Here is a 57,671-nt window from a genome sequence, read left to right as displayed (position 1 = left end):
CGAGAGTGTTTGTTGGATAAAAATACTCAAGCTCCTCTGTCTTGTCAGGCCAGCCGAGAGTTGAGAACGGCCACAGTGCTGATGAGAACCATGTATCGAGGGTATCAGGGTCCTGACGCATTTCCTTGCCGCACTTAGGACAGCAAGCATGGTCTTCCTTTGTTACCACAGTTTCACCGCAGTCGTCGCAATAAAATGCCGGTATCTGATGACCCCACCAAAGCTGACGTGAGATACACCAATCTCTGATATCGTTCATCCAGTTAAGGTAGTTCTTCTCAAATCTTTCAGGAACAAACTTGATAGAGCCGTCCTCAACAGCCTTTATTGCAGGCTTTGCAAGCTCGTCCATTTTAACGAACCACTGAAGTGATACTCTTGGCTCGACAGTTGTTCCGCAGCGGTAGCAAGTACCTACGTTATGCTCGTGGTCTTCAACATAAGCAAGGAAGCCGCCCTTTTCAAGATCTTCAACTATCTTCTTTCTTGCCTCGTATCTATCCATGCCTGCATACTCAGGATAATCGTCAACTATCTTTGCGTCCTCAGTAAGAACGTTGATAACAGGCAGGTTATGTCTTTTACCGACTTCAAAGTCGTTAGGGTCATGGGCTGGGGTTATCTTTACGACGCCTGTACCGAACTCCATATCAACATAGCTGTCGGCAACAACAGGTATCTCTCTGCCAACAAGCGGCAGTGTGAGTGTCTTACCTACGATATCCTTATATCTTTCGTCCTTTGGATTTACTGCAACGGCTGTATCGCCCAGGAGCGTTTCAGGACGTGTTGTAGCAAGCTCTACATATCCGCTTCCGTCTGTAAGAGGATATTTCAGATGCCAGAAGTGACCAGCCTGATCTTCATACTCAACCTCTGCGTTTGAGATAGATGTACGGCAATGCGGGCACCAGTTGATTATTCTTTCGCCTCTATAGATAAGCCCTTTATTATAGTAGTTTATGAAAACTTCCTTTACAGCCTTTGAACAGCCCTCGTCCATTGTGAAACGCTCTCTGTCCCAATCGCAGGAAGAGCCAAGCTTTTTGAGCTGCTCAACTATTCTGCCGCCGTATTTCTTTTTCCAATCCCATGCTCTTTCAAGGAAACCGTCTCTGCCGATATCGTCCTTTGTAAGACCCTCTTTACGCATAGCTTCAACTATCTTTGCTTCTGTTGCGATAGAAGCGTGGTCTGTACCAGGTATCCACTCTGCGGCATATCCGCTCATTCTCTTCCAGCGGATAAGTATATCCTGCAAAGTTTCATCAAGGGCATGACCCATATGGAGCTGTCCTGTGATGTTCGGTGGTGGGATAACTATACAGTATGGCTCTTTCTTGGAATCAGGCTCAGCGTGGAAAAATCCGCCGTCAAGCCAATATTTGTAGATCTTATCTTCTACCTTATTAGGCTCATAAAGCTTTGAAAGCTCTTTTTTCATTATAAAACAATTCCTTTCGCAAATATTTTTCTATCACAGTATCGTGGCAAGACCAAGAGGTATTGCCTTTTTGCCGTCAGACTCGTGTCTTAGGCTGTCTGCGAAACGGAACTGTGAATTTCATTTGAAAGCTGAATTTGAGATCACACATTATATTCTTTCCTTTCCGCATGATATGGCATTACTGCACCTATTATAATATTATCTCACTTTTGCACCGAATTGTCAAGGGCTGATGACGGTATGGAACGAAAAAAGCAGAACAGCTTGAAACTGCTCTGCTGAGAGTGTTGAAAAAGACTTAAACAAGCGGGACGTCGAGGACGCCGTCCCCTACAACTTGCATAAAAACGAATTTACGCTTACAGCTTGAAATGAACGGGCATACCGTTTTTCATTGCTATTTTTACCTCGCCTTGGATAAGGGGCAGGAAGTATCTTACGGCTTCCGGTTTTACGTCATTGCCGTCCTCGCTTAACCACTGGGCAGGGAAGAATTTTTCTTTATTTGCAGCATCATGGGCGTCAACGCTGTCAACGGTCACAACATAAGGCACGTCGCTGATACGCTTGAATATCATCATTTTACCTGTTTTACCTGCAAGAGCCGCTCTTACGCCTGCTGAGCCTATCTCCTCGGCTTCGTCTATATCCGTCTTTGAACAGATATGAGAAGAACATCTCTGCATAACATTAAGCTCGATAGAACGGACTTTACAGCCGATATTCTCTTTAACGAGCTGTTCAAGGGTCTTTCCTATGCCTGAGAGATACTCATGGCCGAAATTATCCACAACTCTCGGCTTATTTTCCTCACCCTTAAGCTTTACGCCCTCTGAAACAGCGATGATAACGGCTTTATGCTTTGCCATTTGATTTCTTACGTCCTCCAGGAACTTTTCGGCGGTGAAGTTATTTTCAGGGAGATAGATAAGGTGAGGGGCTATCTCGTCATTTGCTCTGAGAACGCAGGTGGAAGCTGTGAGCCAGCCAGCGTGTCTGCCCATTATCTCAACGATAGTGACGGACTCGATAGAATAAACCGAGCTGTCACGGATTATCTCCTGAACCGTTGCGGCAACATACTTTGCGGCAGAGCCGAAGCCTGGTGTATGGTCTGTTACAGGCAGGTCGTTATCTATGGTCTTTGGTATGCCTATAACTCTTATCTTTGAATTTCTTGCCGCAAGATAATCGGAAAGCTTTGCCACGGTATCCATAGAATCGTTTCCTCCGATATAAAAGAAAGCTTCTATCCTATGCTTTTCAAGGCAATTCAAGATACGCTCATATGTTTCACCGCCCTCCTCAACATCAGGAAGTTTATAACGGCATGAGCCGAGAACTGTTGACGGGGTCTGTCTTAGAAGCTCCATATCCTCGTTTGTTTTTATAACAAGCTTAAGATCTATGAGCTGGTCGTTTATGATACCCTCGATACCATTGAGCGAACCGAAAACGGCGTCTATCTGTGGTGTTTTCACAGCCTGTTTGAAAACTCCCACCAATGAAGCGTTGATAGCGCAGGTAGGTCCTCCTGATTGTGCAACGGCAATATTCATTATCATCAATCTCCTTACAGCATACTGAGAATATTAAAATTCTCATATTTGTTATTATTATAGCATATTATATATACAAATAAAAGGGTTATGAAAATTTATTAACATATTTTTTCCCTTTGTAACAAAACAAGCCTTCAAGAAAACGTTATATCTATCCACTTTGATAATTTTCACATCTGTTACATAAAAACGCCTCCCGTTTTACACCATATTGTTATAAAGTAAATGTAAATCGTAACCGAATTTTAATTGACAGAACAGCTTATATTCTGTATAATTAAAGATGTGGACACGAAATGTGTCGAACTTTAGTCAATGAACCGAAAGGAAGAATATAAATAATGCCTGACAACAGAAACAATAAAGGCTACTATCGTCCTGAACAGAATCGCAGACCGCAGGGTCAGAACAGACCTCAGCAGCAGGAAAGCTCCACTTGGCTCACTCCTACTGTAAAGGGAATAATAGCGATACTGCTGACTGTACTTGTGGTAGCCATAGTAATAATGATATTTGCAAAAACTCTTTTTGTGAACACCAACACCACTCCGAAAAAGACCGGTACGATAACTTCTACGGAATACATTCCGCCAAAGACCACCACAACTTCAGAAAAGCCACAGGAAACATCTAAAAAGTCCAAAAAGACCACTGAGCCTGACGAAGATCCATATGACGGTGATAAGGATGACAACGGTGACGCTGTTGGTGATATCCAGTGCATAAGTGCAGTTTATCTCCACCCACAGCCTACATCGAGCAGTGAAAATCTTCTCACTATCCCATCGGGTGCGACCTGCAAATACTACCGCAACGAAAACGGCTGGTATTATGTTGAATATAATGGCACAAAGGGCTACGCATGGCAGACATTCTTCTCGACACCACCACAGTAATGTGTTTTACGATTTCTTAAATAACGCAGAAAGTGCAGCATGGAAATATGCTGCACTTTCTGTTTATATATGCAAAAAAAGCGGAGGTGTTGTCCTCCGCTTGATGTAGCTTATCATACAGATAGAACGTGTTAAATAGCGGGCGAACGCTGTTCGCCCCTACACACAAATGTTACAATTAGAGTTCTACCTTATAGTCCTCTGAGCCTACACCCTTTACAGTGTAGTAAGCAACGCCCTCTTCAGGCTTGATGTATACTGAAACTGTCTTTGGTGTTCTGTGACCCTTTGCCTTGTAGTCAGCCTTTGCAGCAGCCACTACAGCTTCAACATTTATCTCTACGCCTGCGAACTGAACGAATACCTCGTCCTTTATCTCAGCCTCAACTGCTTTCTTTACAGTTTCCTTCTTTGCCTTTGTTGCCTTTGCTGCGGTCTTTACTGCCTTTTCTGCCGTCTTGACAGCTTTCTTTGCTGTTTCCTTTACTGCTGCGCCTGTCTTTTCAGCGGCAGACTTTACCTCAGCCTTGACTTCCTTTACAGCTTCTTCTGCCTTCTTGTCAGCGGTGATCTTCTTTTCAGCCATTGTAAAACCTCTCCTTTAAAAGTGTTACTAATTACTTATCCACAGCCTCTTTAAGAGCCTTGCCTGCCTTGAATGCAGGAACTTTCTTTGCAGGAACATGGATAGGCTTCTTTGTTGCAGGATTGATAGAATCCTTAGCTGCACGATCTCTTACCTCAAATGCACCAAAACCTACGATAGATACCTTTTCGCCCTTTACAAGTGCCTCTGTGATAGTTTCTGTTACAGCCGCAAGTGCCTGCTCTGCTTCCTTTTTAGAATAGCCGCCCTTTTCTGCTATTGCGGATATCAGATCATTTTTTGTCATTTTGAATCTACCTCCGTTATAATTTTTTACATTGTTTTTATGCTGTTATTATAACGTATTTGACCCCTATTGTCAATTAATTTGCCCGATTTTGCGTGCTTTCTTGCAATCTTTGTAGCTTTACATAAAAAAGAGGCATAGTCACCGCTTGATTTTTGTACTTATTCACACGTTGGAAATAGTATTTATAATTTAGCCATAATTAACTTTCGGTCAGCGTCATTATTTTTTTATAAACGCCTATTTTTCGTGCTCTGTAAAAATCACCCACAAAATATTCTTACATATATTTCATTTTAAAGTTCATTAAATATTTACATTCTTTTATATATTCTCTCATGCAACATAATTCATTTTTTCAATCCGTATTTTTCATAAAAAGCCTCAACATCGCTGTCGCTTTTCACAAGCTCGGGATACATTATCTCACGAGTGTTGCGGTTATAAAAGCCGATAGTTTTCTCGCCTGTGCAGGTGCTTGACATTATTTTTATCTCCATTCCCCTGCACTCCTCAGGGACGGGCTTGACAGTTTTCTTTTTGAAAATTCCCACGGAAATTCCCCCTAATATTTTTTCAAACGTCTTATATAAGCGAAAGTGTAGTCCTCGCCTTTATCACGAAGCATTGTGAGCAGCTTCTCCAAAAGATCTGATGTTTCAGGGTGGATGGCTCTTGTCTTTTTTGCTCTTAAAAAGTACGCAAGGGGTGCACCGTCGTCGTATTTGTCTTTCATATATATCTTGCTTGCGGCAACTCTGTCGCAGAACATTTCTTTCACATATTTAAGGGGCATTTTCACAGGGGTCATCAACTTAGTCCGCAGGTCATAGTCCGTCCAATATTCAAAGTGATGCTTATTTCTTCCCTTGTGGTGCATCCAGCCGTAAGAAAATCCGTATTCTTCACGCTCTGCTTCATGGGGCGAACGTGTGCCTTGATAATATTTACAGCCCTTGAGAAACTCCTCCGGGGAATATTTTGAAAGGTCATGCCTCAGACCCTGCCACAAAATGCCTGCCTTATAGCAGTTTTTTATCACTCCGTGGCGATGTCTTGTAATGGTCTTGAAATGCTCCCATGCCTTTATCAAAACGCTCATCTCCTCTGCATTTCATCTTGTGACCTTATTATACTACTTTTGCTTTATTATTTCAACAGCCTGCGGTCATTTTCTGCTGCCGCAGATATCAAGCAGGGGACACTCGCTACAGCGTTCTCCCCTTGCCTTGCAGTATTCACGTCCGAACAGCACAAGGCGGTGACAGAAATCAGAGGATCTCTCAGGGGGAAGTATCTTTCTCAGATCCTCTTCCACCTTTGCAGGCTCTTTATTTTTTGTAAGCCCAAGTCTGCCGCATATCCTTATACAGTGGGTATCAGTTACCACCGCAGGCTTATGAAAAACATCTCCCATAACAAGATTTGCCGTCTTTCTGCCTATGCCTGCAAGGGTAGTGAGCTTTTCTATGGTATCAGGTATCTCACCGCCAAAGTTATCCATTATCTGTCTGCACATTGCTACGATAGAGCGAGCTTTTGTTTTATACAGACCGCAGGGGCGTATTATCTCCTCGATATCAGCAACATCTGCGTTAGCAAAATCCTCAATGGTCTTATATTTTGCAAAAAGCTCTTTCGTGACGATATTCACCCTTGCGTCTGTACACTGTGCAGAAAGCCTGCCTGCTATCATAAGCTCGTGGGGCTTTTTATAGTCAAGGGAGCATATACCCTCGGGGTAGACCTGCTCCAGCCTTTCCACTATCATTTGTGCACGTTCTTTCTTTGTCATCGGTACTGCTCCTTTGTTTATAAGTGCTTTATTACTTTATATTGTACACTTTTTTGCAGGATTCGTCAACCAAAATTTCATATCAGGGACGATATTCCAGTGGGTTTGTGCGTTATACCGGCATAAAAATGCGTTTTGTCATTTTTGCGGGCTGAAACAGCTTTGGTCACAGTGCAATGATTTGTCGACATTTCACGGAAATTTTACACGAATTATGAATTTATAATCGTGATTTTACTTCACATTTCAAAAAAAGCCTATGATTTTTATACAATTTCAATAAAATTATGAAATTTTGCATTTTACTACTTGCAAATTGCAAAATAGTGTGCTATAATAAGTAGGTGATGTGCGGAATGAGTAAAAAAGCCGTGCACAAATTATAATTTATAAGATGGGAGTTTTAATAATGGCTTTGAACAATGCGTATCTTGAAAGCGTTTATGAGAAGGTTGAGAAGAGAAATCCCGGCGAAAAGGAATTCCTCCAGGCAGTATATGAGGTACTGGAAAGCCTCATTCCTGTTGTAGAAAAAAGACCTGACCTTGTTGAGGCAGGTATAATCGACAGAATAGTTGAGCCAGAAAGACAGATCATTTTCCGTGTTCCTTGGGTAGATGACAATGGCAAGGTACAGGTAAACAGAGGTTTCAGAGTTCAGTTCAACTCTGCTATAGGACCATACAAGGGCGGTATCAGACTTCACCCTTCAGTATGTGCATCAGTAATCAAGTTCCTCGGCTTCGAGCAGATCTTCAAGAACAGCCTTACAGGTCTTCCTATCGGCGGCGGTAAGGGTGGTTCAGACTTCGATCCTAAGGGCAAGTCTGACGGAGAAGTTATGAGATTCTGCCAGAGCTTCATGACAGAGCTTTGCAAGCATATCGGTGCTGACACAGACGTTCCTGCCGGCGATATCGGTACAGGTGCAAGAGAGATCGGCTATATGTTCGGTCAGTACAAGAGAATCAGAAACGAGTTCACAGGCGTTCTTACAGGTAAGGGTCTTTCATACGGCGGATCACTTGCAAGAACAGAGGCTACTGGTTATGGTCTTTGCTACTACACATCTGAGATGATCAAGTGCATGAAGAACGAAACATTTGCAGGCAAGACAGTTGTTATCTCCGGTTCTGGTAACGTTGCTATCTACGCTACACAGAAGGCTACAGAGCTGGGTGGCAAGGTAGTTGCACTTTCTGACTCTAACGGTTATGTATACGATCCAAACGGCATCAATCTCGATGTTGTTAAGCAGATCAAGGAAGTTGAGAGAGGCAGAATCAAGGAGTATGTAAACAGAGTACAGGGTGCTGAGTACCACGAGGGCTGCAGCGGCATTTGGACTATCAAGTGCGACATCGCTCTCCCATGCGCTACACAGAACGAGATCAACGAAGAGTCAGCTAAGGCTCTCGTAGCTAACGGTGTATTTGCTGTTGCTGAGGGTGCTAATATGCCTTCAACTCCAGAGGCTATCGCTGTATTCCAGAATGCAGGCGTTCTCTTTGGACCAGCAAAGGCTGCTAACGCAGGCGGTGTTGCTACATCAGCTCTTGAGATGTCACAGAACAGCGAGAGACTTTCTTGGACATTCGAGGAAGTTGACGCTAAGCTCAAGAACATCATGACAAACATCTTCCACAACTCATACAATGCAGCTAAGGAGTACGGTCTTGAAGGCAACCTCGTTGCAGGTGCTAACATCGCAGGCTTCCTGAAGGTCGCTGACGCTATGAAGTGGCAGGGTATCGCTTACTAATAAGAGCGTAATATCAAAGCTATATACAAAACGGACGGTTTTTATGCCGTCCGTTTTTTTGTTATATTTCAAAGACGCATGGAATGTTCCCGCGGGTCTATTTCACCTGATTTTCTTTTATTATCCTGCCACGCTCAAAAGCACAAGCATTCTCAAGCGTTGTGCGGCTTATGGCGGCTAGGGCTTCTTCGGTGAAAAAGCCCTGATGAGAGGTGACGATAACGTTAGGAAAAGACAGAAGCCTTGCGGTCACGGAGCTTTCTAGGATATCCTCCTGTCGGTTTTCAAAGACGTTCTCTGTTTCTTCCTCATAAACATCAAGACCCACTCCGTGGAATTTTCTGCTTCTGATACCTTTTATAAGGTCTTCGGTATTCACAAGCGCACCTCGGGAGGTATTTACGAAAACAACATTCTCTTTCATAAGGGAGATAGTTTCAGTATTGATAAGATGATAGCTTGATTCTGTCAGGGGGCAATGGAGCGAGATAAGGTCGCTTTCTCTCAGGACTTCGCTAAGGGGATAATACTTCACGAAGTCAAGGTCAGGGTTCTGATAAACGTCATAAGCTATAACACGCATACCAAAGCCGTGGCATATCCTGCACATTGCCGCACCTATCCTGCCTGTGCCTATTATACCAGCAGTCTTGCCATGGAAATCAAGTCCCATAAGACCATTCAGGCTGAAATTGTTCTCTCTTACCTTTATATAGCCCTTGTGTATTCTTCTTGTTACTGCAAGCGCAAGCGCCATGGCGTGTTCTGCCACGGCTTCCGGAGAATACCCAGGCACTCTAAGCACTGTTATGCCGTATTTATCGGCGGCTTTTATATCAACATTATTATAGCCTGCACATCTCATAAGAAGAAGCTTTACACCGTGTTCATGGAGCCGTCTAAGCACTGAGCCTGTTATCGTTGAGCTTACAAAGGCGCACACTCCATCACAGCCCTCGGCAAGCCTTGCTGTGTCTTCCGTCAAATCGGCTTCAAGGTAAACGCTTTCTATATCGGGATAGTTTTTTCGCTGCTTTTCAAATGAATCTATATCATACTGCTTTGCGTCATAGAATATTATTTTCATAAAAACTCCTCCAAATTTTAAAGTATTTCATTTTACGCTTGTATTTTTTGCAGCTGTTTATAAAAATATACGGTTTTTGCCTTAATAAGATAAAATTATCAAAGGTTGACAATTGTGCGTAAATAGGATATAATATAGGTATCGGTATGTAAAAATATACTTTAAATATACTTTAAATGCCTGTTTTCTACAGAAAGGATATGATGCCAATGTCACAATTTTCGGAACTTCTCAAAGAATACATAAAGAAAAAAGATATTACTATAAAAGCCCTTGCCGAAAAATGTGGTATCGACAGAACATATCTTCATAAGATACTCAAAGGGGAAAGGAAAGTGCCAAGCGTAGATTTTGTAGAAAATATAAGCTTGCAGCTCATGCTTTCCACAGAGGATAAAAGCAGGCTCATGGAGCTTTATAACATTTCTGAAATGGGGGAAGATGTCTACAATCGCCGTAAGCAGGTGTCAAAGATAATACACGATATGGCAAACACAAACATGGAAGAGCCTGACGCTCTGACTTTCAAGACAGAAGTTGATATTGACACTGTGCCTGAGATATCAATCTACACCGACAAACGTGAGCTTAGAAAAAACCTGCAGGTGCTTATATGCAGCGATGTTCATAATGGTTCTGACATTCAGGTCATCGCTCAGCCAACAGAGTTTCTTACCAATCTGCTGTCCATTGCCGCAGAAGGCAGCGAGTCTACCATAAACCATCTGTTCTTCTTTGACAACACCTCATACGAAAAAAACACCGCAAAATACAATCTGGATATTTTTCCGTTCATATGTCACCTTGCGCAAAAGCATGAAAAATATGAGGCTTTTTATTATTATGAGGGTGCGTCGGCATATTTCAACTCCACGAACATCATGCCAAACATAATGATAACGAATAATTTTCTGATCAGAACAGACAGCGATTATTGCGAGGGCGTTATATACAGATCTAAACCTATGGTAGAATTTTATATGCGGCAGTTTGAAAAGTTCAAGACAAAATGTGCAAAGCTTCTCGACCACGCTGTGAATATTCTGGAATATGTTTACTTTTGGTACGATGACAACGCAAATTTCATCGGCGTGGATTTTCAGCCATGCACCATGCTTTGTCTTACAGAGGATATATACAACGCCCATGCACTTTTGCCAGCTGACGCAAAGAAATTTGTAAAAGCAAAGCTCACCATGGGCAAAAAGGCTCTTTCTGAACACAAATTTGTAAATCTGTTCAGTGAAAAGGGTCTTGCAGAGTTTATGACGACGGGAGAGATCTTTGAGCTTCCGAGAAATTCATATACTTTTCCCACTCTTGCAGAACGCAAGATAATGCTACAGATAATGATATCGCTTTGTGAAAACGGCATGGCAGACTACAGGATAATAAAGGACGACTATTTTGCAGTGTCGAAAAATCTTTGTATCAACATTTCTGACAACACAAGTCTTAACATCGTTGCCAGAAACAACTGCTTCTCTGATTTTTCTTATTTGAAGATAAGCGAAACGAGCCTTGTTCAGGCTTTCTGGGATTATTTTCAGCACTTTATAGATTCTGACGCTGTTTGCTCACATGAAGAAACTATCGAGATACTCAGGTCTTATTTGTAAAAAATGGGCGACCAAAAGCCGCCCACTGTAATGATATTATTTAAGCTGTTCACGCATTAAAGTGAGCAGCTTTTTTTCTCGCCTTGACACCTGCACCTGCGACATACCAAGTTGTTTTGCCGTTTCCATCTGAGTTTTATTCTGAAAATATCTCAGGTATATAAGCTTTCTATCCTCCGCTTCAAGGGAAGATATGACTTGACGGAGAGAGAGCCTATCAGCAATTTCTATGTCAGGAGCATCAACAGGGATATCTATTTGTCCGTGGCGGTCGTCTTCATCTGAGCTTTCAGTAAGACTAACAGGGGGCAGGGCGACGTTCATGGCTAGAGTAACGGCTTCTTCGCTTTCTCCTGACAGCTCACAAAGCTCGCTTACTGTAGGTTCTCTCCCCTGCTGTATTGAAAATCTCTCACGCTCTCTTACAAGGCGCATGGAAAGCTCTTTTATGCTCCGTGACACTTTTATCGTGCCACCGTCACGGAAAAGCCTTTTTATCTCCCCTAGTATCACAGGCACTGCATAGGTGGAAAATTTCACACCACGGCCGCTGTCAAAGGCCTTCGCAGCTTTTACAAGACCTACACAGCCTGCGCCGTAGAGGTCGTCATACTCTATGCCACGGTTGCGGAAGCGGTTTGCGCACAGGTGAACAAGCCCCAGATTTTCTTCTGCAAGAGGGGTCTCGACTATGCTGCTCATTTTATACTCTTTCTTTCAAGTTTTTTTCAAGGATAAGGGTAGTTCCTTCTCCAAGCTTGCTGCGCACCTTCACTTTATCCATAAAGCTTTCCATGACCGCAAAGCCAAGACCTGCTCTTTCCTCCTCAGGTGCAGTGGTGAAAAGCGGCTGCATAGCCTGCTCGATATCAGCGATACCGCAGCCCTTATCCCTTATTTTTATGTAGACGTGTCTGTTCTCGAATATCCTTATCTGCATGAATATCTCCCCTAGGGTGTTTCGGTATCCGTGGACAATGGCGTTTGTGACTCCCTCTGACACTGCGGTCTTGACATCTGCAAGCTCGTCGATCTGAGGGTCAAGCTGAGTAAGGAAACCGCTGACTGCAACTCTAGCAAAGCGCTCATTTTCAGAATAGCTGGGAAAACTGACTTTCATTTCATTAAGGGGTTTTCGTTTCAATTTTATCACTCTCCTTTGTTTTGTCATCGGGGCTTTCATTCTGTTCCTGAGCTGCTTTCTTCTCTTGTATATACGGGGTCATATCCATAACTATCTTTGTGAGTCTGTGCATACCTGCAAGCTGCAAGACCTTTCGGATATAAGCAGGAGGCGACGCCACTATCACCTCGCCACCCATTTCTGACATTATCCTGTATCTGCCCATAACAAGTCCGATGCCTGAGCTATCCATAAAGGTCACCTGAGAATAGTCGAGGATAAGGGTAAGAGGGTTATGGCTTCTAATGGCTTTATCTATCTCTCCCCTGAAATATTTTGCTGTATGGTGGTCGATATCGCCGCATATCTCTGCCACAAGAGTTCTGGCTGACGGATAGTTTTTTATCTCCACATTCATGCTTTATCATTCCTTTCATCTTTTCGTTTTATCCGCTGAAAATATATTATCACTTACAGTGGGATTTTTTTGTCGCATTATTGCATGAATGGAAAAAGGGCATAAAAAAACAGGAACACACATTAGTGTGTCCCTGCCTAGGAAAATTATTATGTTCTATGCTTATGTATTAAAGTCCGTTAGGATTGTTCTTAATGAAGTTCCAGCTATCTGCTGTCATTTCATCAAGGCCATATTGTGCTTCCCAGCCAAAGACCTTCTTTGCCTTTGCTGTATCAGCATAGCAGGTTGCAATGTCGCCTGCACGTCTTGGTTTTACCACATATGGAAGCTTCTTTCCGCAGGCTTTTTCAAAGCTGTGAAGAACGTCATAAACGCTTGAGCCTTTTCCTGTGCCGAGGTTTACGGCTTCAACACCCTTGTTTTCCATTACATACTTGACTGCGCAAAGGTGACCCTTAGCAAGGTCAACAACGTGGATATAATCTCTTACACCTGTTCCGTCAGGAGTATCGTAATCGTCGCCGAACACACCGAGCTTTTCAAGCTTTCCTACTGCTACCTGACAGATGTAAGGAAGCAGATTGTTTGGTATACCGTTAGGGTCTTCGCCGATAAGTCCGCTCTTATGTGCGCCGATAGGGTTGAAGTATCTCAGAAGTGAAACTGACCAATCGTTGTCTGAAACATAAACATCTCTCAGTATCTGCTCTATCATTACCTTTGTATAGCCATAAGGGTTTGTTGCAGATGTAGGCATATCCTCCGTATATGGAGCTTTGTTCACAGGGCCGTAAACTGTTGCGGAAGATGAGAAAACTATCTTCTTACAGCCGTATTTTCTCATTGCCTTGATAAGCATGAGAGTGCCTGTAATGTTGTTATGGTAATATTCAACAGGCTTCTGAACAGATTCGCCAACCGCTTTAAGACCTGCAAAATGTATAACAGCGTCTATCTTGTTTTCTTCAAATATCTTTTCGAGCGCTGCAAGGTCAAGAAGATCCGCCTCATAAAAAGCAAAGTCCTTGCCTGTTATCTTCTTTATTCTGTTAAGAGCCTCCGGCTTTGAGTTTGAAAAGTTATCAACTATAACTACTTCATAGCCTGCTTCAAGAAGCTCAACGCAGGTGTGGCTTCCGATAAATCCTGCTCCGCCTGTAACGAGTATTTTTGCCATATTCTTTACCTCCCAAATATGTCAGGTTTTTTCTTACACTTACATTATACCATATTTTCACGTTTTTGCAATACCATTTTTGTTTCAAACACATGGATTTTTGTTGCAAAGAGAATAAAAATATGCTATCATATCTATAACAGACCATCTCACAGAAAGGAACACACAGAATGAATACAGACCGCCATTCCTTTAAATCAGACCAGACGGACGCACTTTCGCTGTCGGTATACAACGTGGGCTATGAAAAATGTCAGGGGCTTCACAGTTGGGGAAGCGGCGTTCGTGACCATTATCTTATCCACCACATCATAAGTGGCAAGGGCGTATACAAAACACCGCAGGGAGAGTATCACCTTAGCGCAGGGGACACTTTTCTCATTTACCCCTACACTGTTATAACATACACTGCCGACAAGAACGACCCATGGGAATACTACTGGGCAGGCTTCAACGGCTCTGACGCTGAATTTATCCTTGATCGTGCAGGCTTCACAAGAGAGTGTCCCGTTATCTCCGCAGACTTTGGAAGCGAGCTTAAAGACAGTCTTGAACGCATTTATCGTCTTAGTGGAAACAGAAGCTCAGACCTTGTGAAAATGACAGGTCAGCTTTACATCACGCTGGGCATTCTTATGGAACGCTCGGGAAGTCAAAGCCGTTCGGGGAGCACCGCAAAGGGATATGTCACAAAGGCGAAAAACTACATTGCACACAACTACACCCTTGGGATAGGGGTCGAGAATGCCACCGATTTCGTTGGCGTGAGCCGTGCCACGCTATATCGAGCTTTCATGGAATACGAGGGGCTTTCTCCTGCACAGTATATAACTGATTTCCGTGTGAACGCCGCCTGCCGTTTGCTGGAAGAAACTGAGCTTCCTGTGTCGGCCGTGGCAAGGTCGGTAGGCTATAATGACAGCCTTTATTTTTCAAGGATATTCCACAAGACAAAGGGTGTGTCACCTACGGAATACAGGGCTGACGCTTTGTGTACAAAAGGTGAAAACAAGGCGTTTTCGGTTGACAAGGGTATATAAATGAGATATAATAAATAGGTATAATTAGCTACGAAAGGGTCTTAAACAATGAATTTCTTTATGGTCGGCTCGTTTTTCATGCTTTTCATGCTCAACGCAGGCTGGACTTCTAATTACGTTATAAAGCTTGTAGGCTTTTTATTTTTCGCAGTGGGAACGGCTGAGGCTGAAGAACGCACTGACGCTTTCGCACATCTTAAAAAGCCTGCTTACACTTCTTCCGCTATGTGCGCTCTTGCGGTGGTATGTCAGCTTCTATTGAAGCTTCTCTCCCCTGCGGCAATGGCGGCGAACGTTATAAGCATTTTGCTGTCGGCGGCAACTGTCTATATGTCACTGAACCTTATGAGAATGTTCCTTGTGGCGCTTGACAGCCACAGAGAGCTTGTGGAAGACGTTTCAAACATTGTAAGGCTTCAGGGCAGTTTCAACAAGCTTGCTCTCATGACGTTTATTTACTTTGGGGGCGACCTGCTTAACAGGCTAATACCAATAGAGTTCGTCACCACCTTTGCAGGCGTTATTGCGGCAATAGCAAAGATACTTGTGTATATTTTCCTGCTCATCATGCTTTACAACTTCAACAAGCTGAGGACAGATTATGAAAAACGCCGTGAAAGAGAAAACAAATAAGGATATTTCAAGAACGTCATGTTCACAAATGGCGTTCTGTTTTGTGTATAAAGGCAACAAAGAATAGGAGAACGAAAAATGCTATCAATAATAATACCAAGCTATAACGAGGAAGGCAACGTTGCAAAATGTGCTTCTGTTGTTTCAAAGCTTCTCAGCGAAAACGGTATAGACTATGAGCTTGTTTTTGTAAACGACGGCTCAAAGGACAGAACATGGGATATAATCTCAAACCTTGCACGCAATGACGAGCATATCGTGGGCGTGAACTTTTCAAGAAACTTCGGCAAGGAAAGTGCAATTTTCGCAGGACTTGAAACTGCAAAGGGCGACGCTTGCGTTCTGCTGGACTGTGATTTGCAGTTCCCGCCTGAGGTCATAATCGAGATGTACAACATCTGGAAAAACAATGACGTTGACATTGTTGAGGGCAGAAAAAATTCCCGTGGAAAGGAAAACCCTGTATACAAATTTTTCTCTCTGTGGTTTTACAAGATGATAAACAAGTCAAGCGGACTCGACATGGAAGCGGCTTCCGATTTCAAGCTTCTTGACAGGGCTGTGGTAGATTCACTGAATGCAATGCCTGAAAGACTGACGTTTTTCAGAGCAATGTCAAGCTGGGTAGGTTACAAGACGGAGCGTGTATATTTTGACGTTGCTGACAGAGAGATAGGCGAATCAAAGTGGTCTGTAAAGGGGCTTTTCAAATTCGCCATAAACAGCATAACCTCTTTTACCTCTGCGCCTTTGCAGATAGTGACAGTATGCGGTGTTATAACGTTTATTTTCTCTGTCATACTGGGACTTCACACCCTTATCAAAAAGCTTATCGGTGCGTCGGCGGCAGGCTTTTCAACTGTCATAATCCTACAGCTTCTCACATCGAGTATAATAATGTTCAGTCTTGGAATAATAGGCTTTTATCTCTCAAAGATATACGAGGAGATAAAACAGCGACCTAGATACATAATCCGTGATATTATAAGAAAAGACGACGAGGAGAAAAAGAATGGAAAAGACTAAGACATCTCCCCTTTCATTTATAAAAAAATGGTGCTATGATAAGCGGCTGTACTTTTTGGTGTTTTTTCTGCCTGTGGCAATAATGTTTTCAGCCTATGCGTTTTTCAAGATACACCCTATCGGTGACAGCTCGGTGCTTGTACTTGATTTGAACGGTCAGTATGTTTACTACTACGAGCAGTTCCGTGACGCTTTCCATGGCAATGGCAGTTTTATCTACAACTGGTCACGAAACCTCAGCGGAGAAATGTTCGGTGTGTTTGCATATTATCTTGCAAGCCCTTTTATGCTGATACTTGTGCTGCTGCCGAGAACGATGATGGCGACCTCTATCCTTATTTTACAGCTTGCAAAGATAGGCACGGCGGCTGTGACGTTCATGTTCTTCTTAAAAAAGATATCAGTGCAGAAGCCTAAAACTATCTCACTTATCATATTCCCTACCATGTATGCTCTTATGTCATACATGGTGGTACAGCTTATGGATCCTATGTGGCTTGACGGACTTATCTATCTGCCGCTTATATGCTGGGGCGTTCACAGGCTCGTTGATGAGGGCAAGCTTGTGCCTTATATAGTGCCGCTGGCGCTTATGTTCATTGCACATTTCTACATCGGCTATATGGTGGGAATTTTCACGTTTTTCTACTTCTGCTGGTACTGTCTTTCAAGAGAGGGCAGGATATTGCCAAAAAAGTTCTTCTCACGCTGTGTGGCTTTCGGTATCGGCACGCTTGTTGCGCTTATGTGTGCGGCGTTCGTTCTTATAACCGTTTACAATTCTTTGAAGCTTGGCAAATTTGAGTTCACTGACCCTGATTTCTCACTTGCAACGCAATTTGATTTCCTTACGTTCATAACAAAGCTTTTCCCAATGTCATATGACACTGTTTACCCTGAGGGTATGCCTATGATATACTGCGGAACGGCTGTATTGATACTTGTTCCGCTATTCTTTATGAACGACAGGATAACAATGAAAGAAAAGACCTCCACAGGTCTGCTCACTTTCCTGCTTGTTTTACTAATGTATATAAAGCCTGCGGACATGGCGATGCACGGCTTCCAAGTGCCGAACTGGCTGCCTTACAGATATTCTTTCATATTTTCATTCCTGATGATAGTAATGGCATTCAGGGCGTTTGAGAACCTCGAGGGCATAACTGCAAAGAACATCGGCGGAATTTTCTTCGGACTTATGGTATTCCTCTTTTGGTGTGAGCGTGAGAACTACTCTCACTTCCAGCTTTTTGAAACAAAGACAAGTGAAACAGGCGACACCACAAACGTTATACAAGGCATATGGGTATCCATGATAGCGCTGGCGGCATATTTCGCACTTATCTATCTTATCAAGAAATATCCAAAATCAAAGGCTGTTTGTATCGTAATGGTAGGCGTTCTTGCGGTCGAGCTTTTTGCAAACAGCGCTGACACTATCGACAAGATAGACACTGACGTTGCATACAGCAAATACACCTCTTATGAACCTTACATGACGCAGACGAGAAACGCTGTGTCAATGATGAAGGAATATGACCCGTCGCTCTTTTACCGCATGGAGGCAACTTTCCACAGAACCGTGAACGACCCTATCGGAACAGGCTACAAGGGCATTTCACATTCAAGCTCAACGATGAACGCACCTGCCCTTATGATGCTCCACAAGCTTGGCTATGCTTACGGCGGACACTACACAAAATATGACGGCACAACTTTCATAACCGACGCTCTGTTTGACATAAAATATCTTATGGACAAAACGGGCAACACCTCTTTTGTAGGCACAAGAGTTAAAGTCCCTGAGGAATACAAGCTCACTACAGAATACACTGAGGGCGACGCAACATATAAATTCTACAACAACCCTAACGCTCTTGGTCTTGGCATGGTATCGTCACCGAGTATTGAGGACGTGTCACTTTCTGAAGATAATCCTTTTGAAAATCAGAACATGGTATTCAACGCCCTCGCAGGCACAACAAAGGAATATTTCACAAAGATACCTGTTATAAACAGCGAAATGGAGAACGTTTCTACATCTCAGCTCACTGACGGACACACGAAATACTTCCCTACAGACACTTCCATTGCAGAATGTCACATTGACTATGTTGTGAAAATGGATAAGGACTCATATCTTTATATGTATCTTCCAACCAAATATGAGCGTTCCTGCAACGTGTGGATACAGGACGAGGACGATTATATGGACGGCTCTGAGCCTATGGAATATGCAGGTCAGTTCTTTGTGGGCGACAATTATTCCATTATGAATCTTGGCAAATTCTATGAGGGGCAGGAGCTTCGCATACGCATAACGGTGGCAAATGACGATAACGAAGCTTACTGGAAAGACCAGCTTTTCTACACCTTTGATTATGACAGCTTTGCACAGACCTGCGCTGATATGCAGAAAAATGTGCTTGAGGTCACAAGCTTTAAGGACACTTATCTTGAGGGCACTGTTAATGCTGAAAATGACGGCTCTGTACTGTTCACGACCATACCATACGAAAACGGCTGGACTATTACTGTGAACGGCAAAAAGGTGACGGCTGAAAAAACTCTTGACAGCCTTATAACTATCCCTTTGGAGCAGGGTGAAAACAAGATAACAATGAAGTTCTCCCCTGACTATTGGAAGGTATCTCTTATCATAACGGGCTTTGGTGTTGCCCTGCTGGTGCTTATATTCCTGTTTGAATATAAGCGTGGAAAAGTCATGAAAAAGGTGCTTGCAAAAGCTAACTTTACGGCTGAGAGCAGTGAGAAAGCCACAACCCCTGTGATAAATGACACAACTGATACAACGGACGAGCCGCTGAGGATATACCGCCCTGACAATGATGATGACGAAAAGCTTCGGCACATAAACGAGATGATGAAAAATATTCTCGGTGAGGACGAGGATAGCGGCAAAAACGATAAATAGCGACGAAAGCTGCGAAAAAAATCTATTGACAAGGCTTTTATAAAATAGTATTATAATAGGGACGGAAATTCTATCCGCCCCTATTTTTTCGGACAGCGGATAAAGACTTCACAAATGAAAGGACTAATCAAAATGGCAAAAAAGATCTACACAAAGAAGCTTACATATGCAGGAATGTCCCTGTGTCTGCTGAGTTTTTTCGCATTTATTCTCTCGGCAGCAGGCGCTTTGGCTGACCCTGTGGGAAAGCTCGTTTACAACAACGTTTTCACAAACAAGATAGACTTTTTGTTCACCCCTGACATTTTCGCTTATGTGAACACCTATGGTCTTTCATGCGCACTCGCCATATTCAGCCTTGTGGCGTTTTTCACATCTGCAAGAGCAAAGGGCAAGAAAAAGCTTGATGGTGCATTCGCAGGCTTTCTTATCCTTTTCCCGCTTGTTGTGATGATAACAAAGGGCATAATGATATACTATGTTACGGTAAAAGGTCACTTCTCAAACGCTATAACAATGGGCTATGACAATGACAAGTTCAGGGTAGCCCTTTCACTTGCTGATGACGTTCTGCCATTTATTGCGGCTTTCCTGCTTTTTATCGGTGGACTTGTTATTGCAGGCAGACTTATGGGCGAAGATTTCGCCGTTGAGATACCTGTTGCCGCAAAGACGCCTGACAATGCCCCTGCGCCTATCCCAATGACTACACCGCAAGAACAGAGTTTTGCTCAGCCTGATATGTCACAGTTCAGAAAGCCCGACAATGCCGAGCCTGTTATGTCACAGAGCGTAGTTGAGCCTGAGATGCCACAACAGACAGAGCCTATAGAACCACCTACTGAAACGGCTGAACAGCCTGTCGAGCAGACCGCACCTGAAAAGTGTCCTCATTGTGGCTCAGAGCTGAAGAGCGGAGCCAAATTTTGCAGCGTTTGCGGAAACAAGGTCTAAAAAGCTACACCAATACACTTCCATAAAAAATACGGCATATGCCACTTTTTCGGTGACATATGCCGTGTTTCATTTTTACTGTTCTGATACGCTGGGGCTTGCAAGACCATGCTTTACTCGGTCACGGACCTCCGCTCTCTTTGCGTCGTTAAATCTGTCGAGAGTTCCAACAAGATAGCCTGTTATTCTTCTTATACGCTGAAAAGGCACGTCTGCAAAGTGATAATCAACGTCAACAAAGTCGCCGTCTATTTTTAGGTCGATAGTCTGGATAGTCTTTTCAGGGTAAAGCTTCTGCGCCCTGTCGATATATGAATTTATCTCTGCCTGGGACATCTCCCCGCCTGTTACGTTCACATTTACCATTTTACATTACCTCCATTTTTCTTTGTTATACATATTGTTGCCACAATAAAAGGATACCACAATATCTTGTACTTGTCAATAGTTAATACCTACAAAGCACATGAGTATATTTTGTAGGGTATGCCTGCATGGTCAGCCTTTCATTTCTTCTCTTATGCCTCGCCAATCGGGACAGAACTTTCCCACCAAAGCCCAGAAATCCTTGCTGTGATCCATAAAGACCAAGTGGCAAAGCTCGTGGAGGCAGACATAATCAATGCACTCTCTGCGGAAAACGATAAGCTTTGAGTTTATGGAAATATGCCTGTTTGAGATACATCTTCCCCAGCTTGCTGTCAGCGGTTTTATTGTGACCTTTTCAGGCACAAGTCCTGTGGAGGCAGACATTTTCTGCATACTTTTTGTTATCTCCGCCACTGTGAGATCGTTTATGAACTTGGTGGTCTGCTCTTTTACATAGGTCTGGTCGCTGGTCTTGTTCACGGCAATGAGAAGCTTGCCGTCCTCTATCTTAGGAGAAAAATACTTATCAGCTTGAACAAGGGTCAGGGTAAGCTCGTTCCCCAAAAGTCTGAGCCTTTCGCCATGGCAGAAATCTTTCGGCAGACCCACCGCCGCCTTGTCTTTTTGCTCCTTTATCCAGCCCAGATTGTTATTAATAAAGCTTTCAAGCTGCTGCTTTGAACAGCCGTAAGGCACACGCACTGTCAAAGTGCCGTCACGCATACCCATATTAAGGCGACTTCTTTTGGCAACGTCAAGGATAAAGTCTATGCGCTCTCCGTTTTTATCCTCGATAAAAGTATTATATTTCGGCACTTCAAAGCCCCCATATCCAAAAACGCCGCACATTCTTTTGTGCGGCGCTGTATTTTTTACCACTGTACTGCTATAGAGCTGTCTGTTGTAAGATAATCCTTATAAATATATCCTGTGAGTGGACCGTCTATGTTCATGAAATTTATCTTCACATATCCGTTATCCTCATATTCAAGAACGTTTACCTGAACGCCCGGTGACATACAAACGATATTCTCAGCGTCATTATCAGGTGCCACATGAAGATAAGCATACTCTGTGACATACATTACTTCAAGCACATCTGTCTGACTAGACTCGTCGCTGGACACATCTGTTACCGCACCGCTTTCGTCCACACTGCTGTTATCAGTAACGGACGTATCCGCAGGGGCGGCGCTGTTCACCGGTTCAGCCACAGACTCGTTTGTATTTATAGTAGCAGTATTTATACCCTTTGGCACTTCTGAACTATTGCTTGCAAAAAGCCCCTTGGCAAGCAGAAGTATCACGCACAGCACAAATATGCCCACGACGATTATTGCGACAACGCTCGCCGTATTTCCCGAAGCCTTGTGGGAAACATTATTCTTGTTATTATCCATATATTGCACGGCACAAGCCGCCGCATTTCGCCTCCTTTTGCAGGAATACACCTGCCCACCCGCAAACAAAGCACAGGTACATAAATATATTATAATATTTTTATTCATCAATGTCAATGACAGTTTAATTACAATATTGTCACATTTCACCCTTCAAACCCTCTTCTTGAGATATTTGCCATATTCACGCTGATATTTTGACATTATAGCCAAATAGGAGTTTGCTAATTTGATTAAAATACATATTAACAGAATCAGCAAAATGTGATATAATGAATTTTAAGGGCGTGCCTTGGGAGGCGTTGCCCCTACAGTATAAAAGCAAGGGGGCAGGAAATTGCATAAAAAAATCATCTGCGGTGCATTGTCTGCTGCAATGTTCCTGACCCTTTTTTCAGCCTGCGGTCGATTTGAAGAGAGCGTGGTCAATACTGAAAACTCCTCGTTTATCGAACAAGAGGAAGTCGTTGACAGCCCTGCAAAGATATTTTTCTCAGCATGGAACGGCAGTGAGATAACCGCTGACACGGCTAGAGAGCATGGTATGCTTTTCATGGACTCTTCAGAAGAAAGCGATATGCGCTGGGCTGAGTTCTGTGAGTGCGTAAAAAGCGGCACTGAGGCTGAGATAACAGTATGCACAAGCACGCAGGTGATACATGCTGAAAGCTCTTTGGAGGGGGACAGCGGTGTTCTTACCATAGAATCTGAGGACTTTTCTGAGGGCAGCATGAAGCTTTTCTCAAAAAAGCTTTCTGCCGACAGCCTTTACAGCGTTTGTGAAAACGGCTTGACGGTATATTACGCAGGAAGCAACAAGCTTTATCAGACAGAGAATGTAACAAGTGAGCTTACAGACGTTCCTTTTGAGCAAAAGATATACAAGTGCAGCAGTGAAGCCAACATGACATTTCCCTATCAAAAAATGTTCTCAAATTATGATGATTTCAGTGAATATTATTTGAAATACAATAGTGAGCTGCAAATTCAGGAAATGAAAAAGGATATGGAAGCTTTTGAAAAAGAGGGCGGCTTCAACAACCATGTTATTTTTCTAAAAGGAGAGCTTTCTGGATATGAGCATATCGACTATGAAGTAGTAAGGGCGGTCAAAGACAAGGATTCCCTTTTCATATATGTGGCTAAAGAGATACCCGAGAACAAAGCAGGGGCGACTTCAAAGCGGCAGATAACTGTCACAGTGCCGTCAGAGTATCTTGACGAGATAAGCCCCAAAAACATAAAATGGATAGTTTTCACACAAGAGTGACAAAAGGCGGACAAGGTGTCTGCCTTTTTTTATTCTGAAAGTTGACAGATAAAATCATTAGTATTATAATAAGGTCAACACCTCATAAGGAGATATTTATATGAAGCTTTTTTACCCTGAGATATTTGATGAATTTGTCTGCACAGGCTCGCAGTGTTCTGACAACTGCTGTATGACCGATTGGGATATCGAGATAGACGAGGACACCTACGGCTTTTACAAAAAGCTTGACAATGACATAGGCAGGAAGTTTGTGAACTCAGTTACGGAAGACGAGGGCGTGAAATATCTTGTCCACTGCGACGGCAAATGCCCTATGCTCAACGAAAAGGGGCTTTGCTCTGTTCAGCTTGCTTACGGTGAGGAAAACATCTCAGACATATGCCGTGAACACCCAAGGTTTTACGAGTGGTTTGGAGATTACAAGGAGGCAGGCGTGGGACTTGCCTGCGAAGAAGCTGTGAGAATGTATCTTTCTGATGATGAGCCTGTGAGATTTTTTACCAAAGAGATAGATGAAGAGCCTGACGACCTTGAGTTCGATCCCAAGCTTCTTGAAACCATGCTTTTTGCACGGACGGCTTTCATTGACCTGCTTCAAAACAGGGAATATTCTCTCCATGACAGGCTTGTGAACGTTCTTTCAGCGTCAGCGGAGATACAATATGCTCTTGACGAAGAGGATACAGAGGAGATAAAAGCCATTGCCCAGGAGCTTTCCCACCCTGAGATAATTGCAGAGCGTGTGGAGAGTTTGAAAAAGGCTTTGCCTGAAAAGCCTTTGGAAAATGCCGAAAAAATGCTTTTGTATCTTGAACGTCTTGACTTTATAGGCGACATTCTCCCACAGCAGATAAAAGACGCAAGCCGCTTTGTGAAAAAGCTTTCCGCACCCTTAAAGGCTCAGACGAGCGGTGAGTACGAAAAGCTTGCGGTATATTTTGTATACAGATATTTTCTTAAAGCTGTGAGAGATTTCGACCTGCTGTCAAAAATAAAGGCTATGATAGTGTTCGTTTTTGCCGCAGAGGTAATAAACCTCAGTCGTGAGCAGGACGCTCCCGCACGCTTTGAAACCGTCAAGGAGCTTTGCAAGGAGATAGAATACTCAGGTGACAACATGGACAGGATATATGACGACAGCTATCTTTCAGATATTTTCTCTGATATTTCTATGCTTGCACTTCTTGAATGGACGCTTTAGAGAAGAAGGTAACCAAGCGCCAGAAGAAGCTTTATGTCTGCGCCCTGCTTGTATAATATGTAAATAAGCAGACCGATAAGGGCTTTTTCCTCGTCTATCTTTATATCGCCTAAATTCCCCCCAAGCAGACCGCTCAAAAGCGAGCTGCTCTGAGGGGCTTTTTGTGGGCTATGAGCATTCTGAGTGCGAGGGGTTTCCTCTGCTTTAGGTGGTGCAGGCTCGCTATTAGGGCTTGCGCCCACAATGCTTCGTGAACGCCTTTGCATTTCTCTCACACGGCGAATGGCTTCCTCCTGCATGGTGGTAAAATTATTGTCATCAGAATAAGCCAAGCAGATCACCTCCCAGAAGTCCGCTTTCTTTCAGTGCGGGATACACCGCAAAAAGCTTGAATATTTTTATGAGCCTGTCTATTTTCGCCTGATTTTCTTCTTTCAGCAGAGGTCGCAGAGCAAGAAGAAGCTGGATATTTTTATCGGGCTTTGAAGCCGACTGCATAATGCTTTGTATCTTCATAAGCTTTGCAATATCAAGACCCCCTGCCTGTGTCGCTTGCGCAGGCTTGCTTTCCGCAGGCGGAGAAATGCCCCCCAGGCTTTGAAGAAGCTGAGAAAAGTCCATGTTCTGTGGACTTTGGGTTGGTGCTTCACTTTTACCGCCCTGCTCTCCCTGTCCGCCGTTATCCGCCGTGAGCATATCCGCAAGCTCCTTTATCTGCTTCATGCTTTCCTCGTCATTAAGCACATTCTGTATTTTGTTCATCAGATCGTCCAATTATTTCACCGCCTGTTCAAGCTTTTGCCCTGCAAAATACTATTTTCCCTGAAGCTTTTTGAATATCGCCCTTGCCTGCGGTGAGGACAATATTTTCTCGGCAGTTTTCGGATCTGACAAAGCCTTTTGAAGCATCATAGCCTCGTTTTGCGGCATACCCTGAAGTGCCCTGTCATAAACTCCGCTTTCAAGCTGACCTTTCAGCACATCAGGGGTGGTGCCTAGCTTTTTGGAAGCCACTGCAAGAAGTGCCTGCATGGCTTTTGGATCCATGGAATTGAAGCTGTTTTTTGCGCTCATAAAAAATTCTCCTTTTTTCTATAGTATTTATAAATATTTATGTTATAATATTGCTTGTTATAACTGGTAAAGGGGTGTAACTATGAGAATAATCGTTTTTTCGGATACTCATGGAAATTATTCTGCAATGCACAAAATATTCAAGAGAAACGGCGACGCTGACCTGTTTATTTTTCTTGGTGACGGCGAACGTGACCTTGACAGCCTGAGAGTGCAGTATCTTGACAAAAAGATAGTAAACGTATCAGGAAACTGCGACTTTGCTTCGCTCACTCCCGAAAATGACATATACATGACCGATGACGGTATAAAGATATTTTTCACCCATGGCCACAAGTGGGGCGTGAAATACTCTACCGACAGACTTTTTTACAAAGCCAAGGAAATAGGCGCACAGATAGCACTTTTCGGACACACACACTGCCGCTACTATGCCTATGAGGAGGGTATCCACATTTTAAACCCCGGCAGTGCAGGTCAGCCGAGAGACGGCAAGCCTGCAAGCTATGCCTATATTGACATTACAAAGGACGGTGGCATATTCTGTAGTCACGTTGACCTATAATATGCTCAGGACTTAGATCTTGTTAAGGCAATACCGCACAAAGATTGTGCGTCAGATGCGTAGTCAGATTTTTTGTCAGATTGCATAAAAATTCCGCAGGCATACTGTCGTATGTCAAGGGATTTTTGTGTGATATGACGGAAAATCTGCAAGCAGATGGCGTGCAAAGCCGTCAGGCAGGCTTTGTGCGGTGTTGCCTTAAACAAAAAGCGGACGAACACTTTTCATGTTCGCCCGCATTTTTATGCTAAAAATTATTCTGATATCTCTTTTCTTACCCTTTCAAGCTCATCAAGGAACATCTGATCCGCATGGCTAAGGCGGTAATTGCTCTGATAGATAAGAACGTCCTTATTGGTCTTTTTGAAGCTATGACAAACTCTTTGCACAAGGCCATAACGCTTCAATATCTCCTTTGGCAGAGGACTTACCCACATGAATGAGTCCGGACAAGCCGAGAGGATATCGAACTGACTTCCTCTCTCATAAACGTAAATATGTCTGCTGTGATTATTCAGCTCAGCGTTTTTCTTCTGGTAAGTCGCTGAGATGTTCGGCACGATATTATCGCCGTGCAATACCTCTATGTATTTATCCAAAACAGTTTCGTTTATCTCTTTTTCTTTAGCAAGCTGGCTGTTTTCGCTTGTGATAAGTACATAATCGAACTCCCACACGTTATGATATTTCAGATTTTTCTCTTCTATCATAGACATGAAAAAGCTCTCATATGCCACAGGATAACGGATTATACCCATGTTATATTCGCATTCCACCACTGCGTTTATGGCTTCCATGGAGTTTGTTTCCCTTATTTTTGCGTCAAGCTCCACATTCGTGCCTAACTTGTTCACAAAGCAAGTGAAAGCGTGGGTTATATAGCTTGCCCTTGGCAAAAGCAGAGAGAAGTTCACAGCGTTTTCACCATTATCCTTATAAAGGCTCTCCATTTTATCCATTTGCACAAGTATGGCCTTGGCATACTGCAGGAACTGTTTGCCCTTTTCTGTGGCAACAACACCCTTTGCGCTTCTTTTAAAAATCGGTATGCCAACTTCTCTTTCCATTTCCTTTATGGCTTTTGAAAGGTTAGGCTGACCCATATAAAGTGCTGAAGCTGCTTTTGTGATAGACCCAAGTCTTTCGACCTCTACCATATATCTGAGATGAGTTAAATTCATAGTTTCCCCTTCTTTGTTATCGGTATATAAAATAATAAGGCTGTCATATAATATTATATATGCTTTCTGTCAATTTCATTATAAAGCTTTGTTAAAAACTTGTCAACCGCAGAGAGCGTTTTTTAACATTTATTTAACATAAAGCGAAGGCATTTACCTCTTGACAATGCCGATATACTCTGTTATAATCTTATATGTTTAATGCTTACTTCTGCCGCCGGGTAGAAGTTTTGCGTCGGACCTGCTGTCGTTAGGCTTTAAAAGACAGCGGTGTTCGGCGTTTTTTTGTGGGATAAACGGAGGATAAAAATGAATAGAAATTCACATCTTAGGGACTTTGCCAGATATGCTTCTCTGAACGTTCTCGGAATGATAGGTGTATCGTGCTATATCCTTGCGGACACGTTCTTTGTCGCAAAGGGCATGGGTGCAGACGGTGTTACTGCACTGAATATCGCCATTCCGATATACAGCCTTATCCACGGCACCGGACTTATGATCGGCATGGGCGGAGCGACAAAGTTTGCAATATACAAAAGTCAGGAACGTGACGAAGCAGGAAGCAGAGTTTTCACCTGTGCACTGCTTATGGCTCTGGTGCTTGGAGCGATATACTTTTTGGGCGGAGCGTTTTTCTCAATGCCACTTGCAAAGCTTCTTGGTGCAAAGGGCAGCGTTGTGGGCATGACTAATACCTACCTAAAAGTGCTTATGATGTTCGGACCGTTCTTTTTGCTTAACGACACTTTCAACTGCTTTATAAGAAATGACGGAAACCCAAAGCTTTCAATGGCAGCAATGCTCACGGGAAGCTTTTCAAATATAATCCTTGACTATGTGTTCATTTTCCCGCTGGATATGGGCATTTTCGGAGCTATCCTTGCAACAGGGCTTTCGCCTGTTATAAGCCTTTGCATACTGAGCATATACAAATTCCGCAAAAAGAACAGCTTCCATATCATCAAGGCAAGGCACGAAGGGAGAACTTTTGGCGGCATATTATCCATAGGCGTGCAGTCGCTTATAACTGAGCTTTCATCAGGCATCGTAGTGCTTGCGTTCAATATAATAATACTTGGTCTTGCAGGCAACACAGGCGTTGCAGCTTATGCGGTGATAGCGAATACCTCCATTGTGGCGGTATCCATATTCACCGGTATCGCACAAGGCGGTCAGCCGCTTATCAGTGCTGCTCACGGCATTGGCAACAAAGACCGTCTTAGAGCAGTGCTGAGATATTCTATTATATCACAGCTTGTAATAGCGCTTATGGTTTACCTTGCTATTGCATTTTTCACAACGCCTATCGCCGCTATATTCAACAGCGAGCATATTGACTCTCTTCAGCGCATGGCAGAGGACGGCATGAAAATATACTTTACCGGATTGTTTTTCTCAGGCTTCAATATAATAATATCTGCATTTTTTGCGGCTTCTGAAAAGATCATACCAGCCCAGACCATCACCGTATTAAGGGGCTTTGCTCTTATCGTGCCAATGGCTTTCATTATGTCCAAGGCAGCAGGATTAACCGGCGTATGGCTTGCTTATCCTGTCACGGAATTTATCGTAGCGGCAATATCCATAATATTCTATATAAGAAACAGACACAAGACATAAAACAAAGGGCAAAGTATCAGGCTTTGCCTTTTTATTTTTGCGTAAAGCTTGAAAAAAGTTGATTTTTATGCTATCATAAAGAATAGTGATTAATTTTGCGGAGGTCAACTGACAAATGATAAATGCAAGCGGCAACACGCTGATAATAGATATAAGGGACGAGCTTTCTTTTGAGTATGGTCACATTGACGGAGCAGTGAACATCCCTGCCGAAAAGCTTGATAAAAGCGACCTGCCAAAGGACAAAAAGCTTCTTATCTGCTGTAAAAGCGGACTTATAAGCGACACTGAGGCCGAAAAGCTTCGAGAGCTTGGCTATGACGCCGAAAACCTAGAGGGTGGCTACTATGGCTGGCTGAGAGAAAAGCTTTCCAAAGAGGTCGTAGAGGATATCTCACAGGACGCTGAGCGGAGCATACAAAAGAAATTCCGCAAGGAGATATGGAACAGATTCACACAATCTGTGAACGAATATGAGCTTATAAAGCCTAATGACAGGATAGCGGTGTGCATATCGGGCGGCAAGGATTCAATGCTCATGGCAAAGCTCATACAAATGCTTCACCGCCACAGCAAGTTCCCTTTCGAGGTAAAATATCTTGTTATGGATCCGGGCTACAGCCCTGCAAACCGTGAGATAATCGAGCGCAACGCAAAGCGGCTTGGAATACCCATAACAGTGTTTGAGTCTGATATTTTCGACTCTGTATACAATGTGGAGAAAAATCCATGCTATCTGTGCGCACGAATGAGAAGAGGTCATTTATACAGCAAAGCACAGGAGCTTGGCTGTAACAAGATAGCACTTGGACATCACTATGATGATGTTATCGAAACTATACTGATGTCGATGCTTTACGGCGGACAGATACAGACCATGATGCCGAAGCTCAACAGCACGAATTTTGAGGGCATGCAGCTTATAAGACCGCTCTATATGGTAAGAGAGGACGACATAAAAAGGTGGCGTGACTATAATGGGCTGCGTTTCATACAGTGTGCCTGCAAGTTCACCGACACCTGCACCACCTGCGCACCTGACAGCAGGACAGTATCAAAGCGTATGGAGATAAAACAGCTTATTGCAAAGCTAAAGCTTGTTAATCCGCAGGTGGAATACAACATTTTCAAGAGTGTGGAGAATGTTATGCTCAATCAGGTCATTGCATACAAAGATGACGAGGGCAGACACGGCTTTTTGGAGAGATTCAAAGAGGAATAAAAACTCATCAGCCACAAGCGGCGAAACAGGCGACCAAAGGTCGCCCCTACAAAAAATCATCGCCGCAGGCGATACCTTAATTCCTCATTCCTCACTTATCTATAAGGTGGCATAATAATGATATTTCTATTTCTTCTGCCCTTTTATCTGGGCGTATCATCATACATGATGTTCCGATTTTTCTACTGGATGAAGCACTGCAACCACAGATTTAACTGGCTGCGTTTCAAAGTGCCTTTTGCAGTGGTCTACCTTTTCATGGCGCTTTCGCCTGTTATAGCTTTTCTGCTTCCAAAATCCGCCGTTGCTATCGTCATAAGGCGAATTTCTACATACTGGATAGGCATTATGCTCTACTCGCTCTTGTATGTGGTGCTTTTTGACCTGCTAAGACTTATCGCAAAGCACACGAAGCTCAAAAACACGCTGCTTTTTTCTCGTGGAAGCGTTATTTCCATAGGTTCGGTGGTTGTGGCTTGTGCGGTGGCGACCTGTCTTTACGGCATTTTCAATGCACGAAACATCAAGGTGAATGAATACAGCGTAACTGTCAACAAGTCCTGCGGCAGTGACAAGCATTTAAAGGCTGTGCTTGTGGCTGACCTGCACATGGGTTACGCTATCGGTGTAGACCACATCACAAATATGGTTGAGAAAATAAACCAGCAGGACGCTGACATTGTTATAATAGCAGGAGATATTTTTGACAACAGCTATGACGGCATGGACGATCCCGAAGGTATAAAGGCACAGCTCAAGTCCATAAAGAGCAAATACGGCGTTTATGCTGTCTATGGCAATCATGACATTGATGAAAAGATACTAATGGGCTTCACATTCGATTGGGGCGGCAAGCAGCTTAATAGTGAAAAAATGACAAACTTTATAAAAGAGTGTGACATAAAGCTTATCAATGATGAGTCTGTTTTGATAAACGATGAATTTTATCTTGTGGGCAGGCGTGACACTGACAAGCCCGGCACTGAGGACGGCACTCGTACTGAGATATCAGAGCTTACTAAAGATCTTGACAAAACCAAGCCGATATTTGTGCTTTCCCACGAGCCTGATGAGCTTCAAAAGACCGCTGACGCAGGTGCGGACATAGATTTCTCAGGTCACACACATGACGGGCAGCTTTTCCCAGGCAATCTGACAATAGGTCTTTTCTGGGAAAACCCATGTGGCATGATAAAGAAAGATAATATGTACTCCATTGTCACCTCTGGTGTTGGTGTATACGGCACTTTCATGAGGGTAGGAACTGACGCTGAGATATGCTCTGTAGATATTGATTTTGCAGGTTAAGTTATATAGTAAAAGGTCTGTCACTTGATTTTGGTGACAGACCTTTTTTATGCTAAACAATATCTTTTTCAAAAACGGCTTTGATATTCATATCACCATTCACCTTAGCTTTTATCTCCGATTGACTATTATCGCCCTTTACGCCCTCCCAATGGTCAAAATGCCAGCCTGATTTTGCTTGTGCGTTCAATTTTATCTCACAGCCGTCAAAATATGTGCCGCTATAATCACTTTCTATTTCAACGCCCCCTATCAGAACGCTTCCCTGCTCGTTATCCGCTGATATCTTCACTGTTCTGCGCTCATAATAGTCAAACTCTCTTTCAAGATAGCCAAGCACTTTATCATATCTTCCCTCAATAAAATTCTGCCAACGTATTATCATAGGGTCTGTAGCTTTCGCAAGGTTTGCCCATGTTGGAAAACGGTCGAAATAATTATCAAGCTCGCCGTAATAGATATTCTTATAATATTCGAGATACTCCCCGAACCGCTCCGCAGTAAAGTTCACGCTTCCAAGCTGACACATTGCCGAGGTGAGCTTCAAATCGAATTCTTCGTTATCTATAAGGCTGCAAAGTATTCCGCCAAACTTTGTATAGCTTTGGCTTCTAAGATACGAGAACATATTTGTTTCCAGATCCTTCTCGTTATAATGCGAGCATGACGATTCCGTATCGAAAAGCACAAAGCGCCATCTGCCATCTGCATAGCTATTGCCCTGCTCTATGGTTCTTGTGCGCCAGCAAGCATAGTTGTTCTGCGGCCAATCGTCATTGAAGATATACATTTCTGTGGCGGCATACTCCACAAGGGTATCCATATCTATCATTGCGCAGGCTTTGCGATAATTCTCCTCAATGGACATATCGTTTTCTGTGATAAACTTATACATATCATTGAAAAGCTTTTCGTCCTCAGCCTCACCCTCGCTCAGCTCATCATTTTTATACATGACAACGTTGCTTTTTGCAACATTGTATCTATCCGCAAAATATCTGTCGCTGTAATCCGACTGCAAGGTATAAAGTCCCCAGTATTCACCGTCTATAAACAGCACGCAGGCTGTCCCCTGCTGAGTTTCAACACCTCTGCCTGACACCATATTTTGTATCATCATGTCCTTGAACTTTGAATAATTGGCGTCATTTCCGCCGTTTCTAAGCACAAAGGTCTTGCATGAAGTGATAGCCTCGCCGTTTACATCTGTAAAGCTATCCCAGAAAGCTGTATCAAAAGAGCTTTTGCCGTAATCGTTTCGAGCATAAAGCCTGAACGACTTTTGATAATCCGCCCTGGACCAGCCGCCTTGTATCCTTATGCCGCAATCCTGAGAAATAAGGCTGTTGCCCTCGCTGTCGAAATACTCAACATAACATTCTTTTTCCCACTCTCTGCCACGCTGATTATAGTTTGCAGGGATAGAGCCGTTCCAAGGGTGGTCGGGGTTTTCTTCGTCATATTCTTTGTATACGTCCCCAAGACAGTAAATGCCCGTTTTTTCGTTGAAAAGCCCGTCAGGATCGGTGGTAATGGATACTATAGGCAGATCGTTATGATCTGCACTTGAAACGTCCACAAAATAAGTGGCAGTAACAGTTTTTCCGCACTTTCCGCTTGTACCCTCTGCGCAGGCTCTAATGACAGTGCCTTTATCAACTGCGCTTTTGTCAGGCAGTTTTATGATGTCACGATAATCAAGTTGTATCTTCATAGGGTCATAAGCCGAAAGGACATTTTCATCATCTGACCTGTCGTCAATTCTCAGGGCATTTTCATAGACCTTTCTTGTGTCCGACGTGGCAGGGTCGGTGCCGTCGGTGGTATAATACACCGTCTGACTCTCTCCTGCGGTTATCTCAAGGTCAAAAGCCTTTTCATAGCTGCCTGCCGCCTGAGAAAACGCAGGTGTATCGCCGATAGTTTTCTCTGCATTCGCCGCAAGAGGTGTAGGCTCTGAAACGTACATTTCACCCTTGGCATTTTTAGAATAGCTCACGCCCTTGTTAAGCTTAGGCAATTTTATGCTCTCACACTGAAGCGAGTCATATTTCAATATTATCTCCGCTTCGCTGACCTTGCCTATGCTGAAATCAGCGTGAGGAAAATCAGCATTTTCAAAGCCTGCTGACGAGCAGTATACTATTATATAGTCATGGGCTTTAATGACATATCCGCCCAAAGGCTGATCTCCACCGCCATTTTTTGAAAGCGAAAATCCCGTAAGAGACATATCTTTATTCGTGGGATTATATATCTCTATCCAATCGCTTGGTTCTCCGTTTTTGTCCTGCATAGCTGTTTTCTCAGATGTTTCACTGTTTGAAGGGCATATCTCGCTTATATATATTTTCGGCGGTCTTATTATCACCGCAGCAAGCATTACAACCGCTGCCACCGCCGCAAGACAAAGCCCTATCACGGAAACCCTTTTCAGTCCCAATACGAAACCTCCCGCTCTGCAATATTACAAATATCATTATAGCCTTTTTTCACATTTCTGTCAACCAACTGCAAAACATACAAAATCCATGGGGATTTTCTCTGTGGCTTTTACTATTTCTACAATCCTTTTAACTTTTACTTGACAAACTTTTACGGCTGTGCTTTAATAGAGTAGTAGGGTAAAATCCCCGTAAATACGAAAGGAATGGTACATATATGAAGTTAAGAAAAGTTCTGGCACTTGCCGCTGCAGCGGTAATGGCTGTGGCTGCTCTTGCGTCATGCGGCGTTAAGGAGGACTCCTCAAACGATTCAAAGGCAGGCGGCTCATCAGAAAAACACTATAAGATAGGCATTGTGCAGATAATGGAGCATACATCTCTCAACACTATCAGAGACGCTGTTATCGACAGACTTGCAGAGCTTGGCTATGTTGACGGCAAAAACTGCACTATCGACGCTCAGCAGGCTAACAATGAGTCAACAACTGTTCAGCAGATACTCGACCAGTTCAAGGCTGACGGTGACGATATCATCATCGCTATCACAACACCATGCGCACAGCTCGCAGCTCCATACTCTGAGGAGATACCAGTAGTATTCTCCGCAGTAACAGACCCTATCGGTGCAGGTCTTTGCGACTCGCTTGAAAGCACAGGGGCAAACATCACAGGCACATCTGACAAGCTCGCTATCACAAAGATACTTGACTTTGCGCTTGAAATGAAGCCTGAAATAAAAACTCTCGGTTATCTTTACAACACAGGCGAGGACAACTCAGTTTCTACCCTTAAAGAAGTAAAGGCTTACTGTGAGGAAAAGGGCATCACTGTTATCGAAGGCGCTGCTTCAAACACATCTGAGGTTCAGGAAGCTGCTCAGAACCTTGCCGCAAAGTGCGACGCTGTATTCTCACCTAACGACAACACTATCGCAGGCGCTATGGGTACAGTTACAGAAGTTATGAACAAGGCTAAGGTTCCAATGTTCGTTGGCGCTGACTCAATGGTAATGGACGGTGGTCTTGGCACTGTTGGTATCGAGTATTCCGACCTTGGTAAGGAAACTGCAAACATGGCAGCTCAGATTCTCAGCGGTGAAAAGAAGGCTTCCGAGATACCAATAAAGGTATTCAACGAAGACCTCAGCACTTATATCAACAAGACAACTGCTGACACGATCGGTATCACTATTCCTGACGATATTGCAAACGGAGAAAAGACAGTTTACTTTGATTAAACTATTGCAAAATCAAAGCAAACATAGTATAATAGTAGGGAGCGGGACTTTCGCTCCCTGCTATTTTTTATTGAAAGGAAAATTATATGAAACTGAATAAGAAAACAGTTATCTCGCTTATACCGAAAGCTGTGCTTTTGATCTTACTTCTTGTGATAATAAACACTCAGCTCACGGAAAGCGTTGTTACGGGAACATTTGAAAAGGGTCTTGTTTTTGCTATCCTTGCACTTGGAATATTCATCTCATTCAGGATACTTGATATCCCTGACCTGTCGGTAGACGGAACTTTCACCCTTGGCGTTGCAGTATCAGTTATGCAGGCTTTCAACGGCGACCCTATCAAGGGCATACTGCTGTCAATAGTTGCAGGAGCTATCGCAGGAAGCGTGACGGGAATACTTATCACAAAACTCAACGTTCAGCCTATACTTGCGGGAATAATCACAATGACGGCTCTTTACTCCATAAACCTGAAAATCATGGACAGACCTAATATTTCACTCTATAAGAAAGATACTATATTTACAATGGCTCAGAAATATTTCGGCGACTATTACAAGCTTGCGGCGGCAGGTATCGTGCTTATTATTGCGGCGGCACTACTTTTCTGGTTTCTTAAAACTCAGGCAGGAATGTCGCTTAGAGCCACAGGCGACAACGAATATATGGTAAGGGCTTCTTCAATAAACTCAGACAGAATGAAGATAATGGGCTTTGCCATCGCAAACGCTTTGGTATCCCTTTCAGGCGCAATGTACGCTCAGTATTCCTCGGCAGGCGACTCAAACAGCGGTACAGGTATGCTTGTGGTAGGTCTTGCTTCTATCATTATCGGTGAGATATTCTTCAGCAAGCACTCTATCCTCTGCGGAATACTTGCGGCGATATTCGGTGCGATAGCATACAGATTCGTTCTTGCTTTTGCAATGAATCTCGGTATGGACAGCAACTACACAAAACTTTTCTCAGCCTGCATAGTTGCCCTTGCTATCTCTCTGCCTGCTATCAAGAAGTATATCACAAAGGCATACAAGCGTGTATGCAGTGACAAATAGGAGGTTTAAAATGCTTAAGCTTGAAAATATAAACATAACCTTCAACAAGAACACTGCCAACGAGCGTAAGGCGCTCCAGCACATAGACCTTGATGTGGCTGACGGAGATTTCGTTACTGTAATAGGTTCAAACGGTGCAGGAAAATCCACACTTATGAACGTTATCAGTGGCAGCTACGAGGCTGACACCGGCAAGATATTCCTTGACGGAAAGAACATCACTCACCTAAAAGAGCATCAACGTGCAAGAACTATAGGCAGGCTTTTCCAAGACCCGCTGAGAGGAACTGCGCCAAACATGACCATAGAGGAAAATCTCGGCCTTGCCTACAGTCGTGGAAAGCGTCGTTCGCTGACTATCGGTATCAGGAAAAAGGACGTTTCAGTATTCAGAGAAAGGCTCAAAGAACTTGACCTAGGTCTTGAGGACAGAATGAAAATGCCTGTGGGCTTGCTTTCCGGCGGACAGCGACAGGCGCTCACATTGCTTATGGCGACTATCGTTACACCAAAGCTTCTGCTTCTTGACGAACACACTGCGGCACTTGACCCTAAGACCGCAGAAAAGGTCATGAGGATAACCGAAAAGATAGTAAAAGAAAACGCGCTGACTACTCTTATGATAACACACAATATTTCAAATGCCATTGAATACGGCAACAAGACTATCGTAATGAGCCAAGGCAAGCTGCTTCTTACTATCGAGGGCGAGCAGAGAGCAAACATGACGGTGGAAAAGCTTATGAAGCTTTATTCCGACACCGCTGAGGACGAACTTTCAGACAAGATGATACTTCAAGAATAATCAGACATACAAAAAGCTGCGGAGCGAAAACTCCGCAGCTTTTACTTTTGTTCTTTCACATAAGACTAAACATATGTTATATCTATTCCTGCGATCTTTGCTCTGCCCTTTATGATAAGGATCTTTTCTTTTTCATCATAAGCTCCGTTAGGCTGGTCTATTCCGCCAAGAACGCAGTCGGCTTCCACATTTATGCCCCAGTTCTTCGGGATATAAAGCTCCACTCCGCCGCAAAGCACATCAACATTCAGCTCGACTTCGTTTCCTGCCATATCGGCAGAATCAAAATACACCTCCATACCGCTGTAACGGCAGCTTATGTCAACTCTTTTCAGCACCTTTGAGGTTATATACTTTGTGCAGCCTGAAAATTTTGCGTCGATACGCACATATTCCCCGTTGTCTGAGGACTTATCCCATGCAGGATTATCGGTAGTGTGGGTGGTCCACTTGCTTTGGGTAAACCTGTAGCGGTAAGGGAAAATAAATGAAAATCCCACGCTGAGAAGCAGTGCCGCACCCAAAACAGGCCATGGTGTGAACTTCTCGATACCGAGAGTTTCGTCAAAGAGTATCGCCATGATAGCCATAGGGAAGAATATTCCCCAGAAGTTAAGGTGTCTGACGCTCGTTACGATAACAGGAACGAGGAGCAGTGAGATCACAACGCTCCACACGCTTACACTTCCAAGCAGACCTGTGCGGTCAAGGATAAGCGCAACGCCTGCAAGGATAAAGAACAAGCCCCATATAAGATTTTTGTTTTTCATAGAAATCTCCTTTCTCCAAGTCTGAGCTTCAAAAGCTTGTAATAGCTTCGTGAGGCGTAAAGCTGTTTGTGAGTGCCTGCAAAGCTTATAAGGCTTGCAGAGGTTATGTTTCGCTCAACGGAATAGATGTGCTTTACATTCACGATTGCTGATTTTGACACTCTCACGAATTTTCTCGGAAGTATCTCTTCAAGCTCGAAAAGCTTCATTTTCACCTGAAAAACGTCGTCAGAGGTATGAGCGTTAAGATTATGTTCCCCTGTTTCAAAAAACAGTATGGAATCAAGGGGAGGATAGAACTGAACTGCGTCTTTGAAAAAAGCTATCTCAGGATCGCCCTCTGCCGACTCCGCCGCCCTTTTCATTTTAAGCACACGTTCATCGGGCTGGGCGCACCTTATGACTATCTCGTCTTCAGACATATTCTCGTCTATCTCTATCCTGACCTTCACGCTTTCACCCCCTGTTTTATCTGACAGCCTTATTATAATCTATTTTTCTTTTCATGTAAACCCCTTTTGGCTGACAGGTGCAGATTTCTATGCAAGAGGTAAATTTTATGGTCCAAAGGGGTGCTGACCATGCAGCACCCCTCGATTTAGTTTTTTACCAGTAGCTTGCCTCGCTGCCTGTGCCATTTTGCATATATTTGTATATGAGTTCAAAAAGCTCGCTGTTGTCAACATTGTTTTGTTCCATATAATCCACAACGCCCTGAGCGGTAAGACCGCTTGCATAGTCGCTTTTTCTAAGCACCATTGCAAACTCTGCAGCAGAGCAAGCCTTTGCAAAATTCTGTGACACAGCCTCTGTATAGTCAGAACACATAACAGACTTGTCTATAAGCTTGCTTTCGCTCGCCTCCGGGTCTTTATACCTCACTGAAACTGTGAGCATTTCTCCGCTGAGCTCGTTGGTTTCAGCCTTGCTCTCGTTATCCTGATATTTCAGCGACTTTTCATTGCCGTTATTTGGCACTATCTCATACAAAACCGTGACCTGCTGACCCGAGCCGATATCGCCTGCGTCCTTTGTATCGTCCTCAAAGTCCTCATCATTTAGAAGTCTGTTTTCATAGCCCACCAGCCTGTATGCTGAAACATTTTCGGGATTAAACTCTATCTGCACCTTTGCGTCCTTTGCGACAGTGAAAAGCGTTCCGCTCATTTCTGTTACAAGCACTCTTTTTGCTTCGTCAACGCTGTCAATATAAGCATAGTTTCCGTTGCCGTTATCAGCAAGAGCTTCAAGCCTGTTATCCTTATAGTTTCCTGAGCCGAAGCCAAGCACTGAGAGATATACCCCTGAGTCACGCTTTTGTGATATAAGGTCGGTAAGCTCTTCTTCACTTGACAGACCAACGTTCAGATCGCCGTCAGTTGCAAGGATAACTCTGTTGTTGCCGCCCTCTATGAAATACTCCTCTGCAAGCTTGTAAGCTGTGGTAATTCCTGCCGCACCTGCTGTCGAGCCGCCTGCTGACAGGCTGTTAAGTGCTGAAACTATCTCCTCGCTGTTGTCGCCACTTTCGCCCTCAAGAACAACGCTGTCGCTGCCTGCATAAGTGACGATAGAAACTCTGTCATCAGCCCCAAGGTTTTCAGCAAGCATTGAGAAAGCCTGCTGAACAAGAGGAAGCTTATCCTCGTCCTCCATTGAGCCGCTCACGTCTATGAGGAAAACAAGGTTTGTAGGAACGTCCTTGACCTTTGCTTCCCTTGCCTGAAGCCCCACAAGCATAAGCTTTGCTTCATTGTTCCAAGGACAATCGGAAAGCTCGGTATTTATAGACACCGCGCCCTCCGTAGGCTTTTCATAGTCATACTTGAAATAGTTTATGAACTCCTCTGTTCTCACAGCGTCAGGGTCGACCTCCCAGCCATCATTTATCATTCTTCTCACGTTTGTGTAGGAAGCCGTGTCAACGTCTGTGGAAAAGGTGGAAAGCGGTTCGTCTGAAACGAGCTTATAGCCGTTTTCCGTCAGATGGTTATATTCCTCGGTATTGTAACCCCCTCCTATATTCGCCGTGCCGTCAGTATCTCCGGCTGTAACATTGCTGTATCTGTAGTTTTCCGCAGTTGTTCTTTCATTGTTATAGCTGCCGCTCTTTCTGCTCTCCGAGCCGTCATAACCGCTTCCGCATGAAGCAAGCATTGTCGCCGTCATCATAAGCGACAGAGTCATGGTCAAGTTTCTTTTTATGCTGTTTGAAGTTGTCTTTTTCATAGCTGTCATCTCCCGTAAAATAGCGTGGGCGATATGCCCTTGCGTTGTTAGCTACATAGTCCTCCACTTAGCAAGCAGGTCTTGCAGATCGTTTTTCGAGGAATATCTCATTCGGTCATAGAAATAATCGTTCTTGCTTTTCTGCGAGTCTTTAAGAATACCCGAATCATCGTCAAGACTTTTCCAGCCGTTTTGAAAAACGATATCCCCGTCAAGAGAAATTTCTATCTGAGGTGCATTTTCAAAGGCCATAGAATAAGTGCCGTTTTCTTTCCTCAGTGGTATGAAATATTCTCTGTTTTCCTGCATGATATAAGGGGTAGAGCTTTCAATGGTGATATTTGTTTTGCTTTCTTCTCTTGTCTTTGATACAAGGCTGTTTATTCTCAGCGTGTAATGTGCGCTGTCGCTGTCGAGCCTTGCTGAAAGCACTGTCACATCTGCAAAGAAGTCTGTATCTTCCAGAACGCTGTCCTCTGTGAAATAATCATCGCCCTTTGGAATGTAGCTGTCCTCATAAGCCTTTGTGTCTGTGTGGCTGAAACTGAGCTGTTCGTATGTCTTTTCTTCTCTGTTTTCAAGCCTAGCCTTGTCAGCCGTTTCTACGCTATGCTTTGAAACACTGTCCGACTCTGAGCGGATATCGGCGTAAAGGCTTACGCCGCCGATAATAAGCACGAGTGAGGCTGCTGCCGCTGCAAATTTTCTGTAATTTCTGCGGCTTACTTTTATCTGTGTCTGATCTTTGTCCGTTTTGTTTTCAAGCTGTCCCTCTATCCTGTCCCAGAGCTTTTCCATGTCAGGGGCAGTATCAGAAATATGCTTTTTGTAAAGAAATTTTATGTTCTTAGCCATAGATACTGTCCTCCTTTATGGTCTTTTTTAGTTTGAAAACAGCCTGACGGTATTTCCATGTGACAGTACCCAGCGGCTTCCCCACTGCCCGACTTATCTCACGAAATGTCATATCCATTCCAAGCCTCATGTTCAGGATATCCCTTTCGCCCTCTGAAAGCAGCTTCAAAGCCTCCTCGAAGGTGAGCTTTCCGATCACATCGTCGTCTACCCGCATACTGTCCTGCTGTTCTTTATGCCCTGCTTCTTCATCATCAAGGGTCGGCGTTTCGTGCCGCCTTTTTCTGATAAAGTCAAGAGCGAGATTTTTCGCCATTACAGTCAGATATCGCTTATGCCCCGTTCCCTTTCGGTACTGACCTGCGGTGTCCCATAGCTTTAGGAAAAAATCTGATGTGAGGTCCTCAGCGTCCTGAGGACTTTTCACAATGTCAAGCATGATGTTATATATCACCTTGCCGTAGCATTGATAGATCTCCCTAAGCCCGTTTTTGTCATTTTTCAGGATCAGCTCCACCCTGAAATCGAACTCAGTGTCGGTCAAGTCTTTCACACCCCTCGATAACTTATATACGATTCTGCACGGGAGATTTTATGGCAAAATAGTATACAAATTTTACTTTTATTTTTTGTGCATTGATAACAAACTTATGTACAAACACAATTGTGCCGATAAGATATTTTAGCACATTAAAGTGCTTCTGTCAAATAAAAGAACACACCCCCGTCCATATGAACGAGGATGTGTTCTTCGTGTGAAGATCTATGAGAAATTATTTGGAGAGGTCAATATTCCTTACAGCGTCCCTTACCTTAAGAACATAGGTCGGAGAAACTGAAAGCTCGTCAATGCCCATTCTCAGGAAGGTTTCTGTGAGAGTAGTGTCAGCCGCAAGCTCACCGCATATACCTATCCATGCGCCGTTCTTGTGGGCATTCTCTGCAGACATTTCAATAAGTCTGAGTATAGCCTCATGGTGAGTGTCGCAGAACTGCTCTATATCAGGGTTCTGTCTGTCGCAAGCAAGGGTATACTGAGTGAGGTCATTAGTGCCAACGCTGAAAAAGTCCACAAGCTTTGCAAGCTTGTCGCTTATGATAGCCGCCGCAGGGGTCTCTATCATGATGCCAAGCTCAACGCTGTCGGAAATTGTTATGCCCTGCTCTTTAAGCTCAGCCTTGACTTCACCACACATAGCAAGGGCTTTTTCCACCTCTGAAACGCTTGTTATCATAGGGAACATTATGCCCAGATTGCCGTATACGGAAGCTCTGAAAAGCGCTCTGAGCTGAGTTTTGAATATCTCAGGCCTTGTAAGACAAATTCTTATTGCTCTGTATCCCAAAGCTGGGTTTTCCTCTTTTTTCAGACCGAAATAATCCACCTGCTTGTCAGCACCGATATCCAGCGTTCTTATGATGACCTTTTTCCCTGCCATGCTCTCAAGAACACGCTTATAAGCCTGAAACTGCTGTTCCTCTGTAGGGAAATCTGAGTTTTCAAGATAAAGAAACTCGCTTCTGAAAAGACCTATTCCTCCTGCGTCATTAAGAAGCACTGCACCGATGTTGTCAACACTTCCGATATTTGCATAAATGTTTATCTTTTTACCGTCCTTTGTGACATTCTCCTTGCCTTTGAGGGTCTGCAAAAGACGCTTTTTCTCCTCGTCTGCTTTCTGCTTTGCGGTAAGCTCAGCGGTGGTCTTTTCATCAGGGTCAACGAATATCTCCCCTGTAAAACCGTCAACGATAGCAAAGTCGCCGTCCTTTATTTCTGACAGGAATTTGCTTCCTACGCCTATTACCGCAGGTATGTTCATATTTCTTGCAAGGATAGCTGTATGTGAATTTGATGAGCCATGTGCAGTAACGAAGGCAAGCACCTTGTCTTTATCAAGAGATATAGTTTCGCTAGGTGCAAGATCATCGGCACAAACTATCATCTTGTCGTCACCTGCTGAGCCGTCGCTGACATTGCCCGTGAGGTTTGCGATGATCCTGTTGGAAATATCCTTTACATCTGCGGCTCTTGCCTGCATATAAGGATCGTCCATAGAAGCAAACATCTCCGCAAAGTTGTCTGCCGTCACTGCCACTGCATATTCTGCGTTGACCTTCTGGCTGTCGATGATATTCTCTATAGACTCGTTATAATCATCATCTTCAAGCATCATCATGTGTATCTCAAAAATCTGAGCGTTTGTTTCGCCCACCTCCCTGAGTGCCTTGTCATAAATGCTCTGGAGCTGTTCTGTGGCTGCCTGCTTAGCTTGGGCAACTCGCTTCTTTTCTCCCTCGCTGTCTTCTGTGTGAATACGTTTTATAGCGGTATCCTGCTTTTTGAATACTGAGATCTTACCCATTGCTACTGCACCGTAAACGCCTTTTCCTGTATACTTAGTCATAAATATCCGCCCCTTTTCTCATAGATCTTATTATTTTTCACGCTGTTTCCAGCCGACGGGACGCACCTGCGAACACTCCGCAGAAACGTCCCGTCGGCTGGACGGCTTTTACCGCCCAGCTAACAGATAATAATTAAAGTGTTTCCTCAAAAAATGCCTTGAGTGCTTCAGAAGCCTTGTCCTCGTCTGCACCCTCGCAGGTAACAGTAACAGTATCGCCCTGCTTAACGCCAAGGCCCATAAGAGCCATAAGCTTTGTGATGTTCACGCTCTTTCCGCCCTTTTCGATAGTGCAAACGCTCTCGAACTCCTTTGCTTTCTTTGCAAGAAGTCCAGCCGGTCTTGCGTGGATACCAACTTCGTCTGTGATTGTGTAGCTAAATGTTTTCATGATGAATACCTCCAAATAATTATTTTATCTTCAAGATCATATCTCCTGCCGAAACGCTGTTTTGTGCGACAGGTTCAACAGACGCATAATCGTCCGTGTTGCCAATTATGATAGGTGTTGTCACCTTATAGCCTGCGGCTTTTATCTTATCCATATCAAAGCTTATGAGCAGGTCGCCTTTCTTGACCTCCTGACCGTCACTGACATGGGTTTCAAAATACTGTCCGCCAAGCTTTACAGTGTCGATACCGATATGGAGAAGTATCTCCACTCCATCGTCCGATACCATATTTACGGCATGCTTTGTGTCAAAAACGCTGTCTATCTTTCCATCGCATGGAGCGTAAAGCTTGCCCTCTGACGGCTCAACGGCTGCGCCCTCGCCCAGTATCTTTTGTGAGAACACCTCGTCCTCAACGTCCTCAAGCTTAACGGCAGTGCCGTTCATGTGAGAGTAAAGCGTTATTGTCTTGCCGTTAGTTTCTGTGTTTTCTGCACCCTCGGTCTGCGGTTTTTCTTCTATTTTATCAGAAGCTTCCTCAGTGCCGATAATGCTGTCAGGGTCATCGCTGTATGGCGAATCTATAAAATCCTCAAGATCTGATTTTATAACTGAGACCTTTGGTCCGTAAATGACCTGAATGCCGTTGCCCTTGTGGATAATGCCCGAAGCACCGCTGGCTTTGAGCATATCGTCCATGACCTTTGAGGCGTCATTTACTGTAACTCTAAGTCTTGTTGCACAGCAGTCAACGTCTGAAAGGTTATCTTTACCCCCAAGACCTTTGAGTATCATTGCACTTACAACGTCTGAAGCTCTCTTGTCTGTGCTCTTTACCTTTGCCGCCTTAGCCTCGTTCACGTCGCTTCTGCGATAAAGCTTAGGTTCAACGTCATCAGACTCTCTGCCAGGTGTTTTAAGATTCATCTTTGTTATCATAAAGTAGAACACAAAGTAGTAAACAACTGCATAGATAAGCCCCACAACAACTATCCATACCCAGTGGGTCTTTGCGTTGCCCTGCAAAATTCCGAAGAGGGTCATGTCTATAAGTCCACCTGAGAATGTCATTCCAACGCCTACGTTAAGAATGTGCATAAGCATATAGGAAAGTCCTGCCAATACGCAATGAACAGCGTACATAAGAGGAGCAACAAACAGAAATGTGAACTCCAAAGGCTCTGTGATACCTGTTATCATTGAAGTAAGAGCGGCTGACAGAAGCAAGCTTCCTACTACCTTTTTCTTTTCAGGACGAGCAGTTTTGTACATTGCAAATGCTGCAGCAGGAAGACCAAATATCATGAACGGGAATTTTCCTGCCATAAATCTTGTTGCCGATACTGAGAAAACTTCTGTTGACTTTGAAGCAAGCTCTGCAAAGAAGATGTTCTGTGCGCCTGCTACCATGTTGCCGTCTATCATCATCGAGCCGCCAAGCTCTGTCTGCCAGAAAGGCATATAGAAAACGTGATGAAGTCCGAATGGGATAAGAGCACGTTCAAGTATTCCATATATCCATGTGCCTGCATAGCCTGAGTTGAGAACGAGCACGCCAAGCTTTGAGATACCAAGCTGTACGATAGGCCACAGATAGAACATTATGATACCAACGATAAGGTATGTGACAGTTGAAACGATAGGAACAAATCTTGTTCCGCCAAAGAATGAAAGCACCTGCGGAAGTTCTGTTTTATAGAACTTGTTGTGCAGTGCCGCAACGCCAAGTCCTACAAGGATACCGCCGAAAACGCCCATTTGCAGGGTGGTGATACCAAGCACTGACGTTGTGGAGTTTTCTGCCATTGCCTCAACGCCGCCCTTTGCGGTGATAAGCGCGCTGATAGTGGTGTTCATTACGATATAGGCGATAGCACCCGAAAGGGCTGCGACTTCTTTTTCCTTCTTTGCCATTCCGATAGCAACGCCCATTGCAAACAGAAGCGCAAGGTTATCGAAAACGGCGCTTCCCGTTTTGCTCATTATGTCGAGGATAGTGTAAAGCACACCGCCCTCATAGATGAATTTGCCAAGATGATAGGTTTCGATAGTTGTGGCGTTGGTGAAAGAGCTGCCTATTCCAAGAAGCAGACCCGCCACCGGCAGCAGTGCGATAGGGAGCATGAAAGAGCGTCCCACACGCTGCAATACGCCGAAAATTTTATCCTTCATAATAATAATATCCTCCAAAAAATTATATCTCAGTCGAATTATCATTATGGTACCGTTAATGATAATACCGCAGCGAATACATTATATAAGCTGTGGCAATAATGCCTATCCGCTTATTTTCTTCAGATGAATCGAAAGAGTTATCATTTCATCTTCCGATATAGTTTTAGCATAATTCTTCAAAATATGATCCTGCATATGCTTTGCACATTTATACTGCTTTTTGAATTTCTTTTTTATGATATCAGCGAACTCCTCGTCCCTGCTGAGAACATTAGGAAGCTCCTGAGATTTGAAGAGCCTTTTCGCAAGATATTTTAAATGCACAAGAAATCTTTCATATGCCACCGAAGTTTTGTTTATCTTTCCTGACAAACAAGCGTCCGCGATCTCTGCACAGCCGTTCACCATTTTGGTGATATCCTGTATCTGTCCCATTTTTGTGCCGAGCCTTGCGTTTATGATGTGCATTGCGATAAAGCCTGCTTCATCGCCACTTAGCTCAACTCCCAAACGCTGATATATCTCCGCCACGCAATATCTTCCAAGAGCAAGCTCCTTCGGGAAGCAGTCGCTTATGGCGTCCATAAGAGGGTTTTCAAATTCAAGCCCCTGCTTTTTTCTTTCAATGGCAAATGAGATGTGGTCTGAAAGTGTTATTATTAGCGACTCGTTGAGCTTTCCGTCGATATGTGAAGAAATATAGTCCACAAGATCTGCCGTAAGCTTTATATGCTCATATGGTATCTCGGTCAGGCACTCGATAAGCCTTTTTCTAAGCTCTGAGTCTGTAACAAAATACATTTTCTGTATTTTATCCTTGTCAGGCTCGTCGCCGTATTTTTTTCCGAAGCCTATTCCCTTGCCTGAGATTATCTGCTCTTTTCCTTTATCGTCAATGACGCTTACGGTGTTATTATTTATCACCTTGATTATTTTCATTAAAGATCCCCCTATAAAATCAAAAAAACCAACCTTAATACGAACCCATACAATATGTCCGTACAAAGTTGGTCATGCCCAGTCTATAAATGAAAGGTAACACTCCAATAAAAGATGTTATGTATCAATTTCACTATAATTATATTAACACACCTACATTTATTTGTCAACAGCGTACATAAAATTTGTTTTCCAAATCTGTTTTTTTAACAAATAAACTCATTTTGTTTTGTATAAAATCTACAATCATCAGCCTGAAAAGCACAAAAAAGCCGTGGAAACACTGCTGTTCCCACGGCTTTCGGTATGTTAAGAGAGTATCTGTATAGCTTTATTACTTTGTCATAAGCTCGCAAACAAGGTTTGCAAACTCAACAGGGTTGTCGATAGACATACCCTCGATAAGCAAAGCCTGATCGTAAAGAAGCTTTGCATAGTCTTTCAGCTTGTCCTTATCGTTAGCATAGAGATCTTTCAGCTTCTCAAAGATAGGGTGGTTTGGATTTATCTCCAGAGCCTTTTCAGCCTTTACCTTGTTGCCGTCATTCTGAGGCATAGCGTTGAGGACTTTCTCCATTTCGATAGTTATGCTGCCGTCTGATGAAAGACAAACAGGGTGAGTTTTAAGCTTCTTTGAAAGACGGACAGTCTTTACCTTGTCAGCGATAGCTTCCTGCATGAAAGTGAACATATCCTTGTTCTCTTCGTCAAGCTTTTTAGCCTCTTCCTTTTCTTCCTCTGTGTCAAGGTCGAGGTCAGCGTCGCTTATGGACTTGAAAGGCTTGCCGTCATAGTTTATCATCACCTTGATAGCGAACTCGTCAACGTCCTGTGTAAAGTAAAGAACTTCATAGCCCTTATCCTTGATCTTTTCAAGCTGAGGGAGCATTTCGATCCTTTCCTTTGTTTCGCCGCAAGCATAGTAGATCTCTTTCTGATCTTCCTTCATTCTTGAAACATACTCTTTGAGTGTAACGTTCTTGCCGTCAAATGAGGACGGGAACATAAGAAGGTCTTTCAGAGTTTCGTTTGCAGCACCATATGACTGATAGATACCGAACTTGAACTGAAGTCCGAATACGCTGTAGAACTTCTCATACTTCTCACGATCGTTTTTCAGAAGCTTTGCAAGCTCGTTCTTTATGGACTTTTCAAGGTTCTTTGCGATTATCTTGAGCTGTCTGTCCTGCTGTAAAAGCTCACGGGAGATGTTCAGCGAGAGATCCTCAGAGTCAACAACGCCCTTTACAAAGCTGAACCAGTCAGGAAGCAGGTCTGCACATTTTTCCATTATCATTACACCGCTTGAATAAAGCTGGAGTCCCTTTTCATAGTCCTTTGAGTAATAGTCAAAAGGCGCACGGGCAGGTATGTAAAGCAGTGCGTCATATGTTGCAACGCCCTCGTTCTTTGAATGGATATGTGCAATAGGCGGCTCATAGTCGCCGAACTTCTCCATGTAGAAGTTGTTGTAATCCTCGTCCTTTAGCTCGCTCTTGTTCTTCTTCCAGATAGGGGTCATGCTGTTAAGAGTTTCGATAGCCTTGTGTACCTCAGGCTCTTTGCCCTCCTCATTATAATGAGTATGCTCGACTTCCATTCTGATAGGGAATCTGATGTAGTCAGAATATTTCTTTACAAGTGACTGTATCTGATACTGATCAAGATATGTTGAATACTTCTCGTCATCAGTATCGTCCTTGAGTTTCAGTGTGATAGTTGTACCGACGCCGTCAGGCTTGTCACACTCTTCTATTGTGTAGCCCTCAACGCCGTCAGATGTCCACTTATAAGCCTGATCGCTGCCGAAAGCCTTTGTTACAACGGTAACTTCCTTTGCTACCATAAAAGTAGAATAGAAGCCTACACCGAACTGACCGATGATATCAACATCGTCCCCAAGGTCATTGTCTTTCTTGAAAGCGAACGAGCCTGAGTTTGCGATAGTACCAAGGTTGTTTTCAAGATCCTCCTCGGTCATACCGATGCCGTTATCAGAAACTGTAAGCGTTCTGTTTTCCTTGTCGATAGCGATATTGATAGCGAAGTCGCTCTTTTTCATTCCCACAGAAGTGTCTGTCAGGGACTTGAAATACAGCTTATCAATAGCGTCGCTTGCATTTGAGATTATCTCTCTGAGAAAAATCTCCTTATGAGTGTAGATCGAATTGATCATCATATCGAGCAGTCTTTTTGATTCTGCCTTAAATTCTTTTGTCTGCATAAAATCTCGACCTTTCCTTAATAATATTTTACTTTCTTTGAATACTGTTCCATATAATTAGCACTCTATCTATTTGAGTGCTAATTATATTATACAACAAGGTTGATAAAATGCAATAGTTATCACAAAATTTCTCTTATTTATTTACAAATCCATAATATTTCATCACATACCTGACAAAATACCATTTGCAAAAGCACCATGTTGTGTGTTATAATATATAGATAAGACCGAACAAGGGAGGAATAATATTTGACTACCAAAAAGTCTGTTTCTCTGCTGACCCCTGAAAAACAGCAGGAAAAGAAACTTCTTACTATAGATTGCGTGAAAATTTCACTTCTGCTCATTTTATACAACCTGCTAAACAGGATATTCGCAGTGTTATTCTTTTACGTTGCATACACTTATCACTCAGGAAAAATCACTCTTAGCTACTCGGCAGTTCTCAGCTATCTGAAAAAGCAGACCGCTTTTATAAGCTCAACTACTTTTTCCATGACGGCAAATTTGTTTATCACTCTTATGAGCGTGCTTGTTTTTGGGATAGTTTTTGCTATACTTTTCCGAAAACGAGAATCAAGCTTCATAAAGCCGAAAAAAGGCACGGCAGTAAAAGGGTTAAAATGGTTTTCAGCCTGCTTTGTGATAAACATTCTGCTGTCACAGCTCACATCTATCCTCACGGGTATACTTGGTCAAAACGGAGTGACAGTTCCCACAAGCGATTTTTCCATTCATCAGCCCTCTGCCCTTGCAGTAATAGTGCAGTTCTCATACGTTGTGATAATAGCCCCTATCGTGGAGGAATTTATCTACCGTGGAGCGATCCTCACGGCTCTAAGCCCATACGGAAGGGGTGCGGCGGTGCTTTTCTCGGCACTTGCATTCGGACTTATGCACGGAAATATCCCTCAGGCGGCTTCGGCATTCGGCACAGGACTTGTTTACGCTATTATCGCCGCAAAGTGCGGCTCGATACTGCCAACAGTTATAATACACTGTCTAAACAATCTGCTTGCAAACTTCTCGTCCATATCTGATGCGATAGGGCTTGAACACTATGAAACCTTCATGAGCGTTGCTGAGATAGTCATAGGTCTGGCAGGCTTTATGGTTCTTTTCACAAGCCTTAAAAAGCTTATCATTGATGACAGCGAAAACGTGCTTACACCGAAAGAATGTCGCAGATACGTCTTTACAAACCCTGCCACTATAGTATATATGCTCTGCCTTATCGTGCCGATAATAAAGAGTCTTGTCCAAGCAAACAGCTGATAAAACAAAACGGGTGACTGCCAACACTAAGTTGACAGCCGCCCGTTATTTTTATATCCAAAAGTTAATTAGTATGCCTTGCCCCAAAGTACCATATGCTTTGCTGGTTTTCCACAGCATACGCAGGTATCTGTTATCTCTTCCTGCTCGAACGGGATACATCTTGAACCTACTCCTGTGAGTTCCTTTACCTTATCCTCGCAAGCTTCATCGCCGCACCACATTGCCTTAACAAAGCCGTCGCCCTTTTCCTCAAGAGCCTTTGTTATCTCGTCAAGTGTCTTGCAAACATAGGTACGTCTTTCTCTGTTTTCAAGTGCCTTCGCATAAAGACCATCATGAACAGCCTGAAGTCTTTCATTTACTGTTTCAACAAGCTCACCAAGCTTGCAGAATACCTTTTCTCTGTTGTGTCTTGTAACAAGCACACACTGATCGTTCTCAATATCCTTTGGACCAATTTCAAGTCTTACAGGAACGCCCTTCATCTCATACTGTGCAAACTTCCAGCCAGGTGACTGCTCTGAATCGTCGAGCTTAACTCTTATGCCTGCATTTTTAAGTGTGTTGTAAAGCTCGTTAGCCTTGTCAAGAACGCCCTCTTTGTGCTGTGCTATAGGCACGATAACTACCTGAACAGGTGCAACAGCAGGTGGCAGAACAAGTCCGTTATCGTCGCCGTGTGTCATTATAACTGCACCGATAAGCCTTGTCGTAACGCCCCATGATGTCTGGAATGGGTGTGCAAGCTTATTATCTCTTCCGGTATAAGTGATATCGAAAGCCTTTGCAAAGCCATCGCCAAAGTAATGCGAAGTGCCTGCCTGCAAAGCCTTGCCGTCGTGCATAAGAGCCTCGATAGCGTATGTTGCTTCTGCACCTGCGAACTTGTCGCTCTCTGTCTTTCTGCCCTTTACGACCGGCATAGCAAGCTGCTGCTCGCAGAAATCAGCGTATACGTTGAGCATTCTCTCTGTCTCCTCGATAGCCTCCTCAGGTGTCTCGTGGATAGTATGACCCTCCTGCCACAGGAACTCTCTTGAACGAAGAAATGGTCTTGTTGTTTTTTCCCAACGTACAACAGATACCCACTGATTGTAAAGCTTAGGAAGATCTCTGTAGGAATGGACTATATTAGCATAATGCTCGCAGAAAAGCGTTTCAGACGTTGGTCTTACGCAAAGTCTGTCTTCAAGCTTTTCACTTCCGCCGTATGTTACCCAAGCTACCTCAGGTGCAAAGCCCTCAACGTGGTCTTTCTCCTTCTGAAGCAGGCTCTCAGGGATAAACATAGGCATGCAAACATTTTCATGTCCAAGCTCCTTGAACTTTGTGTCAAGTATATGTTGGATATTCTCCCATATTGCGTAGCCGTAAGGTCTTATTACCATACAGCCTTTTACGCTTGTGTATGAAACAAGCTCAGCCTTCATACATATATCAGTATACCACTTTGCGAAATCCTCGTCCATGGAGGTTATCGCATCAACCATTTTCTTATCCTTAGCCATTTATAAAACCTCTTTCTTATATCATTCAGGCATTGTCATTATTCTTGTTGCCGTCGTCTTTTTTAACAGCTTCACTGCTGACATTCTTCTTTTTCTTTTTAAAATTAAGAGCATAGATATCCTCGTTATATATCTTATAGTTGGGATCCCAGCCGTCAATGTGGGACTTATCAAATATGCCCTGTACCTTATAGTTCTCAGGATCATTCCCTGTATTCTCACCGTCCACCCTTTCGGGATCGTCCTTTTCGGCAAGCTCAGGGTGACGTTTTTCAATAAATCGTGCTATTTTCGGAGTGATAAGGCAGGCAATGACGATAAAGGTCATTATTACGACACAGCCTGCTGCCAGCTTCAACAGCAATAGCAGTAATTCTTTATTCAGACAAGTCACCTCTTTTCGCAAACATAAAGTTATTATAGCACAATTATCATCCAAATTCAAGAGGTGAAATATGAATTTACCGCCATTTCTGACCTTTAGCACGAAAAAAGGCGGAACAAAGTCCGCCTTAAAGCATTTTCTTTCGTTTGAAAAAGATTATACACACTATCACTACTATTATACTAAGAGCTATAACACCCGGATACCCCTCTTTGAGTTCGGGCATATTCTGAAAGTTCATGCCATACCAGCCCGTGATAAGGGTCAGAGGGAAAAATATAGTGGATATGACCGTAAGAAACTCCATATTCTTGTTCTGCTGAGCATTGACATGGGACTGATAAGCATCTCGCACCTGCGTTGCATATTCAAGAAGATGTACAGTTCTGCCCATGAGCCTGTCGGCACGGTCTGAGATAGTGCCGAAATATTTTTTCTGCTTTTTCTCAAAGAAGCCGTTCTCGTCCTCTTCAAGCTCTCTGCCCAGATCCATTATTTCATCATAGTAGCTTCTCAAAATAAGAAGCTCTTTTCTGATAGGCGTTATGGTTTCAAGAAAATCGTCCGTCTTGCCATCGTTTACGTTTTCCTCAAGCTCCATAAGCTTTTGCTCATGTTCCGCAAGAAGCTCGGTGTCACGGAGCATAAATTCGCTGAAAAAATTGTAGATAAAATGCTCCCTGCTCTCTCCCTGATTATGCCTGCTTCTCTGTATGCGTTGGACTAGCCTGAGCGAAAACTCCTCATCGTCTATTATCACCATGTTTTTGTTGTCGATAAAAAACTGTATCCTGTGTCGGCTTCCCTTTATGTCAAGAAGCTTGGGGATAGAAAGCGTGCCTGCCAGACAGAAAGGCTGTGATTCTATCTTACAGAACACAACGTCACGCAGGGATATCACGCCCTCGTAGGTTATGTTCGCCGTTCTGAGGGTTTCCTCTGCGTGAGCAGAGTCGGTAATAAACACAGCCGAGCAAGTTTGTTCGCTTAGCTGTGCCGGTGTTATTTCTTCAAGTGAACCCTTCAGGGCAAATATTGTCATTTATCCTCGACCTCCGCCTTTGAAGCTCTTTCATAGGCAAGGTCATAGAAAAGTTCCTGAGAATTGAGTGGCTCTTTGCCGTCTGAAACAAGGGTATATTCCCCGTCAGAATCAAGCTCTCTTGCCTGACAATTATCTGCAAGCATTTTGTCGAACATCATGCTTATCTGAGACTTGATATCCTCGTCAAGAATAGGTGCAGCGACCTCAACACGTCTGAGGGTGTTTCTTGTCATAAAGTCTGCGGAAGCAATATATATCTTTCTTTCCTCGCCCTTGCCAAACATATAGACACGGGAATGTTCAAGAAAACGTCCTACAATGCTTATTATCCTGATGTTGTCGGTTTCGCCCTCAACGCCTGGGATAAGACAGCATATGCCTCTTACCACAAGGTCTATCTTAACGCCTGCTCTTGAAGCTTCGATAAATCTGTCGATTATCTTCTTATCAGTGAGAGAATTTATCTTCACGCCTATATAGCCCTCTCCCCCTGATTGTGCTATGGCTATCTGCTCGTCTATCATATCAAGCACCTTGTTTTGCAGACAATTCGGTGCTACCAACAGCTTGTCAACGCTCTTTACAGTATCGTCAGAAGCAAGAGCATTGAACACGTCTATAGCGTCCTTTGCGATGTCCTTATCGCAGGTCATAACAGACAGGTCGGTATAAAGTCTTGAAGTTTTCTCGTTGTAGTTTCCAGTGCCTATCTGAGTATAATACTCGGTCTTTGTGCCTGAACGCTTTGTGATAAGGCAAAGCTTTGAATGTACCTTATAGCCCTCCAGACCATAGATAACAGTACAGCCAGCCTTTTCAAGTCGGCGTGACCACTCGATATTATTTTCCTCATCAAATCTCGCCTTAAGCTCCACCAATACAAGAACGTCCTTGCCGTTCTCTGCGGCTTCACAAAGGGCTTCGACCACCTCACTGTGCTTTGCCACACGATACAATGTCATTTTTATAGACACAACATTTTTATCGTCAGCCGCCTCACGAAGCATATTGATAAAAGGCTTTATGCTATCAAAAGGATAAGAAAGCAGTCTGTCTTTCTTTTTTATCTGCGGCAGGATCGGCTTGTTATCGTCAAAGGCAGTAAACCTCTGCGGAACTCTCTTTTTATAGAAAAGCTCGGTTTTCTGTCTGAGTATATCCTGTATCTGGAACAGAAATGACAGATCAAGAGGAGTGCTGTTTCTGAAAACAGATTTTTTATTCACTTCAAGCTGTTTGCAGAGCAGGTCAACGATATTGTTATCAAGCTGCCTTGAAAGCTCCAGTCTGACAGGTGCAAGACGCTTTCTTTTCTTGATAAGGTCAGCCATGAACTCACGGTAATCAAGATCTTCGTCGTAAAGTGCGTCTGCGTCGATATCAGCATTTCTTGTAACTCTTATAAGTGACTTTGACTTCACAGTATATCCCTTGAAAATTTTCGGGACATAGTGGAGGATAAGCTCTTCAGAAAGCATATACTTGCCTGTTGAACCGACTTTTATAAGTCTTGGAAAGACCTCACTTCCGCAGGAGATAACACCCAGCTTCTCCTTGGAATTTTTGCTTTCAAGGACAACTGCAGCATAGATATCCTTATTTTTAAGGAAAGGGAAAGGCTGTCTTTTGCCCACCACCATAGGCGACAGGAGCGGAGCTATCTGTTTAATAAAATACTGTTCCAACTGAGAATTTTCCTCCGCTGTAAGCTTGGAAAAATCAACAAGAGCAACGCCCTGCTCGGCTATTTTCTTCATAAGGTCAGCGTAGATCTTATTTTTACGCTCGTTAAGCTCGCCCACTCTAGCGATAACGGCTTTGAGCTGTTCCTTAGCGGTCATATTTGTTTTATTTTCCCTGCTGTCAGGGTCTACCTCCATTTGGTCAGTGAGCGAGCCTACACGAACCATAAAGAACTCGTCCAGATTGCTCTGATAGATAGAAGCAAAAGAAAGTCTTTCACAGAGTGGCACGCACTCACGCTCAGCCTCCTCAAGGACTCTTTCATTAAATTTGAGCCACGACAGCTCTCTATTCATAAACACGTTTTTCATTGTGCCATACTCCTTTTATTATGATATCAAAACATCTATATAAATTTAATTTATTATATCACAAAACGGCGAACTGTTAAAGAGGTTTAAGCAAAATTCATGTAAAATATTCTTCTTTTATGCAGTATTGACCACATCGGCACAATCAAATTATGCAAAATGATAGATTTTCGTAAATTTGCAGGCAAAAATACTGTACAAAAAAGCAAAAATCAAAAATATCAATATTTTTTATGCAAAAAAGGTTGACAACGGGGCACAAATAGTGTATAATAATCAAGTCGCTATGAGAAACGCATATGGCGGTATAGCTCAGTTGGCTAGAGCACTTGGTTCATACCCAGGGTGTCACCGGTTCAAATCCAGTTACCGCTACCACATTTCTCATAGCGAAAAATCGGCCCGTTGGTCAAGAGGTTAAGACGCCGCCCTTTCACGGCGGAATCATGGGTTCAATTCCCGTACGGGTCACCATAATTGTGCAATAAAATAGATGCACACCTCGAAAAGCTCGTATTTACGAGCTTTTTTTGCGTTTTGAGAGCGAAATTTTCAGGTGTAAAACCATAGATGCTTTTTCGTTAAAAAAGGATCTGAACCCTCAACAATTAAACATCGTCAAACAAAACGGCAGACTTTGAGTATATTTTGCTCTAAGCCTGCCGATTTGTATATAAAAGAACTTTCACAAAGTTTTCAATACAAATTTATTGGATCTGCCGATTTTGTTGGTATCTCTTAAAACAGAGAAACCAATAGGATCGGCTTTTTTGTTTTTTAAGAGAGATGGTGATCCCAATGTGGCAGAGGCTGTATTAACAGATGAGAAAATAAATTTGACAGGAGGAATGTGAAATGTATTACAATAAAGAAAACGTTGAAAGGCTGAGACAGAGATATCCGGAAGGAACTCGTATCTGCCTTGACCAAATGAACGATGACCCGTTCCCTGTTGAGTCGGGAACGTTTGGCAAGGTCGATCACGTGGATGATATCGGCACTGTGCATTGTATCTTTGATAACGGCAGAACGCTCGGAGTTATCCCAGGCGTGGTCGATTTTCATATCGTAAGTGAAGATAGTGAGCAAACAGAAGATGAAGAAATGAATATATCAATGTGACGGTCAAGTTTTGAAAAAAGCTTGACCGTTTTTTTTGTTTGAAAAATCGGAAAGGAGATGATTCGTACTGATAAAATGTTTCGATATCTTTGCAGGTATCGGCGGATTTCGCTCAGGGTTTGAAAAAGCAGGCGGATTCAAGTGCGTCGGTTACTGCGAGATCGATAAGTATGCAAAGAAAGCCTATGAAATTTTGTATGATACAGAAGGTGAGGTGTTTTATGATGACGCAAGAAAAATCGACCCAAACGAGCTGCCCGATCTCGACCTTATATGCGGAGAAATTACCAAGCACAAGTTTTACGAAAAAAAATCACAGCACCTGTTATGGGTGCTGTGATTTTTGATTCCGATAAACTGGAATTTTAATTACTTTTTATACGGTTTATAATGCGGATTTTCGGAATTATTTTTCCAATATGCCTCTATACCGTATTCTCTAATTTGTTGATTTCCTTCCAGCCACTGCCGGTATACTATTTCTTCAAACAATCCCTGCGTTTTTTTACATGGAAACTCATTGCACTCTCCACAAAAATCAACACCATGGTTCTTTGTACATTCAAGTAAAAAACACCCTTCAATGCTACAACCATTATGTTCTGTGCTGCGGCAACCTGAACAAGAAGCACCCGCATATATGCTAAGTACTCCCTCAAAGTTGTTATAGCTTTCTACGGCATCGGGCATATGTACCTCATAAAATTCTTTTATGCCCTCCAAATATTTTAATAATGTTTTAGCCGACGCACAAATTATGCCATCATTATATGCCGAACAAGTGTGGCACATTAGAGAACATGGTGCAACCTTTTTAGTAATTTCACTTTTCTCCATTTTTGTACTCCTCCACTAAATTTCGATTTGTTAGGCAGTTTATCCCAACCAATTTTCTAAATTATTATATCATATCCAAAAATAAAATTCAAGTAGAAAGGACAATAAATTTTACTTAATCTCCAAATCAGGCAAAAGCAATAAGTTATAACCCCTGTAATTCTGCAAAATGGTGAGCAGAAACCTGAAACTTGCAAGAAAAATGAAAGGGTCAAAGCCACAGGAATGTCCGATGCACAGCTGTACAAGCAAGCAGGAAATGCCGTGACTACAAATGTTATCGAGGCTATTGGAAAGTATATTTCAGAGATCGACAA

55 protein-coding genes and 2 tRNA genes (1 of these 57 running past the window's edge) are annotated in these 57,671 nt (G+C 43.3%); 22 read left to right on the top strand and 35 right to left on the bottom strand.

Annotated features, from left to right (window positions below; all coding sequences use genetic code 11):
• Together DWW81_RS04095 and DWW81_RS04090 are read right to left on the bottom strand one after the other, a co-directional pair.
• Nucleotides 1-1,444 carry the 5' portion of a valine--tRNA ligase gene (locus DWW81_RS04095; RefSeq protein WP_022286824.1) on the bottom strand. The gene continues 1,184 nt to the left of window position 1, outside the view, so 1,444 of the gene's 2,628 nt are visible here — the first part of the coding sequence; the start codon lies at nucleotides 1,442-1,444; its stop codon lies off the left edge, out of view.
• Nucleotides 1,445-1,806: 362 nt separating this feature from the next.
• A complete protein-coding gene (locus tag DWW81_RS04090; protein WP_117896792.1) occupies nucleotides 1,807-3,006 on the bottom strand; it encodes a 6-phosphofructokinase in 1,200 nt (399 codons plus the stop codon).
• A gap of 344 nt (nucleotides 3,007-3,350) precedes the next feature.
• Here DWW81_RS04090 and DWW81_RS04085 point away from each other — a divergent pair, with 344 nt between their 5' ends.
• Nucleotides 3,351-3,905 carry an SH3 domain-containing protein gene (locus tag DWW81_RS04085; protein WP_046440966.1) on the top strand — a complete coding sequence of 185 codons (555 nt, stop codon included), beginning with the start codon at nucleotides 3,351-3,353 and terminating at the stop codon, nucleotides 3,903-3,905.
• A 178-nt stretch (nucleotides 3,906-4,083) separates the two neighbouring features.
• Here the strand turns inward: DWW81_RS04085 and DWW81_RS13095 are convergent, their stop codons facing one another.
• The 5 genes from DWW81_RS13095 to nth form a co-directional block, all read right to left on the bottom strand.
• Nucleotides 4,084-4,491: a DUF6465 family protein gene (locus tag DWW81_RS13095; protein ID WP_046440964.1), complete on the bottom strand. Its 408-nt coding sequence runs from the start codon at nucleotides 4,489-4,491 to the stop codon at nucleotides 4,084-4,086.
• A gap of 31 nt (nucleotides 4,492-4,522) precedes the next feature.
• Nucleotides 4,523-4,798: an HU family DNA-binding protein gene (locus DWW81_RS04080; RefSeq protein WP_022286828.1), complete on the bottom strand. Its 276-nt coding sequence runs from the start codon at nucleotides 4,796-4,798 to the stop codon at nucleotides 4,523-4,525.
• A gap of 350 nt (nucleotides 4,799-5,148) precedes the next feature.
• Entirely contained in the window at nucleotides 5,149-5,352 is a 204-nt protein-coding gene (locus tag DWW81_RS04075) for a hypothetical protein (protein WP_038670658.1), read from the bottom strand.
• Between the two features lie 11 nt (nucleotides 5,353-5,363).
• A complete protein-coding gene (locus tag DWW81_RS04070) occupies nucleotides 5,364-5,900 on the bottom strand; it encodes a DUF5662 family protein (protein WP_038670656.1) in 537 nt (178 codons plus the stop codon).
• 66 nt (nucleotides 5,901-5,966) lie between these two features.
• Nucleotides 5,967-6,593 carry an endonuclease III gene (gene nth, locus DWW81_RS04065; RefSeq protein ID WP_117857484.1) on the bottom strand — a complete coding sequence of 209 codons (627 nt, stop codon included), beginning with the start codon at nucleotides 6,591-6,593 and terminating at the stop codon, nucleotides 5,967-5,969.
• A gap of 409 nt (nucleotides 6,594-7,002) precedes the next feature.
• Here nth and gdhA point away from each other — a divergent pair, with 409 nt between their 5' ends.
• Nucleotides 7,003-8,355 (top strand): NADP-specific glutamate dehydrogenase, encoded by a 1,353-nt coding sequence (gene gdhA, locus DWW81_RS04060; protein WP_117896791.1) that lies wholly within the window; start codon nucleotides 7,003-7,005, stop codon nucleotides 8,353-8,355.
• Between the two features lie 97 nt (nucleotides 8,356-8,452).
• On the opposite strand, the gene DWW81_RS04055 is transcribed toward gdhA, so the two are convergent.
• Nucleotides 8,453-9,442: a 2-hydroxyacid dehydrogenase gene (locus DWW81_RS04055; protein ID WP_117896790.1), complete on the bottom strand. Its 990-nt coding sequence runs from the start codon at nucleotides 9,440-9,442 to the stop codon at nucleotides 8,453-8,455.
• A gap of 176 nt (nucleotides 9,443-9,618) precedes the next feature.
• Between DWW81_RS04055 and DWW81_RS04050 the strand changes: the two genes are divergently transcribed.
• Nucleotides 9,619-11,061, top strand: coding sequence for a helix-turn-helix transcriptional regulator (locus DWW81_RS04050; RefSeq protein WP_117896789.1), 1,443 nt, complete (start codon nucleotides 9,619-9,621; stop codon nucleotides 11,059-11,061).
• 36 nt (nucleotides 11,062-11,097) lie between these two features.
• Here DWW81_RS04050 and DWW81_RS04045 read toward each other — a convergent pair whose 3' ends face one another.
• From DWW81_RS04045 to galE, 4 genes are all read right to left on the bottom strand, one after another.
• On the bottom strand, nucleotides 11,098-11,763 hold the full coding sequence (locus DWW81_RS04045; protein WP_117896788.1) for a sigma-70 family RNA polymerase sigma factor: 666 nt from the start codon (nucleotides 11,761-11,763) through the stop codon (nucleotides 11,098-11,100).
• Nucleotide 11,764: 1 nt separating this feature from the next.
• Complete coding sequence (spoIIAB, locus tag DWW81_RS04040; protein ID WP_117896787.1) at nucleotides 11,765-12,181, bottom strand: anti-sigma F factor; 417 nt, start codon at nucleotides 12,179-12,181, stop codon at nucleotides 11,765-11,767.
• Nucleotides 12,182-12,185: 4 nt separating this feature from the next.
• A complete protein-coding gene (locus tag DWW81_RS04035) occupies nucleotides 12,186-12,602 on the bottom strand; it encodes an anti-sigma factor antagonist (protein WP_117896786.1) in 417 nt (138 codons plus the stop codon).
• 169 nt (nucleotides 12,603-12,771) lie between these two features.
• Nucleotides 12,772-13,782 (bottom strand): UDP-glucose 4-epimerase GalE, encoded by a 1,011-nt coding sequence (gene galE, locus DWW81_RS04030; protein ID WP_038670643.1) that lies wholly within the window; start codon nucleotides 13,780-13,782, stop codon nucleotides 12,772-12,774.
• 170 nt (nucleotides 13,783-13,952) lie between these two features.
• On the opposite strand from galE, the gene DWW81_RS04025 reads away from it, so the two are divergent.
• The 5 genes from DWW81_RS04025 to DWW81_RS04005 all read left to right on the top strand — a co-directional run bounded on the left by DWW81_RS04025 (nucleotide 13,953) and on the right by DWW81_RS04005 (nucleotide 20,370).
• Nucleotides 13,953-14,822, top strand: a complete 870-nt coding sequence (locus tag DWW81_RS04025) for an AraC family transcriptional regulator (protein ID WP_022286529.1) — start codon at nucleotides 13,953-13,955, stop codon at nucleotides 14,820-14,822.
• Nucleotides 14,823-14,870: 48 nt separating this feature from the next.
• Complete coding sequence (locus DWW81_RS04020; RefSeq protein WP_117896785.1) at nucleotides 14,871-15,455, top strand: hypothetical protein; 585 nt, start codon at nucleotides 14,871-14,873, stop codon at nucleotides 15,453-15,455.
• 78 nt (nucleotides 15,456-15,533) lie between these two features.
• Nucleotides 15,534-16,481, top strand: coding sequence for a glycosyltransferase family 2 protein (locus DWW81_RS04015; protein WP_117896784.1), 948 nt, complete (start codon nucleotides 15,534-15,536; stop codon nucleotides 16,479-16,481).
• Nucleotides 16,468-19,416: a YfhO family protein gene (locus tag DWW81_RS04010; protein ID WP_117896783.1), complete on the top strand. Its 2,949-nt coding sequence runs from the start codon at nucleotides 16,468-16,470 to the stop codon at nucleotides 19,414-19,416. The genes DWW81_RS04015 and DWW81_RS04010 overlap by 14 nt, the downstream gene beginning before the upstream one ends.
• Before the next feature lie 132 nt (nucleotides 19,417-19,548).
• The gene (locus tag DWW81_RS04005) at nucleotides 19,549-20,370 is read left to right on the top strand and encodes a zinc ribbon domain-containing protein (RefSeq protein ID WP_181982660.1); all 822 of its coding nucleotides are present in this window, start codon (nucleotides 19,549-19,551) and stop codon (nucleotides 20,368-20,370) included.
• A gap of 75 nt (nucleotides 20,371-20,445) precedes the next feature.
• On the opposite strand, the gene nrdD is transcribed toward DWW81_RS04005, so the two are convergent.
• The 3 genes from nrdD to DWW81_RS03990 all read right to left on the bottom strand — a co-directional run bounded on the left by nrdD (nucleotide 20,446) and on the right by DWW81_RS03990 (nucleotide 22,139).
• Nucleotides 20,446-20,736, bottom strand: a complete 291-nt coding sequence (gene nrdD / locus DWW81_RS04000; RefSeq protein WP_117857504.1) for an anaerobic ribonucleoside-triphosphate reductase — start codon at nucleotides 20,734-20,736, stop codon at nucleotides 20,446-20,448.
• Between the two features lie 132 nt (nucleotides 20,737-20,868).
• Nucleotides 20,869-21,618: a SprT family zinc-dependent metalloprotease gene (locus DWW81_RS03995; protein ID WP_117896781.1), complete on the bottom strand. Its 750-nt coding sequence runs from the start codon at nucleotides 21,616-21,618 to the stop codon at nucleotides 20,869-20,871.
• Complete coding sequence (locus DWW81_RS03990) at nucleotides 21,612-22,139, bottom strand: SH3 domain-containing protein (protein WP_117876333.1); 528 nt, start codon at nucleotides 22,137-22,139, stop codon at nucleotides 21,612-21,614. The genes DWW81_RS03995 and DWW81_RS03990 overlap by 7 nt, the downstream gene beginning before the upstream one ends.
• 337 nt (nucleotides 22,140-22,476) lie before the next feature.
• Here DWW81_RS03990 and DWW81_RS03985 point away from each other — a divergent pair, with 337 nt between their 5' ends.
• Nucleotides 22,477-23,409 carry a hypothetical protein gene (locus tag DWW81_RS03985; protein WP_117896780.1) on the top strand — a complete coding sequence of 311 codons (933 nt, stop codon included), beginning with the start codon at nucleotides 22,477-22,479 and terminating at the stop codon, nucleotides 23,407-23,409.
• Nucleotides 23,410-23,509: 100 nt separating this feature from the next.
• Nucleotides 23,510-24,613, top strand: coding sequence for a flagellin lysine-N-methylase (gene fliB / locus DWW81_RS03980; protein WP_117896779.1), 1,104 nt, complete (start codon nucleotides 23,510-23,512; stop codon nucleotides 24,611-24,613).
• On the opposite strand, the gene DWW81_RS03975 is transcribed toward fliB, so the two are convergent.
• Genes DWW81_RS03975 through DWW81_RS03965 form a run of 3 tightly spaced genes read right to left on the bottom strand, consistent with a single transcriptional unit; the run spans nucleotide 24,610 to nucleotide 25,687 of the window.
• Nucleotides 24,610-24,954: a hypothetical protein gene (locus DWW81_RS03975; RefSeq protein WP_242989560.1), complete on the bottom strand. Its 345-nt coding sequence runs from the start codon at nucleotides 24,952-24,954 to the stop codon at nucleotides 24,610-24,612. The two genes, fliB and DWW81_RS03975, sit on opposite strands and share 4 nt — an antisense overlap.
• Entirely contained in the window at nucleotides 24,932-25,387 is a 456-nt protein-coding gene (locus tag DWW81_RS03970) for a hypothetical protein (RefSeq protein ID WP_242989559.1), read from the bottom strand. Before DWW81_RS03970 ends, DWW81_RS03975 begins: the two co-directional genes overlap by 23 nt.
• Before the next feature lie 39 nt (nucleotides 25,388-25,426).
• Nucleotides 25,427-25,687, bottom strand: a complete 261-nt coding sequence (locus tag DWW81_RS03965) for a hypothetical protein (RefSeq protein ID WP_117896777.1) — start codon at nucleotides 25,685-25,687, stop codon at nucleotides 25,427-25,429.
• 82 nt (nucleotides 25,688-25,769) lie between these two features.
• Here DWW81_RS03965 and DWW81_RS03960 point away from each other — a divergent pair, with 82 nt between their 5' ends.
• Complete coding sequence (locus DWW81_RS03960) at nucleotides 25,770-26,252, top strand: metallophosphoesterase (RefSeq protein WP_022286542.1); 483 nt, start codon at nucleotides 25,770-25,772, stop codon at nucleotides 26,250-26,252.
• A 254-nt stretch (nucleotides 26,253-26,506) separates the two neighbouring features.
• Here the strand turns inward: DWW81_RS03960 and DWW81_RS03955 are convergent, their stop codons facing one another.
• Nucleotides 26,507-27,433 (bottom strand): LysR family transcriptional regulator, encoded by a 927-nt coding sequence (locus DWW81_RS03955; RefSeq protein WP_022286543.1) that lies wholly within the window; start codon nucleotides 27,431-27,433, stop codon nucleotides 26,507-26,509.
• A 309-nt stretch (nucleotides 27,434-27,742) separates the two neighbouring features.
• Here DWW81_RS03955 and DWW81_RS03950 point away from each other — a divergent pair, with 309 nt between their 5' ends.
• From DWW81_RS03950 to DWW81_RS03940, 3 genes are all read left to right on the top strand, one after another.
• On the top strand, nucleotides 27,743-29,053 hold the full coding sequence (locus DWW81_RS03950; protein ID WP_117896776.1) for an MATE family efflux transporter: 1,311 nt from the start codon (nucleotides 27,743-27,745) through the stop codon (nucleotides 29,051-29,053).
• A 115-nt stretch (nucleotides 29,054-29,168) separates the two neighbouring features.
• Nucleotides 29,169-30,275, top strand: coding sequence for an ATP-binding protein (locus DWW81_RS03945; RefSeq protein ID WP_117896775.1), 1,107 nt, complete (start codon nucleotides 29,169-29,171; stop codon nucleotides 30,273-30,275).
• 117 nt (nucleotides 30,276-30,392) lie between these two features.
• Nucleotides 30,393-31,583 (top strand): metallophosphoesterase, encoded by a 1,191-nt coding sequence (locus tag DWW81_RS03940; RefSeq protein WP_117896774.1) that lies wholly within the window; start codon nucleotides 30,393-30,395, stop codon nucleotides 31,581-31,583.
• A gap of 52 nt (nucleotides 31,584-31,635) precedes the next feature.
• Here DWW81_RS03940 and DWW81_RS03935 read toward each other — a convergent pair whose 3' ends face one another.
• The gene (locus tag DWW81_RS03935; protein WP_117896773.1) at nucleotides 31,636-34,026 is read right to left on the bottom strand and encodes a CotH kinase family protein; all 2,391 of its coding nucleotides are present in this window, start codon (nucleotides 34,024-34,026) and stop codon (nucleotides 31,636-31,638) included.
• Between the two features lie 218 nt (nucleotides 34,027-34,244).
• Between DWW81_RS03935 and DWW81_RS03930 the strand changes: the two genes are divergently transcribed.
• The 3 genes from DWW81_RS03930 (at nucleotide 34,245) to DWW81_RS03920 (ending at nucleotide 37,130) form a co-directional block, all read left to right on the top strand.
• A complete protein-coding gene (locus DWW81_RS03930) occupies nucleotides 34,245-35,267 on the top strand; it encodes an ABC transporter substrate-binding protein (protein WP_117896772.1) in 1,023 nt (340 codons plus the stop codon).
• A gap of 86 nt (nucleotides 35,268-35,353) precedes the next feature.
• Nucleotides 35,354-36,325, top strand: a complete 972-nt coding sequence (locus DWW81_RS03925; protein ID WP_117896771.1) for an ABC transporter permease — start codon at nucleotides 35,354-35,356, stop codon at nucleotides 36,323-36,325.
• A gap of 10 nt (nucleotides 36,326-36,335) precedes the next feature.
• Nucleotides 36,336-37,130, top strand: coding sequence for an ATP-binding cassette domain-containing protein (locus tag DWW81_RS03920; protein WP_022286550.1), 795 nt, complete (start codon nucleotides 36,336-36,338; stop codon nucleotides 37,128-37,130).
• Between the two features lie 65 nt (nucleotides 37,131-37,195).
• On the opposite strand, the gene DWW81_RS03915 is transcribed toward DWW81_RS03920, so the two are convergent.
• The 10 genes from DWW81_RS03915 to htpG all read right to left on the bottom strand — a co-directional run bounded on the left by DWW81_RS03915 (nucleotide 37,196) and on the right by htpG (nucleotide 49,122).
• Nucleotides 37,196-37,900, bottom strand: a complete 705-nt coding sequence (locus tag DWW81_RS03915) for a hypothetical protein (protein ID WP_117896770.1) — start codon at nucleotides 37,898-37,900, stop codon at nucleotides 37,196-37,198.
• The gene (locus tag DWW81_RS03910; RefSeq protein WP_038670617.1) at nucleotides 37,897-38,352 is read right to left on the bottom strand and encodes a LytTR family DNA-binding domain-containing protein; all 456 of its coding nucleotides are present in this window, start codon (nucleotides 38,350-38,352) and stop codon (nucleotides 37,897-37,899) included. The genes DWW81_RS03915 and DWW81_RS03910 overlap by 4 nt, the downstream gene beginning before the upstream one ends.
• Nucleotides 38,353-38,506: 154 nt before the next feature.
• Nucleotides 38,507-40,129: a von Willebrand factor type A domain-containing protein gene (locus tag DWW81_RS03905; protein ID WP_117896769.1), complete on the bottom strand. Its 1,623-nt coding sequence runs from the start codon at nucleotides 40,127-40,129 to the stop codon at nucleotides 38,507-38,509.
• 51 nt (nucleotides 40,130-40,180) lie between these two features.
• On the bottom strand, nucleotides 40,181-40,984 hold the full coding sequence (locus tag DWW81_RS03900; protein ID WP_117896768.1) for a hypothetical protein: 804 nt from the start codon (nucleotides 40,982-40,984) through the stop codon (nucleotides 40,181-40,183).
• Nucleotides 40,977-41,537 carry a sigma-70 family RNA polymerase sigma factor gene (locus DWW81_RS03895; protein ID WP_117891208.1) on the bottom strand — a complete coding sequence of 187 codons (561 nt, stop codon included), beginning with the start codon at nucleotides 41,535-41,537 and terminating at the stop codon, nucleotides 40,977-40,979. The genes DWW81_RS03900 and DWW81_RS03895 overlap by 8 nt, the downstream gene beginning before the upstream one ends.
• A gap of 220 nt (nucleotides 41,538-41,757) precedes the next feature.
• Entirely contained in the window at nucleotides 41,758-43,392 is a 1,635-nt protein-coding gene (gene ptsP, locus DWW81_RS03890) for a phosphoenolpyruvate--protein phosphotransferase (RefSeq protein ID WP_117896767.1), read from the bottom strand.
• A gap of 133 nt (nucleotides 43,393-43,525) precedes the next feature.
• Nucleotides 43,526-43,783: an HPr family phosphocarrier protein gene (locus tag DWW81_RS03885; protein ID WP_022286557.1), complete on the bottom strand. Its 258-nt coding sequence runs from the start codon at nucleotides 43,781-43,783 to the stop codon at nucleotides 43,526-43,528.
• Between the two features lie 19 nt (nucleotides 43,784-43,802).
• Nucleotides 43,803-45,956 (bottom strand): PTS transporter subunit IIABC, encoded by a 2,154-nt coding sequence (locus tag DWW81_RS03880; RefSeq protein WP_117896766.1) that lies wholly within the window; start codon nucleotides 45,954-45,956, stop codon nucleotides 43,803-43,805.
• A gap of 105 nt (nucleotides 45,957-46,061) precedes the next feature.
• Nucleotides 46,062-46,898 (bottom strand): PRD domain-containing protein, encoded by an 837-nt coding sequence (locus tag DWW81_RS03875; RefSeq protein WP_117896765.1) that lies wholly within the window; start codon nucleotides 46,896-46,898, stop codon nucleotides 46,062-46,064.
• 334 nt (nucleotides 46,899-47,232) lie between these two features.
• Nucleotides 47,233-49,122 (bottom strand): molecular chaperone HtpG, encoded by a 1,890-nt coding sequence (gene htpG, locus DWW81_RS03870; RefSeq protein WP_117896764.1) that lies wholly within the window; start codon nucleotides 49,120-49,122, stop codon nucleotides 47,233-47,235.
• 252 nt (nucleotides 49,123-49,374) lie between these two features.
• Between htpG and DWW81_RS03865 the strand changes: the two genes are divergently transcribed.
• Nucleotides 49,375-50,400 carry a type II CAAX endopeptidase family protein gene (locus DWW81_RS03865; RefSeq protein ID WP_117896763.1) on the top strand — a complete coding sequence of 342 codons (1,026 nt, stop codon included), beginning with the start codon at nucleotides 49,375-49,377 and terminating at the stop codon, nucleotides 50,398-50,400.
• A gap of 68 nt (nucleotides 50,401-50,468) precedes the next feature.
• Here DWW81_RS03865 and proS read toward each other — a convergent pair whose 3' ends face one another.
• The 4 genes from proS to ppk1 all read right to left on the bottom strand — a co-directional run bounded on the left by proS (nucleotide 50,469) and on the right by ppk1 (nucleotide 55,395).
• Nucleotides 50,469-51,911 (bottom strand): proline--tRNA ligase, encoded by a 1,443-nt coding sequence (proS, locus tag DWW81_RS03860; protein WP_117896762.1) that lies wholly within the window; start codon nucleotides 51,909-51,911, stop codon nucleotides 50,469-50,471.
• Nucleotides 51,912-51,936: 25 nt separating this feature from the next.
• Complete coding sequence (locus DWW81_RS03855) at nucleotides 51,937-52,275, bottom strand: hypothetical protein (protein ID WP_242843658.1); 339 nt, start codon at nucleotides 52,273-52,275, stop codon at nucleotides 51,937-51,939.
• 148 nt (nucleotides 52,276-52,423) lie between these two features.
• Nucleotides 52,424-53,338, bottom strand: a complete 915-nt coding sequence (locus DWW81_RS03850) for a CorA family divalent cation transporter (RefSeq protein ID WP_117896761.1) — start codon at nucleotides 53,336-53,338, stop codon at nucleotides 52,424-52,426.
• Nucleotides 53,335-55,395 (bottom strand): polyphosphate kinase 1, encoded by a 2,061-nt coding sequence (ppk1, locus tag DWW81_RS03845; protein ID WP_117896760.1) that lies wholly within the window; start codon nucleotides 55,393-55,395, stop codon nucleotides 53,335-53,337. The genes DWW81_RS03850 and ppk1 overlap by 4 nt, the downstream gene beginning before the upstream one ends.
• Before the next feature lie 301 nt (nucleotides 55,396-55,696).
• Here ppk1 and DWW81_RS03840 point away from each other — a divergent pair.
• From DWW81_RS03840 to DWW81_RS03825, 4 genes are all read left to right on the top strand, one after another.
• A tRNA-Met gene (locus DWW81_RS03840) sits at nucleotides 55,697-55,773 on the top strand.
• Between the two features lie 21 nt (nucleotides 55,774-55,794).
• Nucleotides 55,795-55,869, top strand: a tRNA-Glu gene (locus DWW81_RS03835).
• A gap of 381 nt (nucleotides 55,870-56,250) precedes the next feature.
• The gene (locus DWW81_RS03830; protein ID WP_117896759.1) at nucleotides 56,251-56,517 is read left to right on the top strand and encodes a DUF4314 domain-containing protein; all 267 of its coding nucleotides are present in this window, start codon (nucleotides 56,251-56,253) and stop codon (nucleotides 56,515-56,517) included.
• Between the two features lie 67 nt (nucleotides 56,518-56,584).
• Nucleotides 56,585-56,857 (top strand): DNA cytosine methyltransferase, encoded by a 273-nt coding sequence (locus DWW81_RS03825; RefSeq protein ID WP_117858182.1) that lies wholly within the window; start codon nucleotides 56,585-56,587, stop codon nucleotides 56,855-56,857.
• 29 nt (nucleotides 56,858-56,886) lie between these two features.
• Here the strand turns inward: DWW81_RS03825 and DWW81_RS03820 are convergent, their stop codons facing one another.
• The gene (locus tag DWW81_RS03820; protein ID WP_117858184.1) at nucleotides 56,887-57,354 is read right to left on the bottom strand and encodes a DUF3795 domain-containing protein; all 468 of its coding nucleotides are present in this window, start codon (nucleotides 57,352-57,354) and stop codon (nucleotides 56,887-56,889) included.
• Nucleotides 57,355-57,671: the final 317 nt, after the last annotated feature.

Source organism: Ruminococcus sp. AF17-1AC (genome assembly GCF_003461385.1).
GTDB lineage: Bacteria > Bacillota > Clostridia > Oscillospirales > Ruminococcaceae > Hominimerdicola > Hominimerdicola aceti.
The sequence above is the reverse complement of the archived record's forward strand: the minus strand, read 5'-3'. Positions and strand labels throughout refer to the sequence as shown.

Coding starts and splice junctions, on each gene's coding strand:
- DWW81_RS04025 (WP_022286529.1), top strand. CDS start 13,953: ATGAATACAGACCGCCATTCCTTTAAATCAGACCAGACGGACGCACTT.
- DWW81_RS04070 (WP_038670656.1), bottom strand. CDS start 5,900: ATGAGCGTTTTGATAAAGGCATGGGAGCATTTCAAGACCATTACAAGA.
- gdhA (WP_117896791.1), top strand. CDS start 7,003: ATGGCTTTGAACAATGCGTATCTTGAAAGCGTTTATGAGAAGGTTGAG.
- DWW81_RS04010 (WP_117896783.1), top strand. CDS start 16,468: ATGGAAAAGACTAAGACATCTCCCCTTTCATTTATAAAAAAATGGTGC.
- DWW81_RS03905 (WP_117896769.1), bottom strand. CDS start 40,129: ATGAAAAAGACAACTTCAAACAGCATAAAAAGAAACTTGACCATGACT.
- DWW81_RS04085 (WP_046440966.1), top strand. CDS start 3,351: ATGCCTGACAACAGAAACAATAAAGGCTACTATCGTCCTGAACAGAAT.
- nth (WP_117857484.1), bottom strand. CDS start 6,593: ATGACAAAGAAAGAACGTGCACAAATGATAGTGGAAAGGCTGGAGCAG.
- DWW81_RS03915 (WP_117896770.1), bottom strand. CDS start 37,900: ATGAAAAACAAAAATCTTATATGGGGCTTGTTCTTTATCCTTGCAGGC.
- DWW81_RS03885 (WP_022286557.1), bottom strand. CDS start 43,783: ATGAAAACATTTAGCTACACAATCACAGACGAAGTTGGTATCCACGCA.
- DWW81_RS03990 (WP_117876333.1), bottom strand. CDS start 22,139: ATGGATAATAACAAGAATAATGTTTCCCACAAGGCTTCGGGAAATACG.
- DWW81_RS03830 (WP_117896759.1), top strand. CDS start 56,251: ATGTATTACAATAAAGAAAACGTTGAAAGGCTGAGACAGAGATATCCG.
- DWW81_RS04080 (WP_022286828.1), bottom strand. CDS start 4,798: ATGACAAAAAATGATCTGATATCCGCAATAGCAGAAAAGGGCGGCTAT.
- DWW81_RS04020 (WP_117896785.1), top strand. CDS start 14,871: ATGAATTTCTTTATGGTCGGCTCGTTTTTCATGCTTTTCATGCTCAAC.
- fliB (WP_117896779.1), top strand. CDS start 23,510: ATGAAGCTTTTTTACCCTGAGATATTTGATGAATTTGTCTGCACAGGC.
- DWW81_RS03945 (WP_117896775.1), top strand. CDS start 29,169: ATGATAAATGCAAGCGGCAACACGCTGATAATAGATATAAGGGACGAG.
- DWW81_RS04035 (WP_117896786.1), bottom strand. CDS start 12,602: ATGAATGTGGAGATAAAAAACTATCCGTCAGCCAGAACTCTTGTGGCA.
- DWW81_RS04045 (WP_117896788.1), bottom strand. CDS start 11,763: ATGAGCAGCATAGTCGAGACCCCTCTTGCAGAAGAAAATCTGGGGCTT.
- DWW81_RS03955 (WP_022286543.1), bottom strand. CDS start 27,433: ATGAATTTAACTCATCTCAGATATATGGTAGAGGTCGAAAGACTTGGG.
- DWW81_RS03880 (WP_117896766.1), bottom strand. CDS start 45,956: ATGAAGGATAAAATTTTCGGCGTATTGCAGCGTGTGGGACGCTCTTTC.
- DWW81_RS04005 (WP_181982660.1), top strand. CDS start 19,549: ATGGCAAAAAAGATCTACACAAAGAAGCTTACATATGCAGGAATGTCC.
- DWW81_RS03965 (WP_117896777.1), bottom strand. CDS start 25,687: ATGAGCGCAAAAAACAGCTTCAATTCCATGGATCCAAAAGCCATGCAG.
- ppk1 (WP_117896760.1), bottom strand. CDS start 55,395: ATGAAAAACGTGTTTATGAATAGAGAGCTGTCGTGGCTCAAATTTAAT.
- DWW81_RS03950 (WP_117896776.1), top strand. CDS start 27,743: ATGAATAGAAATTCACATCTTAGGGACTTTGCCAGATATGCTTCTCTG.
- DWW81_RS13095 (WP_046440964.1), bottom strand. CDS start 4,491: ATGGCTGAAAAGAAGATCACCGCTGACAAGAAGGCAGAAGAAGCTGTA.
- DWW81_RS03875 (WP_117896765.1), bottom strand. CDS start 46,898: ATGAAAATAATCAAGGTGATAAATAATAACACCGTAAGCGTCATTGAC.
- DWW81_RS04055 (WP_117896790.1), bottom strand. CDS start 9,442: ATGAAAATAATATTCTATGACGCAAAGCAGTATGATATAGATTCATTT.
- galE (WP_038670643.1), bottom strand. CDS start 13,782: ATGGCAAAAATACTCGTTACAGGCGGAGCAGGATTTATCGGAAGCCAC.
- DWW81_RS03900 (WP_117896768.1), bottom strand. CDS start 40,984: ATGGCTAAGAACATAAAATTTCTTTACAAAAAGCATATTTCTGATACT.
- DWW81_RS03940 (WP_117896774.1), top strand. CDS start 30,393: ATGATATTTCTATTTCTTCTGCCCTTTTATCTGGGCGTATCATCATAC.
- DWW81_RS04090 (WP_117896792.1), bottom strand. CDS start 3,006: ATGAATATTGCCGTTGCACAATCAGGAGGACCTACCTGCGCTATCAAC.
- DWW81_RS03850 (WP_117896761.1), bottom strand. CDS start 53,338: ATGACAATATTTGCCCTGAAGGGTTCACTTGAAGAAATAACACCGGCA.
- nrdD (WP_117857504.1), bottom strand. CDS start 20,736: ATGGTAAATGTGAACGTAACAGGCGGGGAGATGTCCCAGGCAGAGATA.
- proS (WP_117896762.1), bottom strand. CDS start 51,911: ATGGCTAAGGATAAGAAAATGGTTGATGCGATAACCTCCATGGACGAG.
- DWW81_RS04050 (WP_117896789.1), top strand. CDS start 9,619: ATGCCTGTTTTCTACAGAAAGGATATGATGCCAATGTCACAATTTTCG.
- DWW81_RS04015 (WP_117896784.1), top strand. CDS start 15,534: ATGCTATCAATAATAATACCAAGCTATAACGAGGAAGGCAACGTTGCA.
- spoIIAB (WP_117896787.1), bottom strand. CDS start 12,181: ATGAAAGTCAGTTTTCCCAGCTATTCTGAAAATGAGCGCTTTGCTAGA.
- DWW81_RS03930 (WP_117896772.1), top strand. CDS start 34,245: ATGAAGTTAAGAAAAGTTCTGGCACTTGCCGCTGCAGCGGTAATGGCT.
- DWW81_RS03820 (WP_117858184.1), bottom strand. CDS start 57,354: ATGGAGAAAAGTGAAATTACTAAAAAGGTTGCACCATGTTCTCTAATG.
- htpG (WP_117896764.1), bottom strand. CDS start 49,122: ATGCAGACAAAAGAATTTAAGGCAGAATCAAAAAGACTGCTCGATATG.
- ptsP (WP_117896767.1), bottom strand. CDS start 43,392: ATGACTAAGTATACAGGAAAAGGCGTTTACGGTGCAGTAGCAATGGGT.
- DWW81_RS03925 (WP_117896771.1), top strand. CDS start 35,354: ATGAAACTGAATAAGAAAACAGTTATCTCGCTTATACCGAAAGCTGTG.
- DWW81_RS03960 (WP_022286542.1), top strand. CDS start 25,770: ATGAGAATAATCGTTTTTTCGGATACTCATGGAAATTATTCTGCAATG.
- DWW81_RS03920 (WP_022286550.1), top strand. CDS start 36,336: ATGCTTAAGCTTGAAAATATAAACATAACCTTCAACAAGAACACTGCC.